The 57671-nt window shown below is 67.5% G+C and carries 44 protein-coding genes and 1 riboswitch (2 of these 45 cut by a window edge); of the genes, 22 read left to right on the forward strand and 22 right to left on the reverse strand.

Going from position 1 to position 57671, the window contains the following annotated elements; translation table 11 throughout:
• Positions 1-881, reverse strand: the 5' portion of a protein-coding gene (locus AC5YGJ_RS17265) for an alpha/beta fold hydrolase (protein WP_496187245.1). Its footprint begins 37 nt before the window's first position; 881 of the gene's 918 nt are visible here — the first part of the coding sequence; it begins with the start codon at positions 879-881; the stop codon falls past the left edge of the window.
• Positions 882-1022: 141 nt separating this feature from the next.
• On the opposite strand from AC5YGJ_RS17265, the gene AC5YGJ_RS17270 reads away from it, so the two are divergent.
• Positions 1023-1625, forward strand: coding sequence for a TetR/AcrR family transcriptional regulator (locus AC5YGJ_RS17270; RefSeq protein ID WP_005418411.1), 603 nt, complete (start codon positions 1023-1025; stop codon positions 1623-1625).
• 143 nt (positions 1626-1768) lie between these two features.
• On the opposite strand, the gene AC5YGJ_RS17275 is transcribed toward AC5YGJ_RS17270, so the two are convergent.
• From AC5YGJ_RS17275 to hslO, 3 genes are all read right to left on the reverse strand, one after another.
• Positions 1769-4609 carry a TonB-dependent receptor gene (locus AC5YGJ_RS17275; RefSeq protein WP_496187246.1) on the reverse strand — a complete coding sequence of 947 codons (2841 nt, stop codon included), beginning with the start codon at positions 4607-4609 and terminating at the stop codon, positions 1769-1771.
• Between the two features lie 404 nt (positions 4610-5013).
• Complete coding sequence (locus tag AC5YGJ_RS17280; RefSeq protein WP_249843174.1) at positions 5014-5862, reverse strand: XOO1806 family protein; 849 nt, start codon at positions 5860-5862, stop codon at positions 5014-5016.
• A gap of 116 nt (positions 5863-5978) precedes the next feature.
• Positions 5979-6872 carry an Hsp33 family molecular chaperone HslO gene (hslO, locus tag AC5YGJ_RS17285; RefSeq protein ID WP_496187247.1) on the reverse strand — a complete coding sequence of 298 codons (894 nt, stop codon included), beginning with the start codon at positions 6870-6872 and terminating at the stop codon, positions 5979-5981.
• Between the two features lie 77 nt (positions 6873-6949).
• Between hslO and mtgA the strand changes: the two genes are divergently transcribed.
• The 3 genes from mtgA to AC5YGJ_RS17300 are packed head-to-tail and all read left to right on the forward strand — an operon-like array spanning position 6950 to position 9167.
• On the forward strand, positions 6950-7699 hold the full coding sequence (mtgA, locus tag AC5YGJ_RS17290; protein ID WP_107231244.1) for a monofunctional biosynthetic peptidoglycan transglycosylase: 750 nt from the start codon (positions 6950-6952) through the stop codon (positions 7697-7699).
• 57 nt (positions 7700-7756) lie between these two features.
• Positions 7757-8776, forward strand: coding sequence for a glycosyltransferase family 2 protein (locus tag AC5YGJ_RS17295; RefSeq protein ID WP_496187248.1), 1020 nt, complete (start codon positions 7757-7759; stop codon positions 8774-8776).
• Positions 8736-9167 carry a CBS domain-containing protein gene (locus tag AC5YGJ_RS17300; protein ID WP_107231242.1) on the forward strand — a complete coding sequence of 144 codons (432 nt, stop codon included), beginning with the start codon at positions 8736-8738 and terminating at the stop codon, positions 9165-9167. The genes AC5YGJ_RS17295 and AC5YGJ_RS17300 overlap by 41 nt, the downstream gene beginning before the upstream one ends.
• Positions 9168-9648: 481 nt before the next feature.
• On the opposite strand, the gene AC5YGJ_RS17305 is transcribed toward AC5YGJ_RS17300, so the two are convergent.
• The 4 genes from AC5YGJ_RS17305 to AC5YGJ_RS17320 form a co-directional block, all read right to left on the reverse strand.
• The gene (locus AC5YGJ_RS17305; protein ID WP_496187249.1) at positions 9649-11622 is read right to left on the reverse strand and encodes an AsmA family protein; all 1974 of its coding nucleotides are present in this window, start codon (positions 11620-11622) and stop codon (positions 9649-9651) included.
• 82 nt (positions 11623-11704) lie between these two features.
• Entirely contained in the window at positions 11705-12343 is a 639-nt protein-coding gene (gene trhA / locus AC5YGJ_RS17310) for a PAQR family membrane homeostasis protein TrhA (protein WP_010482744.1), read from the reverse strand.
• A gap of 151 nt (positions 12344-12494) precedes the next feature.
• Entirely contained in the window at positions 12495-14099 is a 1605-nt protein-coding gene (locus AC5YGJ_RS17315; protein ID WP_107231240.1) for a peptide chain release factor 3, read from the reverse strand.
• Positions 14100-14165: 66 nt separating this feature from the next.
• Entirely contained in the window at positions 14166-15065 is a 900-nt protein-coding gene (locus AC5YGJ_RS17320) for a M23 family metallopeptidase (protein ID WP_496187250.1), read from the reverse strand.
• A 149-nt stretch (positions 15066-15214) separates the two neighbouring features.
• A riboswitch (SAM riboswitch) is annotated at positions 15215-15333 on the forward strand.
• Between the two features lie 77 nt (positions 15334-15410).
• Between AC5YGJ_RS17320 and metX the strand changes: the two genes are divergently transcribed.
• The 3 genes from metX to AC5YGJ_RS17335 are packed head-to-tail and all read left to right on the forward strand — an operon-like array spanning position 15411 to position 18738.
• A complete protein-coding gene (metX, locus tag AC5YGJ_RS17325) occupies positions 15411-16442 on the forward strand; it encodes a homoserine O-succinyltransferase MetX (protein ID WP_496187251.1) in 1032 nt (343 codons plus the stop codon).
• Positions 16439-17674, forward strand: coding sequence for an O-succinylhomoserine (thiol)-lyase (locus tag AC5YGJ_RS17330; protein ID WP_496187252.1), 1236 nt, complete (start codon positions 16439-16441; stop codon positions 17672-17674). The genes metX and AC5YGJ_RS17330 overlap by 4 nt, the downstream gene beginning before the upstream one ends.
• Entirely contained in the window at positions 17671-18738 is a 1068-nt protein-coding gene (locus AC5YGJ_RS17335) for a homoserine dehydrogenase family protein (protein ID WP_496187253.1), read from the forward strand. The genes AC5YGJ_RS17330 and AC5YGJ_RS17335 overlap by 4 nt, the downstream gene beginning before the upstream one ends.
• Before the next feature lie 105 nt (positions 18739-18843).
• On the opposite strand, the gene AC5YGJ_RS17340 is transcribed toward AC5YGJ_RS17335, so the two are convergent.
• Positions 18844-19839, reverse strand: coding sequence for an alpha/beta fold hydrolase (locus tag AC5YGJ_RS17340; RefSeq protein WP_496187254.1), 996 nt, complete (start codon positions 19837-19839; stop codon positions 18844-18846).
• Positions 19840-20027: 188 nt separating this feature from the next.
• Positions 20028-21410, reverse strand: coding sequence for an L-serine ammonia-lyase (locus AC5YGJ_RS17345; protein WP_024956918.1), 1383 nt, complete (start codon positions 21408-21410; stop codon positions 20028-20030).
• A 99-nt stretch (positions 21411-21509) separates the two neighbouring features.
• Here AC5YGJ_RS17345 and AC5YGJ_RS17350 point away from each other — a divergent pair, with 99 nt between their 5' ends.
• Entirely contained in the window at positions 21510-21737 is a 228-nt protein-coding gene (locus AC5YGJ_RS17350) for a glutaredoxin family protein (RefSeq protein WP_249844963.1), read from the forward strand.
• Between the two features lie 79 nt (positions 21738-21816).
• On the opposite strand, the gene AC5YGJ_RS17355 is transcribed toward AC5YGJ_RS17350, so the two are convergent.
• Genes AC5YGJ_RS17355 through AC5YGJ_RS17365 form a run of 3 tightly spaced genes read right to left on the reverse strand, consistent with a single transcriptional unit; the run spans position 21817 to position 23606 of the window.
• Entirely contained in the window at positions 21817-22389 is a 573-nt protein-coding gene (locus AC5YGJ_RS17355; protein ID WP_249843183.1) for a YceI family protein, read from the reverse strand.
• A gap of 3 nt (positions 22390-22392) precedes the next feature.
• Positions 22393-22965, reverse strand: a complete 573-nt coding sequence (locus tag AC5YGJ_RS17360) for a cytochrome b (protein ID WP_005410672.1) — start codon at positions 22963-22965, stop codon at positions 22393-22395.
• Positions 22962-23606: a YceI family protein gene (locus tag AC5YGJ_RS17365; RefSeq protein ID WP_249843184.1), complete on the reverse strand. Its 645-nt coding sequence runs from the start codon at positions 23604-23606 to the stop codon at positions 22962-22964. Before AC5YGJ_RS17365 ends, AC5YGJ_RS17360 begins: the two co-directional genes overlap by 4 nt.
• A 165-nt stretch (positions 23607-23771) precedes the next feature.
• On the opposite strand from AC5YGJ_RS17365, the gene AC5YGJ_RS17370 reads away from it, so the two are divergent.
• A complete protein-coding gene (locus AC5YGJ_RS17370) occupies positions 23772-27314 on the forward strand; it encodes a sensor histidine kinase (protein WP_496187255.1) in 3543 nt (1180 codons plus the stop codon).
• A 96-nt stretch (positions 27315-27410) separates the two neighbouring features.
• A complete protein-coding gene (locus AC5YGJ_RS17375) occupies positions 27411-30938 on the forward strand; it encodes a hybrid sensor histidine kinase/response regulator (protein ID WP_496187256.1) in 3528 nt (1175 codons plus the stop codon).
• A gap of 423 nt (positions 30939-31361) precedes the next feature.
• Here AC5YGJ_RS17375 and mdtD read toward each other — a convergent pair whose 3' ends face one another.
• From mdtD to AC5YGJ_RS17400, 5 genes are all read right to left on the reverse strand, one after another.
• Positions 31362-32771: a multidrug transporter subunit MdtD gene (gene mdtD, locus AC5YGJ_RS17380; protein ID WP_107231230.1), complete on the reverse strand. Its 1410-nt coding sequence runs from the start codon at positions 32769-32771 to the stop codon at positions 31362-31364.
• Between the two features lie 93 nt (positions 32772-32864).
• Positions 32865-33947 (reverse strand): uroporphyrinogen decarboxylase, encoded by a 1083-nt coding sequence (hemE, locus tag AC5YGJ_RS17385; protein ID WP_057498371.1) that lies wholly within the window; start codon positions 33945-33947, stop codon positions 32865-32867.
• Between the two features lie 26 nt (positions 33948-33973).
• Complete coding sequence (locus tag AC5YGJ_RS17390) at positions 33974-34213, reverse strand: WGR domain-containing protein (protein ID WP_107231228.1); 240 nt, start codon at positions 34211-34213, stop codon at positions 33974-33976.
• A 122-nt stretch (positions 34214-34335) separates the two neighbouring features.
• Entirely contained in the window at positions 34336-35448 is a 1113-nt protein-coding gene (gene aroB, locus AC5YGJ_RS17395) for a 3-dehydroquinate synthase (RefSeq protein ID WP_309339473.1), read from the reverse strand.
• Entirely contained in the window at positions 35445-35987 is a 543-nt protein-coding gene (locus AC5YGJ_RS17400; RefSeq protein WP_309339471.1) for a shikimate kinase, read from the reverse strand. The genes aroB and AC5YGJ_RS17400 overlap by 4 nt, the downstream gene beginning before the upstream one ends.
• Positions 35988-36085: 98 nt before the next feature.
• Here AC5YGJ_RS17400 and AC5YGJ_RS17405 point away from each other — a divergent pair, with 98 nt between their 5' ends.
• Positions 36086-36289 (forward strand): dodecin family protein, encoded by a 204-nt coding sequence (locus AC5YGJ_RS17405; protein WP_107231225.1) that lies wholly within the window; start codon positions 36086-36088, stop codon positions 36287-36289.
• Positions 36290-36295: 6 nt separating this feature from the next.
• Here the strand turns inward: AC5YGJ_RS17405 and AC5YGJ_RS17410 are convergent, their stop codons facing one another.
• Positions 36296-37123 carry a kinase gene (locus AC5YGJ_RS17410; RefSeq protein ID WP_496187257.1) on the reverse strand — a complete coding sequence of 276 codons (828 nt, stop codon included), beginning with the start codon at positions 37121-37123 and terminating at the stop codon, positions 36296-36298.
• A gap of 40 nt (positions 37124-37163) precedes the next feature.
• Between AC5YGJ_RS17410 and pdxH the strand changes: the two genes are divergently transcribed.
• Both pdxH and AC5YGJ_RS17420 read left to right on the forward strand, forming a co-directional pair.
• A complete protein-coding gene (gene pdxH, locus AC5YGJ_RS17415) occupies positions 37164-37763 on the forward strand; it encodes a pyridoxamine 5'-phosphate oxidase (protein WP_496187258.1) in 600 nt (199 codons plus the stop codon).
• A gap of 190 nt (positions 37764-37953) precedes the next feature.
• Positions 37954-38424, forward strand: coding sequence for a DoxX family protein (locus AC5YGJ_RS17420; protein WP_107231222.1), 471 nt, complete (start codon positions 37954-37956; stop codon positions 38422-38424).
• 104 nt (positions 38425-38528) lie between these two features.
• On the opposite strand, the gene prpR is transcribed toward AC5YGJ_RS17420, so the two are convergent.
• On the reverse strand, positions 38529-40112 hold the full coding sequence (prpR, locus tag AC5YGJ_RS17425) for a propionate catabolism operon regulatory protein PrpR (protein ID WP_496187259.1): 1584 nt from the start codon (positions 40110-40112) through the stop codon (positions 38529-38531).
• A 157-nt stretch (positions 40113-40269) separates the two neighbouring features.
• Between prpR and prpB the strand changes: the two genes are divergently transcribed.
• From prpB to pbpC, 9 genes are all read left to right on the forward strand, one after another.
• Positions 40270-41163 carry a methylisocitrate lyase gene (prpB, locus tag AC5YGJ_RS17430; protein WP_107231270.1) on the forward strand — a complete coding sequence of 298 codons (894 nt, stop codon included), beginning with the start codon at positions 40270-40272 and terminating at the stop codon, positions 41161-41163.
• A 36-nt stretch (positions 41164-41199) separates the two neighbouring features.
• Entirely contained in the window at positions 41200-42357 is a 1158-nt protein-coding gene (gene prpC, locus AC5YGJ_RS17435) for a bifunctional 2-methylcitrate synthase/citrate synthase (RefSeq protein ID WP_008265338.1), read from the forward strand.
• A gap of 97 nt (positions 42358-42454) precedes the next feature.
• Positions 42455-45073, forward strand: a complete 2619-nt coding sequence (gene acnD, locus AC5YGJ_RS17440; RefSeq protein ID WP_496187260.1) for a Fe/S-dependent 2-methylisocitrate dehydratase AcnD — start codon at positions 42455-42457, stop codon at positions 45071-45073.
• A 94-nt stretch (positions 45074-45167) separates the two neighbouring features.
• The gene (locus AC5YGJ_RS17445) at positions 45168-45872 is read left to right on the forward strand and encodes a hypothetical protein (protein ID WP_496187261.1); all 705 of its coding nucleotides are present in this window, start codon (positions 45168-45170) and stop codon (positions 45870-45872) included.
• Positions 45873-45973: 101 nt separating this feature from the next.
• Complete coding sequence (locus AC5YGJ_RS17450; RefSeq protein WP_496187262.1) at positions 45974-46216, forward strand: ribbon-helix-helix domain-containing protein; 243 nt, start codon at positions 45974-45976, stop codon at positions 46214-46216.
• A gap of 77 nt (positions 46217-46293) precedes the next feature.
• A complete protein-coding gene (gene prpF, locus AC5YGJ_RS17455; protein WP_496187263.1) occupies positions 46294-47472 on the forward strand; it encodes a 2-methylaconitate cis-trans isomerase PrpF in 1179 nt (392 codons plus the stop codon).
• Positions 47473-47596: 124 nt separating this feature from the next.
• Positions 47597-49057 carry a bifunctional 2-methylcitrate dehydratase/aconitate hydratase gene (locus AC5YGJ_RS17460; protein ID WP_309338674.1) on the forward strand — a complete coding sequence of 487 codons (1461 nt, stop codon included), beginning with the start codon at positions 47597-47599 and terminating at the stop codon, positions 49055-49057.
• 158 nt (positions 49058-49215) lie between these two features.
• Positions 49216-54123, forward strand: a complete 4908-nt coding sequence (locus tag AC5YGJ_RS17465; protein ID WP_496187264.1) for an alpha-2-macroglobulin family protein — start codon at positions 49216-49218, stop codon at positions 54121-54123.
• A gap of 61 nt (positions 54124-54184) precedes the next feature.
• Positions 54185-56554, forward strand: coding sequence for a penicillin-binding protein 1C (gene pbpC, locus AC5YGJ_RS17470; RefSeq protein ID WP_496187265.1), 2370 nt, complete (start codon positions 54185-54187; stop codon positions 56552-56554).
• Between the two features lie 134 nt (positions 56555-56688).
• Here pbpC and AC5YGJ_RS17475 read toward each other — a convergent pair whose 3' ends face one another.
• Both AC5YGJ_RS17475 and AC5YGJ_RS17480 read right to left on the reverse strand, forming a co-directional pair.
• A complete protein-coding gene (locus AC5YGJ_RS17475) occupies positions 56689-57264 on the reverse strand; it encodes a ferritin-like domain-containing protein (RefSeq protein WP_249843201.1) in 576 nt (191 codons plus the stop codon).
• A 29-nt stretch (positions 57265-57293) separates the two neighbouring features.
• Positions 57294-57671: the 3' portion of a peroxiredoxin gene (locus AC5YGJ_RS17480; protein ID WP_496187266.1), read on the reverse strand. The gene runs 105 nt beyond the window's last position; 378 of the gene's 483 nt are visible here — the last part of the coding sequence; its start codon lies off the right edge, out of view — the gene reads right to left on this strand; the stop codon is at positions 57294-57296.

Consider the following 57671-nt stretch of genomic DNA (forward strand, 5'->3'; position numbering starts at 1 on the left):
GACGAAGCTGCAGCATCCGCTGCGGGCAACACGTCCAGATAGTCCAACACAGTAGCGGTAAAGGCGTCGTTGTCATCGCCGGCGACCATATGCGTGGCCTGCGGCAGCTGCACATGGCGCGCGTGCGGCGCCAGCGCCAGGAATTCGGCCACGGTCTGCGGCGTGACCAGGTCGCTGCGGCCGCCGCTGACCAGCAGCAGCGGGCACTTCACCTGGCGTGCGGCCTCGGCCAGCGCGTCCTGGTGCTGTTCGCTGTCGCGGGCCAGTTCGGCCACCAGCCGCGGGTCCCAGTGCCAGCGCCAGCGCCCGTGATCGTCCTCGCGCAGCAGTGCGCGCAGCGACTGTTCGGATTTGCGCGGACGGTGCGGCAGGTAGGCCGAGATCACGTCGGCGGCCTGGGTCAGCGAGGCGAAGCCATCGGGATGGGCGGTCATGAAGGCCAGGATGCGTTCGACGCCGGCGGTATCCCAGCGCGGGGTGATGTCCACCAGCACCATCGCCGAGAACAGGCCCGGCCAGCGCGATTCGGCCAGCAGGCCGAACAGGCCGCCCATCGAGGCTGCCACCAGCACCGGCGGACGCGGCTGCTCACCGGCCAGCACGATCAGGTCATCGGCGAACTGTTCGCCGTGGTAGGGCAGCCCGGCGGCATTCCAGTCCGAGTCGCCATGGCCGCGCGCATCGTAGGCCAGAGTCTGCAGGCCGGCCGCGGACAGGGCCCGGGCAGTGGCGTTCCAGGCGTGCCGGGTCTGGCCGAAGCCGTGCGCGAACAGCACCCGGCCGCGACGGCCGTGGTCGCTGGCGGTGGCCGCCAGCCGCGCACCATGGGCTGCGTCCAGGCGCAGATCATGGAATGCAGCGGAAGTAGGGGACGTAACCATACTTGCTAGTATGGAGTGCTTCGAAGGGAAGTCAATACTGCGCAGTATGGTGCATCGCGGCAGGCGCTCCACGTGGCCCTGCGACGGTTTCGGCCGCAACCGCGTACTGCAACGAACCCCGCCGTATGGTTAAATCAGCCCATGAATCAACCTGACGCTTCCGCCGGCGAACCGCGCGCCGGCCGCAACAGCCGCCTGAGTGCCGAAGACTGGGCCCAGGCGGCCCTCGATCTGATTGCTGAACAAGGTGTCGGCGCCGTCGCGGTAGAGCCGCTGGCGCGCCGTCTCGGGGTCACCAAGGGCAGTTTCTATTGGCATTTCCCCTCGCGTGATGCGCTGCTGCAGGCGGCGCTGGAACGCTGGGAGCTGTTCGAACAGGAACAGGTGTTCGGCAGCCTGGAAGACGTGCCGGACCCGCGCGTACGCCTGCGCCAGCTGTTCCAGATGGTGGCGCATGAAGTGCAGCCGCACATCATCTACAGCGAGCTGCTGAAGGCGCTGGATCATCCGATGGTGCGGCCGGTGATCGACCGCGTCTCGCAGCGCCGCCTCGATTATCTGGTCGCCTCGTTCCGCCAGGCCGGGCTCAGCTCGACCGATGCGCGGCACCGTGCGCGTCTGGCCTATGCGGCCTACGTCGGCTTCCTGCAGCTGTCGTTGCAGCTGCAGCAGCCCAAGCAGGCGCGTGAGGATTTCGAAGCCTACGTCGAGCACCTGATCGAGACGCTGATCCCGAACGGATGAGCGCCACACGATGAGGTCACCAGAAGGCCGCGGCATTGCCGCGGCCTTTTTGCTGGGGCCGATGGCCTTCGCACGCTGCGGGCCACGCAAAGAACAACGGCCCCTTTCGGGGCCGTTGCTGAAGTCATCGATCAATCAACCGATCAGAACTTCTGCTGGTACTTCATGTAGACGAAGCGGCCGATGTCGTAGCCACCGTAGTACGAGTAGCCCGAGTTCGGCTGCGCGTAGGCCGGTGCCGACCAGTGGTCGAACACGTTGTTGGCGCCCACGGCCACCGTCGCATTCCACGGCAGGTTGTAGGACACCTGCAGGTCGTGGAAGGTGTTGGAACCCAGTTCGTTCTTCGGCGTGATCTGGCCCAGGGTATCGGGCGAGCTGAAGTTCGGCAGGGTGCAGCGGTCGTCGAAGTAGCAGTCTTCCTTGGTGCCGGAGTAGTAACGCGCGGTCCAGGAGATCGACAGGTTGTCCAGCTGCCAGTTGACGGTCAGGTTCGAGCGCAGGCGGAAGTTGCCCTCGAAGCCGTTTCGCTGGGTCGGCGGATTGTCGGTGTTGTCCGACTTGATCTCGTTCTTGGTGACGTAGGTGTTCTGCAGCGAGGTGGTGAAGTTGCCGAAGCCGGTTTCGAAGCGGTAGTTCACATCGAAATCGAAGCCCTCGGTCTCCACGTAGCCGGCGTTGCGCAGCGCGAAGTCCAGCTGGGTGATGTTGCCGTTGGCGTTACGGGTGAAGCCCACGCAACGCGACTCGATGCCACGCAGGTAGCAGTCGTTCAGCAGGTCGGTCGGCGAATCGGCAACGATGGTGTTGTCGATGCGGATGTTCCACCAGTCCAGCGAGGTGTTGAAGCCGCTGAGGAAGCCCGGGCTCCACACGATGCCGATGGTCTTGGACTTGGACGTTTCCGGCGTCAGGCCCGGGGTCGAGCCGGTGACGAACGGCGTGTTGCTGGCCTCGCCCGGACCCGGGGCCGGACCGCTGGAGGAGGTGTTCGGCTGGCGGAAGCCGGCCGGCACATCGGCCAGGCAGCGTGCGTTGCCGGCGGCAGGGCCGAAGCTGGTGTCGCACGGGTCGGTGTAGTTCGGGAAGGTCTGCGAGATGCCGCCGTACAGGTCAGCCACGGTCGGCGCACGGAAGCCTTCCGACCAGGTACCGCGGACCAGGATCGAGTCGATCGGCTTCCACTTCAGACCGAACTTGCTGTTCAGCGTATTGCCGAAGGTGTCGTAATCCGAGTAGCGGGTGGCCGCGGTCAGGGTCAGTTCCTTCGCGCCCGGCAGGTCGGCCAGGATCGGAACCTGCAGTTCCAGGTAGGCTTCGTTGAGGTTGTAGCCACCCTGGGTCGGGCCGGCGGCCAGATCGGTCGAGATGCCGGTCTGGGCCAGTGCATCGGGCGAGAACGAGCCGCTCTCTTCACGACGCTCGATGCCCAGCGCTACACCCAGATCGCCCGCCGGCAGGGTTGCGATGGTGCCGGCGATGTTGGCGAAGAAGTTCTTGGTGGTGGTGCGCGACAGCGCCTGGCCCGGCTGGTACAGATAGGCCTGGACATTGGGATCGGCCAGGCTGTTGGGCGCGTTGTAGCCGTTGGCGATCAGCGGGTTCCACGGCGTGCACGACCCGGGGCCGGTACCCAGCGGAATCGGCGAGTCCGGCGTGCCGCACTGCGCCTGGCCGTTGGCGTTGATGAAGGACGGGCCGGTGGCCTGGCCAACGGCGTAGGTGTTCAGGTTACCCGTGCTGATCTGGGTGCCCTTGTTCTGGTTGTACAGATAGCCGGCTTCCCAGTCCCAGTAGCGCTCGCCGGTCTGGAAGGTGCCGCTGAACACACCGGTGAAGCGGGTGGTGGTCAGGCTGTTGCGGACTTCGCGCGGCACTTCCCAGCCACGGCGCACGTACTGGACGTCTTCGCCGACCGGGTTGAACACGCTGTCAGCGGACAGGCCATTGGCGCTCAGGGCGAAGTCGTCGCTGAAGAACGGATAGCCCGCGTTCTGCGCGAACGAATCACGGTCGGTGTACAGCACGCTGGTGTCGAAGCGCACGTTGTCGGTGAAGTCGAAGCGGCCGTTCAGGAAGGCCGACTTGCGCTTGATGCCGCTGTACACGGTCGAGGCCAGCGCCGGGTTGGAGACGTCGATGGTCGGGTCGACCAGGCGGTAGCTGGAGAACTGCGACGGATCCAGGCCCGGAACGTCGCGGCGCAGCGTGTAGAGCTGGTTGTTGTAGACGAAACGGCCCCACTGCGAGGTACCGGACAGGCCGCCCGGGCGCGGTGCGCTCTTCTCGCCGGTCGGGAAGCGGTCGCGGGAGAACCAGCGGTCCTTGGCCCACACCGGATCTTCGTTGGTGTACTCGACACCGGCGGTCAGCGAGCCACGCTCACCACGGAAGCCCATGATGAAATCGTAGTTCTCGCGCTTGCCGTCGCCCTGGTCCCACTGGCCGATGTAGACGTTGGCTTCGGCACCTTCGAAGTCCTTGCGGGTGATGATGTTGACCACGCCGGCAATGGCGTCCGAACCGTAGATGGTGGACGCGCCGTCCTTCAGCACTTCGATGCGCTCGACCATCGCCGACGGAATCGAGGCAACGTCCTGCAGGCCGTCGTTGGTGATGCCCAGGCGGCGGCCGTCGATCAGGATCAGGGTGCGGTTGGCACCCAGGTTGCGCAGGTCGATGTAGTAACCGCCGACCGCTTCGCCCGAGCTGAGCGGGGAGGTACGGCTGATGGCAGGCGAACCAGCGGCCGGGATGTTCTGCAGGATGTCGGCGACCGACTTGAAGCCCTGCTTCTCGATCTGGTCGCGGCTGATGGTCATCACCGGCTGTGCGGTTTCGGTATCGACCTGGCGGATGCGCGAACCGGTGACCTCGATACGGTCGAGGTTGGTGGCTTCCTGGGCGTGGGCTGTCGCGGTGCTGGCACCGGCGACAAGCGCGATCACAACTGCGTCACGCAGCTGGCTGGACTTGAGTTTCATTGGCTCTCTCTCTCCAAGAAATCTTGGCTGGGGTTTATGCCCGGCGGGGGAGCGAAAGAGCGCTCCCAAATCGCGAGGCTGACCCGATAGTAGCGGGCGCTCGCCAAGAATTAAAGCTGTGTTAATCAAGTCTGTGATTTTGGTAAATCGCCTCTTATTTCATTGAAATCAATGAGTTGCTCATGCGGCTATATAGCCGTGCCTCGTTTGTTAACGCAGAATGATGAAAAAAGTTACGTTTGATATGTACCGCAGTATGTCATCGCGTTATTCCAGGTATCCCAGGCCCTTGACGCGTGCATTGAAAGGTATGCAGCGAAAGGTATGCAGCGTACATGCGCAACGGGCGCCTCTCGGCGCCCGGCAGGGAACAACGGGGATACGGCCAGGGCCGTGGAAACGGATCAGAGATCCTGTTCGTAGCGCACGTACGGCACGGTGCCGTCGTCGTTGCTTTCATTGCGCGGCGAGAACGGATTCTTGCCACGGCTGATCACATTCTCGGCACCGACCGTCAGCTGGCCGGACCACGGCGTGCGCCAGGTCAGGCCGATGCCCAGGCCTTCCCACTTACCCGGCTTGCCGGGCACATCAACGACGCGGCCGATGATGCTGCCGGTGAAATTGCCATAACCGGCGCCGATGCTCAGGCTCTTGCTGTCCCAGCGGTCGACCAGTGCCGGCGAGGCGTCGGCCAGCGGCACCAGGCGTGCCTTGGCGTAGGTGCCGGCGATGGAGACGAAGCCTTCGCGGCCGATGTTCTTCTGCGCGAACACGGTCAGATCGTTCTGTTCGGTGCGCAGCGACGGGGTCTTGTTCGGCCCGGCCAGCCACGCCGGCAAGGTCTCGCGGCCGGTGCCGGCGGTGATGCCCAGGCGGCTGTTGCCACGGTTCAATGCGGCGGTGCCGGTGAAACGCCGGCTGTTGAGGTCGTCGTCATCACCCAGGCTGGCCAGCATGCAATGGCTGGCCAGGCCGCTCATGCTGGTACCGCTGCTGCTGTTGCAGAGCAGGCCGAGCGAATCGCCGGAGGACAGACCGAAAGCGGCGTCCAGTGAATTGCGGCCGAAGTGCCAGCGGGCGCCGGCGGACTGTTCGCCGGTCGGCTCCAGATACAGCAGGGCCTCGACCTTGCCGCTGCCCTTGTTCCACACCGGCAGCACGGTGCGGGTGTCCTTGCTCTGCGCGTGCACGCCCGTGATCGCGCCAAGGGCGATCAGCAGGGCCAGCGGTAGACGCAGGAAAGTACGCATCGGACCAGTTCAGACAGGGACGGACAACGGAAGTTCCCGTGGGGACGGGAACTCGATCCTAGGGCGTTTATGAATTCTTAACAAGCCTTGATCCTCCCCAGGTACAAGACTGCCGTTTACTGAAGCCGTTCAGGTGCCGGTACTGCCCCCTTGGCGCCGTGGAACAGTATGCCGAACTCCGTCAATGGAAAGTGATACTCACGTCCGCAGAATTCGCACCGCACTTCGACCGCGCCGGTGTCCTTGGCAGCGGCGCGTGCTTCTTCCTCACCCAGCGACTGCAGCATGGCCTCGACCCGCTCGCGCGAGCAGGAGCAGGCGAAGGACAGCGGCTTGTCGCCCATCAGTTCCGGGTGCTCCTCGTGGAAGAGCCGGTGCAGCAGCTGTTCGGCCGGGGTGGCCAGGAGTTCGGCCTTGCCCAGGGTCTCGAACAGGGCGCTGGCGCGTGCCCAGCCGTCCTCGTCGCCCTCGTCTCCCGGCAGCTTCTGCAGCAGCAGGCCGGCCGCGCCATTGCGGTCGGCGGCCAGCAGCAGGCGGGTCGGCAGCTGTTCGGACTGGCGGAAGTAGTCCTCGAAGGCTTCATCCAGTTCCGGCGCGGTCAGCCCGACCAGACTCTGGTAGCGCTGCGGTTCGCGCGGGTCCAGCCCGGGGTTTTCGATGGTGATGGCGAGGATGGCGTCGTTGCCCAGGGCGGACAGGTCGCGCGGGGCGTCTTCGCCGTCGCTGAGCTGGGCGATGCCGCGCAGGGTGCCGGTCGCGGTGCACTCGGCGAACAGGGTGCGCAGGGCGCTGCTGCTGCGCAGCTGGATCGACAGGCGGCCGTCGATCTTGGTGTGGCCGGTGAACAGCGCGGCTGCCACGCAGGCCTCGCCCAGCAGTTCGGCGGCGGCATCCGGATACTGGGCGTGGGACAGGATTTCCTGCCAGGTGGCCTGCAGGCGTACATGCACGCCGCGGACACCGGCGTCGGGCAGCAGGAAGCGGATCAGGGAATCGGAGTTGGCGGTCATCGGCTCACATCGCGCGTAAACGGGGGCGGTTGCCGGATAATGCGCCGACAACCAGACAGAAGAAGGATGCACCAGTAATGGGGGCAGGGGGAGAGCAGCACAAGGTAGAAGCCGTGGCGCCGCCGCCGCGCCGTCGGCGCTGGCGCTGGAAATACCTGCTGTGGCTGCCACTGCTGCTGGCCGCGTTCAGCTGCCTGCAGGTGCTGGTGCTGCGCTTCATCGACCCGCCCGGGTCCACCGTGATGCTGTGGCGCTACGGCGAGGCGCTGGGCGAGGCGGACTGGTCCTACCGGCTGCATTACCAATGGCGCGACCTGGACCAGATGGCGCCGAGCCTGCCGATTTCACTGGTGGCGGCCGAAGACCAGCGCTTCCCCGAGCACAACGGCTTCGATCTGCAGGCCATCGAGAAGGCCCGCGACCACAACGCCCGCGGCGGGCGCCTGCGCGGGGCCAGCACGATCAGCCAGCAGGTGGCCAAGAACCTGTTCCTGTGGCAGGGCCGCAGCTGGATCCGCAAAGGCCTGGAGGTCTGGTACACCGTGCTGATCGAGGCCATGTGGCCCAAGCAGCGCATCCTGGAGATGTACGCCAACATCGCCGAATTCGGCGATGGGGTGTATGGCGCGCAGGCGGCGGCGCAGAAATTCTGGGGCAAGGATGCCGCGCGCCTGAGCCCGGCCGAGAGCGCGCGGCTGGCGGCGGTGCTGCCGGCACCGCGGCGCTACAACGCGGCCGCGCCTGGGCCGTATGTGCAGCGCCGCGCGGCGTGGATCCAGCGCCAGGCGCGCCAGCTGGGCGGGGCCGGGTATCTGGCCGAGGACTGAGTGCGCGTACCGCCTGGCCGGCGCATGGCGTGCGCCCATGCAACGTACAATCGGGGCATGACCCGCGAACGGCTCACTTTCGTCATCGCTGCCTACAACGAGGCGCAGGCACTGCCCCTGCTGCATCCGCGCCTGTGTGCGGTGCTCGACGGCATGCCCGATCTCGACGGCCACATCCTGTATGTGGACGACGGCAGCCACGATGGCACCTGGGAGGTGATCGCCGGGCTGGCCGAGGGCGATGCGCGCGTTTCGGCGCTGCGGCTTTCGCGCAACTTCGGCAAGGAGGCGGCACTGACCGCCGGCCTGGACCTGGTGCGCGAAGGCGCGGCGATGATCCTCGATGCTGACGGCCAGGACCCGCCGGAGCTGGTGCCGCAGTTCGTCGCGCGCTGGCGCGAGGGCCATGACAACGTTTACGGCACGCGCATGGCCCGCGATGGCGAGGCCTGGATCAAGCGCGCCACGGCGGCGATGTTCTACCGGGTGATGGGGCGCCTGTCACGCACGCCGATTCCCGCCGATACCGGCGACTTCCGCCTGCTGTCGGCGCGTGCGTTGAGCGCGCTGCGCGAAATGCGCGAGCGCCACCGCTTCATGAAAGGGCTTTTCAGCTGGGTCGGCTTCAAGCGCATTGCCGTGCCCTACCATCGCCACGCGCGGGTGGCCGGGAGCAGCAAGTTCAGCCTGTGGCGGCTGTGGAACTTCGCGCTGGAGGGCATTACCGGGTTCTCGACGGTACCGCTGCGCACCGCCACCTACCTGGGCCTGGCGACGGCGGCAGTGGCGTTCGTCTTTGGTCTGTGGGTGATCGTGAAGGCGGCGCTGTACGGGGATCGCGTGGCCGGCTGGCCGACGATGATGGCGGTGATCCTGTTCCTGGGCGGGGTGCAGTTGATCGCGCTGGGGCTGATCGGCGAATACCTGGGGCGGTTGTATGAAGAGTCCAAGCAGCGACCTCTGTACCTGGTTGACGCCTGGCTAGCATCGGCCGTGGCAGACTCGGCCCTGCAACCCACCCTCGGAGGGCAGGCGGATGACCACGGTACGGCAACTGTTGGACGGCAAGTCTCCTGAAGTACATGCGGTCGCGCCGGATGCGGCGGTGATCGATGCGATCCGGTTGATGGCGGAGAAGGGCATCGGGGCGGTGCTGGTGATGGATGGCCCGCGACTGGTCGGCATCCTGTCCGAGCGCGATTACGCGCGCAAGATCGTGCTGCGCGATCGTTCCTCACGCGATACGGCGGTGGCCGAGATCATGACCGCGCAGGTGGTGACGGTGTCACCGGGCGAGCAGGTGGAGCACTGCCTGCAGCTGGTGACCGATTACCGCATCCGCCACCTGCCGGTGGTGGAAGGCGCGCAGGTGCTGGGAGTGATTTCCATTGGTGACCTGGTGAAGTCGGTGATCGATGCGCAGCGGCGCGAGCTGGATCATCTGCAGCAGTACATCGTTGCCGGGTGAGTTTTTCGCTGGCGGGCCTGCGGCCCGCCGGCCCGCCAACAGCAAGTGCAGAAGCAGAAGCAGCGCCTTCCTGATACGTCGGAGAGGCGGAGGGCATGGGCGTGCAGGACACGCCGCAAGTACGTCCCTGTAGGCTCGATGGCGCCATCCACGGCGCCAACGGTCCTGCACGCCCATGCCCTCCGCCTCTGGAAACATTTCCGCGGGCGCGGTGCGTACATGCGCGGTGCCTCGCCTTTGGTAGCTGCCAACCTTGGTTGGCAACAGCTTTTGACTTTGCTTTTTCTTTTGACTTTGAATTTCGCTCTCGCTGCGCGCGCGCAGGAAACTGTCCGGAGCCGGAGCAAGGCGGCAGGCAGGACCGTGAGGCGCATGGATGCGCCGACCGAGCCTACAGGGACGTATTTACGGCGTGTCCTGCCTGTCGCCTTGCTCCGGCTCTACGCGTGGGAAAAGAGGCGCCGCGAACAACGCCGTAACCCTACTTCGCATATTGCCCGCCGCAGTCGGCATCCTTGCCCGGCCCCAGTTCGATCGTCGCCAGCAACGCCGCCGGCGGGGCGATGCTGCCCAGCGCCAGGGCCACCGCGCCACGAATGCCCAGCGCCTTGAAATCCGGGCGGAACGACGGGTCCTTGAACGTGCCGGCGATGTGCAGCGGCGAGCGCAGCACCAGGATGCTCTTGTCCTTCGGGCGTGGCTTCAGCAGCAGGTCGAGGGTTTCGTCGCGCAGGCTGACCTTGCCCTCGCCGATGAGGATCGTGTCGGTGGTGTCCACTGCCAGTGCCTGGCTGGTCATCAGCCCGTCGCGCACGCCGAAGTCGGCGAAGGCGCAGCGCAGGGGAATCTGCTTGTCGCCGGTCATCAGGAACTTCAGTGATTCGGTGATATCCAGCCCGGCCAGTTCCATCACCAGGTTGCCGACGTGGCCACGGCCCATCGCCAGCCCGACCTTGCCGCTGCTGCTGCCCAGCATGGCGGCGATCGAGTTGCCACGGCCGCTCAGGTCCACCTCGCCGCCGATGCCGCCCTTGGCCTGTTCGGCCAGCTTCGCGTCCGGAAACAGCTGGCCCAGCTGCACGCCGCGTACGCTGGCCTTCAGCGCGGTGCTGATCTGCGCCTGGCGCGCGTCCATGCGGATCGTGCTGCGGATATCGCCGCCGGCCACGCCGAAGTTCAGGGGGTCCAGGCGCAGCACGCCGTCGTCCAGCAGCAGATGCGCATCCATGTCATCCAGTGGCAATGACGGCGCATTGATGCGGTGGGCCTTCCAGCGCACATCGGCATCCATCGCGCGCAGCTTGCCGAGGTTGTACGGCGTATCCGGCAGCACCCGGCTGCTGGCCGCGACACGGGCGGCCGCAGCCTTCTGTTCGGCGTTGGCCGTTTCGCCACCCCCGGTTTTCGGCGGGGCGCCGACGAAGCCGGCCAGATCATCGAAATCCAGGCGCCTGGATTCCAGCGTGGCGGTCAGCCGCGGCCGCGCGCCGCCCACTTCGAACTGAAGGTTGCCTGCCAGGTCGCTGTCACCGACCTTGCCGGTGAAGCCATCGTAGCGCCACACGTTGTGGTCGCGTTTCAGGCGTCCGTCCAGGGCGTAAGGCGGCGAGGGCGGGATGGCGATGCCCAGCAACGGGTAGAGATCGGCCAGGTCCTGGCCGCTGAGCGCGAACTGCAGGTCGAACACACGCAGCTGGAACGGATTGGTGAGCGTGCCGCGGGCCACTGCATGGGTGGCGCCGGCGCGGCCGTCCAGATGGATGCGGAACGGGTGATCGCTGTCGGTCAGTTCCAGCGGGGATTCGGTGCCACCCCGCAGGGTGAACGCGTTGCCTTGCCAGTGGCCCTTGCCCTGCACCAGCAGCGGCGGTGCGGCATCGGCCTGCTTCGGCTGGCCGCTGCGCACATCCACGCGGATATCGGTGCGGCCGAGCGCATCGAGGAACTGCAGGCGACCGTCGTCGATGCGCAGTCGCTTGAGTTGGGGGCTGGTTCCGCCGGCGCTGTCACCGAGGAAATCCCAGTTGCCCGGTTCGCCCTTGCGCGGGGCGGTTTCCAGCAGCACGTCGGGCCGGGTCAGGCGCACTTCGGGCAGCTGCACGCTGCCGCGCAGCAGCGGCCAGACCCGCACGTCGATCTCGACCCGGTCGGCGCTGGCCATCTGCGGTTGCCGAGCCCAGCGGGCATTGGCAAAGGTGATCGCATCGGCACGGATCGTGGTGGTGCGGCCCAGATCGACATCCAGCTGGCCGATGTGCAGCGCACGGCCGGTACGCGCCTGCACCGCACGTTCGACCGGCCCCTTGAACCAGTTCCAGTCCCACAACGCGATCAGCACCAGCAGCGCGGCCAGCAGGAACAGCAGCGCAGCCCACACGCGCTGGCCCCGCGGTCCAAGGCGCCGGAGGCGCCAGCGGGAAGGGCGCCGTGCAGCAGGGGAGGCGGCAGCATTCACACTGCCATGGTTGCGCCCCGATCGTGGACGGGGCGCGAAGCGTCCATGTGCGCGGCGTGCAGGGCCGCGCGGCGGGCTGTGGTTACAGCACCTGCATGGTCACCGCGACGAAGTGGCAGACGCTGCCGCCGATCACGAACAGGTGCCAGATCGCGTGCGAATAGGGGATCGATTCGCGGTGATAGAAGTAGGTGCCCAGGGTGTAGGACAGGCCGCCGGCCAGCAGCCAGCCCAGGGTCCAGCCGTCGATCGAGGCCAGCATCGGCTTGATCGCTACGATCACCAGCCAGCCCATGGCGATGTAGATGCCGGTGGAAAGCGCCTTGAAGCGGCCGGTGTAGAACAGCTTGAACACTACCCCGGCCAGGGCCAGGGTCCAGATCGCGGCGAACAGGCCCCAGCCCCAGGGGCCGCGCAGGCCGATCAGGGTAAACGGGGTATAGGTGCCGGCGATCAGTACGTAGATCGCGCAGTGGTCGAACACCTTCAGGCGGCCCTTGGCGACCGGGTGCTGGATGGCGTGGTACAGGGTGGAGGCGGTGTACAGCAGCAACAGCGCGATGCCGAACACGATCGCGCCGGCCAGCTGCCAGCCATCGCTGTAGATGGCGGCCAGAGTGATCAGTACCGCGCCGGCGCCCAGGGCCAGCACGGCACCGAGGCCGTGGGTCAGGGCGCTGGCGATTTCTTCGCGGATCGAAGCAACGGAAGTCGTGGACATGGCGTAGGCATCGTTCGCGGGGAGGGGGACCCGCACCCCCCTATCATCGCCGCGATGGCCGGCGCATGCACGCCGGTCACCGTATGGTCGATGAATCCCCGGGTGCCGGGGTCAGAGCCCTTTCCTGCGGAAAGGGATCCGACCCCGGGGATCAGGCCACCGACACGGTGTGCGCCGCTTCGCGGGTGGCCGAGAAGCGCACGTCCGGCGCGCGTTCCTGCGCCAGCTGCAGGTTGACCCGGGTCGGCGCCAGGTAGACCAGATGGCCGGCCGCGTCCAGCGCCAGGTTCAGCGCGTTCTTCTCGCGGAACTCTTCCAGCTTCTTTTCGTTGCTGCAATGGACCCAACGCGCGGTGGTCACGCTGACCGGTTCGAAGGTCGCTTCCACGCCGTACTCGTCCTTCAGACGGTAGGCGGCCACGTCGAACTGCAGCACGCCGACCGCGCCCAGGATCAGGTCGTTGCTGGTCAACGGGCGGAAGAACTGGGTCGCGCCCTCTTCGGACAGCTGCGCCAGGCCCTTCTGCAGCTGCTTGAGCTTGAGCGGATCGCGCAGGCGTGCACGGCGGAACAGTTCCGGAGCGAAGTTCGGAATGCCGGTGAAGGTGACCGCTTCGCCTTCGGTGAAGGTATCGCCGATGGAAATGGTGCCGTGGTTGTGGATGCCGATCACATCGCCCGGCCACGCTTCGGCGGCGATCTCGCGGTCGCTGGCCATGAAGGTCAGTGCGTTGGCCAGCTTCATTTCCTTGCCGGTGCGCACATGGAAGGTCTTCATGCCGGCGCTGAAGCGGCCCGAGCAGACGCGCATGAACGCGACGCGGTCGCGATGCTGCGGGTCCATGTTGGCCTGGATCTTGAACACGAAGCCGGTCAGCTTGTTCTCTTCCGGGGCGATCTCGCGGCCGGTGGTGGAACGTGCCTGCGGCGACGGTGCATGCTCGACGAAGAAGTCCAGCAGCGGCTGCACGCCGAAGTTGTTCACGCCCGAGCCGAAGAACACCGGGGTCTGCTTGCCGTCACGGTAGGCCTGCAGATCGAACGGGTGGCTGGCGCCCTGCACCAGTTCCAGCTCATCGCGCAGCTCGGCCAGCATCTGTGCGCCGATCTTCTCGGCCAGGCCGGGGGCATCGATGGACGGGAAGATGGTCGAATCCTGGCGGGTGAAATTGCGGCCCGGCTCGTACAGATGCACTTCGCCGGTCAGCAGGTGCACCACGCCCTTCAGGCGCTGGCCCATGCCGATCGGCCAGGTGACCGGGGCGCACTGGATGCCCAGCACGGTTTCCACTTCATCCAGCAGCTCGATCGGGTCCTTGCCCTCGCGGTCGAGCTTGTTGATGAAGGTCATGATCGGGGTGTCGCGCAGGCGGCACACTTCCATCAGCTTGATGGTGCGCTCTTCCACGCCCTTGGCCACGTCGATCACCATCAGCGCCGAGTCCACCGCGGTCAGCACGCGGTAGGTGTCCTCGCCGAAGTCGGCGTGGCCGGGGGTGTCGAGCAGGTTGACGATCTTGCCTTCGTACGGGAACTGCATCACCGAGGAGGTGACGGAGATGCCGCGCTCCTTTTCCAGCGCCATCCAGTCGGAGGTGGCGTGGCGGGCGGCCTTGCGGCCCTTGACCGAACCGGCCATCTGGATCGCGCCTCCGAACAGCAGCAGCTTTTCGGTCAGCGTGGTCTTGCCGGCGTCAGGGTGGGAGATGATGGCGAAGGTGCGGCGACGCGACGCTTCGTTGGCGACTTCGGACATGGCAGTGGCGCCCGCCCGGGGCGCTTTTCAAAGAGATAAGCGCCCGATTATACCGGCCGGGGCCGCTCAGCGCCCGGTGCCGCCCTCGGCCTCGCCCTGGCGGGCGAACTGCAGCTGGCCCTGTTCGGCGAAGATGCGCACCGGCACCGAGCGTAGGCCCATGCCACGGTTGACCTGCACCACGAAGTGCAGATGCGGGGCACTGCTGAAGCCGCTGTTGCCGGACAGGCCGAGCGGCTGCCCGGCCTGCACCGCCTGGCCACGGCGCACGCGCATGCCCCCGGCCTGCAGATGGCCATACAGGGCCATGCTGCCATCGCTGTGCAGGACACGGACGAAGTTGGCGCGGCCGCCATCGCGTTCGCGGTCCAGGCCGTTGCCCTGGTAGCCATCCTGGATCTGCATCACCGTGCCTTCGCGCGCGGCCAGTACCAGGGTGGCTTCGGGCAGGGCGAAATCGACTGCGTCGCGGTTTTCCTCATCACCATGGCTGAAGTGGCCCTGCGGCGCCTGGTCCACGCGCAGGCGCGCGGCATCGAAGGGCAACCGGTAGGCCACGTCCTCGGCCTGTGCGGCGGGGTTGCCCGGCACCGACTGCAGGCGCAGGTCCAGGGTGCGGCCGTTGGCGGGGGCAGGCAGATGGCCGACCACCAGGCTGCTGTCGCCCTGGATGAGTGACTGCACCGGCAGGCCTTCAACGGCGCGGCCAGGCGCGGCGCGCAGCTCGATCTGCAGCGGGCCTGCCAATGCGTTGTCGATCCGCGCCTGCCACTGTTCGCCGAGCGGCTGCAGGCGCAGCTGGGCCATCGGAACGGCCTCCTTTGCGGCGCCCGCGCCGTTGCTGGCCGTGCTGGCGCGGGTGGGCGGCTTCGGCAACATCCCCCAACCCTGGCGCCAGTCGCTGGCCCCGGCGGAGGCACTGGCCAGCAGCGGCAGGAGCAGGCAGGTCAGGGGCAGGCGTGGCATCGGCGATTCAGGAAAATGGACCGCCGGGACTGTACCCGATCCTGAACGGAGCGACCGCGACGGCGCTCGCATAGTGGAGTCGGGGAAATATTCATCGCTTTATCCGCATGAAGGGATTGACAGTGCTGCAAAGGGCTGGCATCGTGGCTCCACCATCGAGACCGGCAGAGGGACAGGCCCTTTGAAGCCGGGGCAGCCCGCAGACGCGCAAGCATCTGCGTAGGTGCCAAATCCTGCGGGGACCGTGGCGTCCACCGAAAGATGGTTCGAACCATGCACCGCACGTGCATCTCGAACGCGAGCCCCGCGAAGGCTCGATGGCCGATTCCCCAACCGGATCCCGCCATGAGCTTCGCTGCCAGTACCGCCGTTCGCCCCGAACCCTTTGTCCCCGTCAGCGTGCCGGTCGAAGACCGCGTGCACGCCGAACGCGGCGAGTTCGCCGCGGTGCTGTCGATGCGCCATGCCGGCCCAAGCCCGGTGCGCCTGCGCTATGAGTGGGTCGGCCCGACCAACGCGCCGGTGGTGGTGCTGGCTGGTGGCATTTCCGCGCACCGCCATGTGGCCTCCAACGCGCAGTTCAGCGAGAAGGGCTGGGCTGAAGATCTGGTCGGCAACGGCCGCACGCTGGATCCGCAGCAGCTGCGCGTACTGGCGTTCGACTTCATCGGTGCCGATGGGGCGCTGGACGTACCGATCGATACCGCCGACCAGGCCGATGCGCTGGCCCTGCTGCTGGACCATCTCGGTATCCGCACGCTGAAGGCCTTCGTTGGCTATTCGTATGGCGCGCTGGTCGGCCAGCAGTTCGCGATCCGTCATCGCACCCGCGTCCGCCAGCTGGTGCTGGCCAGCGGCGCGCATCGCCCGCATCCCTATGCCGCCGCGTGGCGCGCGCTGCAGCGTCGTGCCGTCGCCCTCGGTCAGCTGCAATGTGGCGAGGACCACGGCCTGGCCCTGGCCCGGCAGTTCGCCATGCTCAGCTACCGCACCCCGGAAGAATTCGGCGAGCGCTTCGACGCTGCGCCGGAAGTCATCAACGGGCGCGTGCGCGTGGCCGCCGAAGACTACCTCGACGCCGCCGGCGCGCAGTACGTCGCGCGCACGCCGGTGACCGCCTACCTGCGCCTGTCCGAATCGATCGATCTGCACCGTGTCGACCCCGCCGCGATCCTGCCGCCGACCGTGGTGGTGGCCGTGGAGGGCGACCGCCTGGTGCCGCTGGCCGACCTGGTCGGCCTGGTCGAAGGGCTGGGCCCGCGCGGCAGCCTGCGCGTGCTGCGCTCGCCCTACGGCCACGACGCCTTCCTCAAAGAAACCGATCGCATCGACGCGATCCTTGCCACCGCCTTCCGCACCTCTGGAGAGTCCGCATGAGCCTGCACGCCAACGAGCCGTCCTGTAGTCGCACCACTGCCGCCGTCCGTGCCGGCATCGATCGCGATACCGCCCATGGTGCGGTCACCCCGCCGATCGTGCTGTCGTCAAACTTCAGCTTTGAAGGCTTCGGCAACAAGCGCCAGTACGACTACACGCGCAGTGGCAACCCCACCCGCGACCTGCTGGGTGAGGCGCTGGCCGAACTGGAAGGCGGCGTCGGTGGTGTGGTCACCGCCACCGGCATGGGCGCGATCAACCTGGTGCTGAACGCACTGCTGCAGCCCGGCGATACGCTGGTGGTGCCGCATGATGCGTACGGCGGCAGCTGGCGCCTGTTCAACGCGCTGGCAAAAAAGGGCCACTTCGAACTGGTCACCGCCGACCTCACCGATCCGCGCGCGCTGGCGCAGGCGCTGGCCACCCAGCCGAAGCTGGTGCTGGTGGAAACCCCGTCCAACCCGCTGCTGCGCATCACCGACCTGCGCTTCGTGATCGAAGCCGCGCACAAGGCCGGTGCGCTGGTGGTGGTCGACAACACCTTCCTGTCACCGGCACTGCAGCAGCCGCTGGACTTCGGCGCCGATCTGGTGCTGCATTCCACCACCAAGTACATCAATGGCCACAGCGACGTGGTCGGTGGTGCGGTGGTGGCACGTGATCCGGCGCTGCATGAGCAGCTGGTGTGGTGGGGCAATGCGCTGGGCCTGACCGGTTCGCCGTTCGATGCGTTCCTGACCCTGCGCGGCCTGCGCACGCTGGATGCGCGCCTGCGCGTGCACCAGGAGAACACCGCGTCGATCGTCGCCCTGCTGGACCAGCATCCTGCGGTGGGCCGCGTCTATTACCCCGGGCTGGCCGATCACCCTGGTCACGCCATCGCCGCCCGTCAGCAGAGTGGCTTCGGCGCAATGCTGTCGTTCGAGCTGGCCGACTGCGAAGGTGACGATCCGCATGCCGCCGTACGTGCGTTCGTCGACGGCCTGCGCTGCTTCACCCTGGCCGAATCGCTGGGCGGCGTGGAAAGCCTGATTGCGCACCCGGCCACCATGACCCATGCGGCGATGACCGCCGAAGCGCGCGCCGCCGCCGGCATCAGCGAGGGCCTGCTGCGGTTGTCGGTCGGTATCGAGGCCGAGCGTGACCTGCTGGCCGATCTCGGCGCCGCGCTGCAGCGCGCCGAAGCGGTGATCGATGCGGCCGCGCGCCGCAAACAGGTGGTGGACGCATGAACGCGCTGGCCGCTGACATCCCCGCGCTGGGCACGGGACGCCTGGCGCTGCTCGGCACCGGCACTGTGGGCTCGGCCTTCGTGCAGCGTTACCAGGCCTTGCAGGCACGGGGGTTGGAACTGCCCAATGTGCAGTGGCTGGCCAATTCGCGCACCGCACTGGCGATTGATCGCGACCTGGCGCTGCCGTTGGAGCTGGCGCGGCGCGCGCCGCGTGACGGCCTGCGTTCGCCACCCTGGTCCAGCGCCGAAGGCCTGGAACGGGGGGACGTGGTGGTCGATGCCACGGCCAGCGAAGACGTGGCGGCCCGCCACGCGCAGTGGCTGGCGCGCGGCGTGCACGTGGTGACGGCCAACAAGCTGGGCCGTGGCGCGCAGCTGGCCCGCGCGCAGGCGATTGCCGAAAGCTGCGCCGACAGTGGCGCGCGCTATGGCGACAGTGCCACGGTGGGTGCGGGCCTGCCGTTGTTGAGCAGCCTGCGCGCGCTGGTGGCCGGTGGCGATCACATCCATGCCATCGAGGGCGTGCTGTCCGGTTCGTTGGCGTGGCTGTTCAATCGCTATGACGGCCAGTCGCCATTCTCGGCGGCGGTGCGCGAGGCGCTGGCCGCCGGCTACACCGAGCCCGATCCGCGCCTGGACCTGTCCGGCGAAGACGTGCGTCGCAAGCTGCTGATCCTCGCTCGCAGCAGCGGGCTGGCGCTGGATGCCGCGCAGGTGCAGGTGGATTCGCTGGTGCCTGACGCACTGGCGGCGCTGCCGCTGGAAGCGGCCGTCGCCGCGTTGGAGCAGTTGGATGCGCCGCTGCAGGCGCGCTGGCGGCAGGCGCGCGACAATGGCTGTGTGCTGCGCTTTGTCGGTCGCGTCGATGGCGAAGGTGCGCAGGTAGGGCTGCGCGAACTGCCCGCCGATCACCCGTTGGCGCAAGGCGCAGGTACCGACAATCACGTGGCCATCCACAGCGACCGCTATCAGCGCCAGCCGTTGTTGATCCAGGGCCCGGGTGCGGGCGCGGAAGTCACCGCCGCCGCGCTGCTGGACGATGTGCTGCGGATTGTGGGCTGAACGCACCGCTTCTGTAGAGCCGAGCCTACGCTCGGCTGCTGCTGGCGAGATCCCCTCCTGCCGGATGAGCCGAGCATGGGCTCGGCTCTACAGAACGGCTGCCGTTCAATGCGCCTTCAATGCCTTCAGCAACGCCGCATTGAACTGCTTCGGATCCTGCACCTGCGGCGAATGGCCCAGCTCGGCGAACTCGACCAGTGTCGCGCCGGGAATCGCCGCCGCCGCAGCCCTGCCCAGTGCCGGATAGTTGCCCAGCGTCGCCTTCAGGTCCGGCGCCGCCAGATCGCGGCCGATCGCGGTGCGGTCTTTCTGCCCGATGAACAGCGTGGTCGGTACCCGCACGTTCTTCAGCTCGTACACCACCGGCTGGTTGAACACCATGTCCGAGGCCAATGCCTGGCTCCACGCAACGGCCTGCTTGCCCGGGCCTTCGTACATGCCTGACTGCATCCGCGCCCAGGTTTCGTAGGCCGGCTTCCATTGGCCGTCGTAGTACACGTCCAGCTGGTAACGGCGGATGCTGTCATAACTGGTCTTCAGTTCACCGGCATACCAGGCATCCACGCTGCGCCACGGCACGCCCAGTGCCTTCCAGTCTTCCAGCCCGATTGGATTGACCAGCGACAGGCTGCGCAGGTCCTGCGGATACATCAGCGCGTAGCGCACCGCGAGCATGCCGCCCATCGAGTGCCCGACCAGATGCACCGGGGCATCACCCAGTTGCAGCTGCTGCAGCAGCGCATGGGTATTGGCCGCCAGCTGCGCGAACGAGTACTGGTAACGCTCGGGCTTGCTCGATTTGCAGAAGCCGACCTGGTCCGGTGCGATCACCCGGTAACCGGCGGCCAGCAGGGGTGTGATGGATTCCTTCCAGGTCGCCGCGCAGAAGTTCTTGCCGTGCAGCAGCACCACCACACCGATCGGCGCCTGCTTCGGCGCGATATCCAAGTAGGCCATCTCCAGCGGCTGCCGCTGCGATTCCAGCGCGAAGGTCTTCACCGGATAGCCGTAGTCGAAGCCTTCCAGCCGCGGGCCGTAGGTGGGCGCGGCCAGGGCAGGCAGCGGAAGGCAGGCAAGCAGGGCAGCAGCGATCACGCGCATGGGGCAATCCGGGGCAGGGGAGCCTCGAGCCTAACCGGAACGCAGTGATGATGTCGCTCCGCCTGGCGTCGAGCTTGCTCGACGGCTCTGCCATCAGACCGCGAAAATCCCGCGCTGCGCGCGATAGTCGACCAGCGGTCGACTCTACCCACTGCCCCATCAGCCGAGCATGGGCTCGGCTCTACAATTCAACACTCGATGACATTCACCGCCAGGCCACCGCGGCTGGTTTCCTTGTACTTGTCCTGCATGTCGCGGCCGGTATCGCGCATGGTCTTGATCACCTTGTCCAGCGACACCTTGTGCTTGCCGTCGCCGCGCATCGCCATGCGCGAGGCGTTGATCGCCTTCACCGCGCCCATTGCGTTGCGCTCGATGCACGGAATCTGCACCAGGCCACCGATCGGGTCGCAGGTCAGGCCGAGGTTGTGTTCCATGCCGATTTCCGCGGCGTTCTCGATCTGGCTCGGGTTGCCACCCAGTGCCGCGACCAGGCCGCCGGCGGCCATCGAGCAGGCCACGCCCACTTCGCCCTGGCAGCCGACTTCGGCGCCGGAGATCGAGGCGTTCTCCTTGTACAGGATGCCGATCGCCGCCGAGGTCAGCAGGAAATCGAACACGCGCTGTTCGTTCGCACCCGGGCAGAAACGATCGAAGTAGTGCAGCACCGCTGGCAGCACGCCGGCCGCGCCGTTGGTCGGCGCGGTGACCACACGGCCACCGGCCGCGTTTTCCTCGTTCACCGCCAGCGCGTACAGATTGACCCAGTCCAGCGTGGTCAGCGGATCGCGCATCGCCGCTTCCGGCTTCGATGACAGCTCGCGGTACAGCGCCGGCGCACGACGGCCCACCTTCAGGCCACCCGGCAGCACGCCTTCCTCGCGGATGCCGCGTGCCACGCACGACTGCATGGCGCTCCAGATCTCGCGCAGGTTGGCGCGGATCTCGTCTTCGCTGCGCCAGCACTTCTCGTTCTCGAACATCAGCTGGGCGATGCTCAGGCCGCTGCGTGCGGTCTGCGCCAGCAGCTCGTCGCCGCTCTTGAACGGGTAGGGCAGCGGGGTTTCGTCGGGCACGATGCGGTCATCGGCCGCATCGTCCTGGTTGACCACGAAGCCACCACCGACGGAGTAGTAATCGCGGGTGGCGATGACTTCGTCCTCGGCGTTGTACGCGGTGAAGCGCATGCCATTGGTGTGGTACGGCAGCTTCTGGCGCTTGTTCATGCCCAGGTCGCGCTTCTCGTCGAAGGCGATCTCGTGCTGGCCCATCAGCTGGATGCGCTTGCTGCTGCGGATGCGCTCCAGCGTGGCCGGGATGATGTCCGGATCGATCAGGTTCGGGCGCTGGCCTTCCAGGCCGAGCAGGATCGCCTTGTCGGTACCATGGCCGCGACCGGTCAGCGCCAGCGAGCCGTAGACATCGGCGCGGATGCGCGCGACCTCGTGCAGGCGGCCCGGATCGAGCAGCCAGCGGTGAATGAATCGCTCGGCGGCCTTCATCGGCCCGACGGTGTGCGAGGAACTCGGACCAATGCCGATCTTGAAAACGTCGAACGTGCTGACAGCCATGGATGCCAAACTGCGGGTACCGGACAAGCCGCTATTCTAACGGCTTGCCGGGCCATTCGATGGCTGCGGCGCAGCATTTCCGCCATGGGAGCCGAACCAGTGTTGACCCTGATCCAGCGTGACGACTGCCACCTGTGCGACCTGGCCCTGGCCGAGCTGGCCAAGGCGCGGGCGCCGGAGTTCGACTCGGTGTTCCTGGATGACCAGCCGGCGCTGGAAGCACGTTATGGCGCCCGCGTGCCGGTGCTGCGCGACGAGGCGGGCGATCGCGAGCTGGACTGGCCGTTCGATGCGGCCGGAGTGCAGGCCTGGCTGGCCGCGGGTTGAATCCGCCGGGCATGGCCCGGCGCCACCCTGTGTCGCCGTTCTGCGGTAGCGCCGGGCCATGCCCGGCGGCAGACGCGCTTTACTTCGCGTCGAACTTCACGATCGTGCTGATCGCGGTTTCGTCGGGGATGGTCTTGGTGTCGGCCCAATCACCGGCACCCACAGCGAAGTCCAGGCGCTTGACCGTGGCCTTGCCGGTCAGCACTGGCTGCGCACCCGGCTTCCAGGTGAAGGTGAGGGTGACCGGCTTGCTGACGCCACGCAGTTCCAGCGTGCCATCGGCGGCGAACTGATCATTGCCGACGGCACGGAAGCCCTTGGCGGTGTAGCGCGCGGTGGCGAACTTGCCGACGTTGAAGAAGTCGGCGCCCTGCAGGGTCGAGTCACGGTCGCTGTTGCCGCTCTTGGCGCCCGCCAGCGGGATCACCACGTCCAGCGAACCGGCGGCCGGATTGGCCGGGTCGAAGCTGAGCTTGGTGGCAAAGCCGGGGAAGCTGCCGGTGAACACTTCGCCGTCGTACTTGCTGGCAAACACCAGGATTGAACCGGCACCGGGCGCCTGTGCGTAGTCGGCGGCAAGCGCCGGCGCAGTGGTCAGCATGCCGGCCAGGGCGGCGGCCACGGCGGCCGGGGTGGTCAGTTTCAGGTTCATTGGTCAGTCCTTCTGAGGGGAGGCAAGCCAGCCGCGCGGCAACATGCGGGACAAGGTCGCATCGCGCTGGAACAGGTGGTGGTAGAAGGCAGCGCCGGCGTGGGCCAGCACCACCGCGATCAACAGCCAGAAGCCGTATTCGTGGATGGCATGGGACACCGCGACCACCTGCGGGTCGGGGCCGCTCAGCTTGGGCACGTCGACCAGGCCGAACCAGCGGAACGGGCGCAGGCCGCTGGCCGAGTCGTACAGCCAGCCTGACAGCGGGATGGCGAACATCAGTACATACAGCAGCACGTGGGTGGCGCTGGCGATGCGTTCCTGCCAGCTGGGCACGCCCGGCACCGGCTTCGGCGCACCGGCGTACAGGCGCCAGCCGAGACGGAACAGCACCAGCGCCAGCACGGTGATGCCGATCGACTTGTGCGCGGTGTAGACCCAGAAGTATTTCGGGGTCTTGGGCAGTTCGCCCATGGTCAGGCCGACCACGCCCAAGGCGAGAATCAGCAGGGCGATCAACCAGTGCAGGATCTGGCTGACACTTCCCCAGGCGGCGGGGGTGTTCTTGGCGGTCATGAAGGGTCCTTGGGGGCCGTCTTGGGGTCGGAGTGCGGAACGGCGGCGGGAGTTCCCGGCGTGTCGCTGCGGTCGAGGGTGGCTTCGGCCTCGATACGTACCTGCACCGCATCACCGATCACGCCCGGCCAGGCGGTGATGCCGAACGCGCGCCGGCTCAGCGTGGTGGTGGCGGAAAAGCCGGCGGTACGCCGGAACGGCGGTAGCGGGTAGCGTTTGAGGGCGTTGAGGGTCACCTCCAGGGTGACCTCCTGGCTGACCCCGCGCAGGGTCAGCGTGCCGATCACGTGGGCGCGCTTGGGATCGATCGGTTCGACCCGGCTGGAGACAAAGCGCGCGTTCGGGAATCGTTCGCCGTCGAGCAGGCTGCGGGCCAGGGTAGCCTGGTTCCATTTGGTGTCACCGAGGTCCAACCGCGACACGGGCACCTCGACGTCCAGCGTGGCGTCGCGCCAGTTGTCGGGATCGAACTGCAGGCGGCCCTCGCTGCCGGAGACCGTGCCCATGGCCTGCGAGTAGCCGGCGTGGTCGATGGAGAACAGCACCCGCGTGTGCACCGGATCGAGCCGATAGGTGTCAGCGGCCGCCCAGGCGGGGGCGGTGGCGAGCAGCATCGGCAGCAGGGCCAGGCAGGGACGCATCGATGGCGGGCTCCGGGAAGGGGACGTTGCGATCATACGCACAGCCCCCTGCCAACGTTGCGTGCATGACTGCAACAGTTCGTGGTGGCACCGCCGCTGGAAACAGGCTGTTGCAGCCATGAACCCGGCCCTGTGTGACAATCGGCCCAGGACAGGGGGTTCAGGATGAAGAGTCGCTGGCGGCAGTGGTGCCGTGGCATTGCGGGGTTGGGACTGCTGCTGGGCGCGATCACTGCCGCCGCGGCGACCCCGGACATGGCTGAAACACCACGCCTGCGCCGCTTCGGGGCCGCCGAAGGATTGCCCTCGCGCATGGTGGTGGCGCTGGCCGAGGATCGCCAGGGGCACATCTGGGCGGCCACCGACGGCGGCCTTGCCCGCTACGACGGCAACAGCCTGCGGGTCTGGGAGCACGATCCGGACCAGCCGGGTTCGTTGCCCGGCAATGAGATCGAGACGCTGCTGATCGATCCGCTGGACCGGGTGTGGGTGGGCATGAACGGCAAGGGCGTGGCCCGGCTGGACGCCGATCGTGCGCGCTTCAGGACCTTCGACACGGTCAACTCCCTCTGCGAGGGACAGTTCTGGGCGCTGGCCTACGCAGAAGACGCCTTGTGGATCGGCACCAACAACCATGGTGTGTGCCGCCTCGGCGAAGATGGCAGCGTGCGCCTCTACACCCATGATCCGGCGCATCCCGGCGGGCTGCCCAGCAACAGCATCTTCACCAGCCTGGTCGATGCACAGGGCCGGCTGTGGGTGGGCACCGAAGCCGGGGTGGCGCGTTGGAACGGGACCGGCTTCGAGCCGGTGGGCGCACGCGAACTGGGCACGCTGAGCGTGCTCCGGCTCAGTCGCGATGCTGACGGTTCGATCTGGGTGGGCAGCCAGAACGATGGCCTGTACCGCATCGACGCACAGGACCGGGTCAGTCGGCCACGCTGGGCCGACAGTGCCCGTCTGCGTTCTGCGCTGGTGCTGGCCGATCGCCAGGGCGGCTACTGGGCCGGCACCTCCGATGGGCTGCTGCGCGGGGATGCGGCAATGCTGCGCCGGCTCGAAGGTGACCGTGGCAGCGGCTTCCTGACCGCACACAGCGGTGTGCTGGATCTGTTGCAGGACCACGAGGGCGGGTTGTGGGTGGCACTGCTCACCCAGGGCCTGGCCTACCTGCCGCCGGACTGGCGGCGCTTCTCGATCTGGAACCAGCTCGATGGCAAGCCGCTGGACAGCCAGTACCTGCTGAGCGCGGCCAGCGACGGGCAGAACTACTACGTCGGCTCGGCCCGTGGCGTTTACAAGCTCGATGCGCAGGGCACCCTGCGCCTGCTTGCCAGCGACCGCCAGCTCGGCAGCGGTGTGGTGTGGTCGGTGCTGCCGCGCCCGGACGGGCGCCTCTGGCTGGGACGCGGTGGACGCATCACCGTGTACGACCCGGCCAGCGGTGCACTGCAGGATTGGCGCATCGATGGCAGTGCCGACCTGCGCCAGCGCATCGACCTGATGCGGCAGGCGCCGGATGGCACGGTCTGGGTATCGGTGATGGGCCTGGACCTGCAGCAGCGCAGCGCCGAGGGGAGGCTGCTGCACAGCTATCCGTTGCAGCAGTTCCAGGGCAGCGCCGATGCGCCCATCGAACAGATCCGTTTCGATGACCACGGCCGCCCCTGGATCATGGGAGAGATGGGGATCTGGCGCGCGCAGGCTGGACGCTTCGAAGCGGTGCCGGGCGTTTCGCGTGGGCCGATCTACGACCTGGTGTGGATCGATCCGCAGCAGATGTGGCTGGCGCGCCAGGGTGCCTTCGAGCGCTACCAGTGGGATGGCATGAGCCTGCGGCTGATCCAGCGCATCGACGGGGCTGCGGGCGTGCCACCGGTCAGCATGGGCGGGCTGGCCCTGGCCGACAACGGCCAGCTGTGGGCCACGACGCCGCGCGGCCTGCTGCGCTGGGATCCCAAGGCACGCCGCCTGCAGCAGTTCAACGAGCGCGATGGCCTGTCCGACGCCGAATTCACCGGGCGACCACCGGCGGTGAACGCCGATGGCCGTGTGCTGGCGGTGACCCAGACCGGCCTGGTGGCCTTTGACGTGAATGCTGCTGACAGTGCGCGGCCGCCTTCGTCGCTGGTGATCGCCGAAGTGCGCGTGCGCCGCGACGATGCGCGTGGCTGGCAGCCGTTGCCGGTCACCGGCACGCTGCTGTTGGGGCCGGATGACCGTGACCTGCAGATCGACGCGCGGCTGTTGTCCTACGCCAGCCCGCAGGGCAACCGTTACCGTTTCCGCGTGCAGGGCTACGACCAGGACTGGGTGGAGCAGGGCGGCGACGGCCAGCGCACGCTGTCGCGGCTGCCGACCGGCCACTACGTCATCGAAGTGCAGGCGGCGTCCTCCAACGGGGCGTGGACTGCTTCGCAGCGGCTGCAGGTGAAGGTGCTGCCGCCATGGTGGCGCAGCGGCATGGCGATCTTCGGCTATGTGCTGCTGGGGTCGCTGTTGCTGCTGACGCTGGCCTGGGCGATCCGTGCGCGGCTGCGCCGGCGCCAGCAATGGCAGCTGACCTTGCACAAGCAGCAGCTGGCCGAGCAGGCCTCGCAGGCCAAGAGCCGCTTCCTGGCCACGCTCGGCCACGAGGTGCGTACGCCGATGACCGGCGTGCTGGGCATGAGCGAGCTGCTGCTGGCCACGCCGCTGGACCCGATGCAGCGCAGCTACGCCGGTTCGATCCAGCAGGCCGGCAGCCACCTGCTGCGGCTGGTCAACGATGCATTGGACCTGGCCCGCATCGAGGCCGGCCGGCTGGAACTGGACCTGCACCCGTTCGATCTGAAGGAGCTGCTCGACCAGGTGCAGGGTCTGATGCAGCCGATGGCGCAGCAGCGCCAGCTGGCCTTCCAGCGCGGCGAGGATCCGCCTGGCCCGATCAGCGTCAGCGGCGATGAAATGCGTGTCCGCCAGATCCTGCTGAACCTGCTGGGCAACGCCATCAAGTTCACCGAGCGCGGGCACGTGGGCCTGTCGGTGCAGCTGGAAGAACGAGGCGGTGTGTGTTTCGAGGTGCATGACAGCGGCCCGGGCATCAATGCCGAGCAGCAGCAGCGCCTGTTCCATCGATTCGAACAGGCCGAGGGGCCGCGCACGGCGTCGCGCTATGGCGGCAGTGGGCTGGGCCTGGCGATCTGCCAGGAGCTGGCGGTGGCGATGGGCGGGCATATCGAGGTGGACAGCCAGCCCGGCAAGGGCGCCCGGTTCCGCGTGCAGCTGCCGCTGCCGTGGACCCGGCAGGCGGCGCGTGCCAGCGGTGAGCCGGCGGCGTCGCCGGAGCTGCCACCGCTGCACATCCTGCTGGTGGAGGATGATGCGACCGTTGCCGAGGTCATCGCTGGCCTGCTGCGTGGACGCGGACACGACGTGGTCCACGTGCTGCATGGCCTGGGCGCATTGTCCGAGATTGCCACCCATCGCTTCGATGTCGGCCTGCTCGACCTCGACCTGCCGGCGCTGGATGGCACCGCCATCGCCCGCCAGCTGCGCACGATGGGCTACGAGCTGCCGCTGGTGGCGGTGACTGCACGCTCCGATGCCTACGCCGAGACGCAGGTGCTGGCCGCCGGATTCGACGGCTTCCTGCGCAAGCCGGTCACCGGTGACCTGCTGGTGGCTGCGATTGTTCAGGCGCGTGCAAAACGACAAGCCATGGCGTGACTGCGGCGTTGCCCGGCGTGAAGGGTGCGACTTTCGGTTTACCATGCCGACGCCCGCTGTGCGGGCATCATCAGATCCAATGTGAGGAGGCCATCGGTGGTGTATCTGCGGGCGGCGATGCTGTTGCTGGTCCTGCTGTGCTGCGTGTCGCCGGTTGCTGCACAGCCGGTGCCGCCGAGTCCGCGACAGGTGACGGTGTTCGATGGCCTGCCGTCCAACACGGTCAACCGCATGGCCGAAGACCGTTACGGCTACCTGTGGATCGCCACCAACGACGGCCTGGCCCGTTACGATGGGCGTACCTACCGGGTCTGGCGCTCGGAAGATGGCCTGCGCGACAACCGCATCTGGACGGTGCTGGTCGATGCCCGCAACCAGTTGTGGATTGGTACCGAGAATGCGGGCCTGGTACGGATGTCGGCCGACCGCCGCCAGCTGCACTTCTACGACCGCAGCAGCCAGCCTTTGATGGGGACCAACACGGTCTGGAGCCTGGCCAGCACGCCCGATGGCTCGATCTGGTTCGGCACCCATGAGGGCGGCCTGTACCGGCTGGACAGCCACGACCGCCTGCAGCGTTTCCTGCCCGAGCCGGACAACCCGCGCAGCCTGCCCTCATCGTCGGTGCCGTACCTGGCCACGCTGGCCGATGGCAGCCTCTGGATCGGCACCAAGCATGGTGTCGCGCGCTGGACCGGTACCGATTTCGAACGCGTCGGCGCTGACGTCATTCCCAGTCCGCTGATCAACGGGCTGACCACCGAGCCCGATGGCAGCCTGTGGATCAGCACTATGGCCGGTGCCACGGTGCGCCGTCCGGACGGTCGCTTCGAAGCACCGCCGTGGAAACTGCCGCCGGGCGAGCAGGTGCTGGGCATGATGCTGCGCGACGAGCAGGGAGGGCACTGGCTGGATACCCGCACCGGCCTGGGCCGCGCGGTCGATGGCCAGTACCAGACCGTGCCGCTGTACAGCGCGATCGCACGCGGTCCGGTCCGGCCCAACTGGACCGGCACCTACGAGGATCGGGAAGGCGGCATCTGGCTGGCGAGCACCAATGCCGGGCTGTGGCACCTGCTGCCGCGCTGGTGGCAGTTCTCCGTGCTGTCGCGCCTGGAGGATGACCCCAGCTCGCTGCGCAACGCGCTGGTGCTGGGTACCAGCGCTTCGCGCAATGGCGGCGTATGGACGGTCGGCGGGCACGGCGCGCTGGACCGCTTCGATCCCAGGACCGGCAAGGTCGAACAGCACCGGACCTGGGTCAATGGCATGCATTGGTTGACCTCGGTGCGCGAAGACCGCCACGGCCAGGTCTGGGTCGGTTCCACCGATGCCTTGATCCGTTACGACCCGCAACGGCGCGAGCTGCGCCGATGGGGGCGCGAGGCCGGCGCCGATGCCGCCATGGAAGGGGTGGTCGAGGCGCTGATGACCTGTGACGGCGACAGTCTCTGGCTGATGCTGCCTTCGGGCCTGCAGCAGCGTGACCTCGACGGACACGTGCGGCACCAGCTGGACAACGGTGAACGCGGCTTGCAGCAGGGCCAGCTCAACCTCGATGTCGAATGCGGGCCGCAGGACCATATCTGGCTGGCCAGCAGCCGCGGACTGCTGCAGTGGCTGCCCGACAGCGGGCGCTTCCAGCCGGTGCCGGGCGCGCCGGCAACGGCCATCCATGCGCTGCATGTCGGTCGTGATGGCCAGGTCTGGCTGTCCGAGGATGGCCGCCTGTCGCGTTATCGCTGGAGCCAGGGCCGCCTGGAACGGCAGGCGGTGATCGGCGCGGAACAGGGATACCCGGCCATTTCCGCCTCCGGCCTGGTGGTTGATGGCCAGGGCGTGGCCTGGGCGACCAGTGCGCGCGGCCTGGTGCGGGTGAGTGCCGATGGCCAGAGCGTGCGTCTGTACGGCGTGCACGATGGTCTGCCCAGCCAGGAGTTCCGCGAACACACGTTGGTCGCGGCGGCGGACGGCCATCTGGTGGCCGGTACCCCGGCCGGTGCGGTGGTGTTCGATCCGGCGCAGGTGCGGCCTTCGGTGCGGCGCGCGCCGCTGGTGATCGAGCGGGTGGAAGTGCGCCGCAATGAGCAGGTGCTGGACATGACCCACGATGCACCGTTGCAGATCGCCGACGGCGACCGCGACCTGCGCATCGTCGCGCGGCTGTTGTCCTTTGCCGATTCGGCGTCCAATACCTATCGCTACCGCTTGGCCGGCTACGACCCGGACTGGGTCGAGGTCGGGCCGGCCGGCGAGCGCCTGTTCTCGCGCCTGGCACCGGGCAGCTACCGGCTGGAAGTGCAGGCGCGCTCGGCCGACCACGTCTGGTCGCGGGTGCAGAGCCTTGAGTTCCGCGTGCAACCGCCCTGGTGGCGCAGCCTGTCCGGGCTGCTGGTGCTGGCGTCGATCGCCCTGCTGCTGACCAGCTGGTTTGCGTGGCTCTATCGCCGCCGCCTGCAACGCCGCCACGCCTATCAGCTGGCCTTGCACAAGCAGGAGCTGGCCGAACAGGCGTCGGCCGCCAAGACCCGTTTCCTGGCCAATCTGGGCCATGAGATCCGCACCCCGATGACCGGCGTGCTGGGCATGAGCGAACTGCTGCTGGCCTCGCCGCTGGACCCACAGCAGCGTGGCTACACCCAGTCGATCCGGCATGCCGGTGAGCACCTGCTGCATCTGGTCAACGATGCGCTGGATCTGGCACGGATCGAATCCGGGCGGCTGGAGCTGCAGTCCAAGCCGTTCGCGCTGAGCTGCCTGCTGCAGGATCTGGCCGCGCTGATGGGCCCGCTGGCGGCACAGAAGGGGTTGCACTTCAACCTGGACAACCAGCTGCCGGCAGGTCTGCATGCCACCGGCGATGCCATGCGGGTGCGGCAGATCCTGCTGAACCTGCTGTCCAACGCGGTCAAGTTCACCAGCCGCGGCACCATTACCCTGCACGCACGCAGCGACGGCGACCTGCGCGCGCTGCACTTCGAAGTGCGCGATACCGGACCGGGTATCAGCCAGGAACAACAGCAGCGCCTGTTCCGTCGATTCGAACAGGCCGATGGCGCGCGCACCGCCGCACAGTACGGTGGCAGTGGCCTGGGGCTGGCGATCTGCCGTGAGCTGGCGCAGGCGATGCAGGGCCGCATCCAGGTGGAGAGCCAGTTGGGGCGCGGCACCTGTTTCGGGGTGACGCTGCCGTTGCCGCTGGTGGTAGATACCGATTCCGAGACGGGCGCTGCAGCGGATCGCGATGAAGCCACGCGCCTGCCGCCGTTGCGGGTACTGCTGGTGGAAGACGATGCCACCGTGGCCGACGTCATGCGCGGACTGTTGAGTGCGCGTGGCCATGAGGTGGTGCATGCGGGGCACGCGCTGGCGGCGCTGCGTGAGATCAGTGCCGGTGACTTCGACGTCGGTCTGCTCGACCTGGACCTGCCGGGTCTGAGTGGTTTCGAGCTGGCCCAGCATCTGCGCAACCAGGGCTACATGCTGCCGCTGCTGGCGGTGACCGCGCGCACCGATCCGGACCTGCAGCAGCAGGTGGAGGCGGCCGGCATCGGCGGTTTCCTGCGCAAGCCGGTGACCGGTGAGTTGCTGGTGGAAGCGATTGCCAGGGTCATGGGGCGGTAGGGAGTTCGGCAGGGCCTGCGGCCCTGCACCTGCTGCAAGCCGGAGCAAGAGCAGCAGCCGAAGCAAAAGCTGGCTTCCTGTGGGATGGCGGGGTGGATCCGGTTGCGGGAGACGCCGTAAACCCATCGATGGGGGCTTGGCCGCGGCATCCATGCCGCGGACACTCCCGCAACCGGACCCACCCCGCCTTTGACAGGATTCTGCGATCTACCAGCCGTCACCGGGAAAGTGTCGGGGCGGTGCGGTGTGGGGCTGCAGGACCGTTGGCGCCATGGATGGCGCCATCGAGCCCCCAGGGATGGGTTTACGGCGTGTCCTGCAGCCCCACACCGTACCGCCCAGCGCACGGCATTCACAGAGCCGGCTGTTGCTGTTGCTCTGGCTTGTAGCAGGTGCAGGGCCGCAGGCCCTGCCGAACCACCCTCACTCCGCGACGTGCTCGACCTGCCGTGGTTCCGGCTTGGTGTCGGGCAGCTGCCAGAAGATCATCGTCGAGGTCAGCGTGATCGCGCCCACGCACAGGAAGGTGGCATGCAACGCCGCCGTGGCATCGGTGCTGTCCAGGTGATTGCCGAACGCGGCCAGCAGGCTGCCGGCTGCGGCGGCGCCGAAACCGGCCGCCAGCATCATCACCATCGACAGCAGGCTGTTGCCGGAACTGGCGAACTCGCGGTCCAGGTCACGCAGGGTCACGGTGTTCATCACGGTGAACTGCAGCGAATTGACCGCGCCGAAGAACGCCAGCTGCAGCAGCCGCAGCGCCAGATGCTGGCCCGGTGTCATCAGGATGAAGCTGGCCATCGCCAGCCCGACCAGTACCGTGTTGACCATCAATACGCGGCGGTAGCCGAAACGTTCAACCAGCTTCACCGCCAGCTGCTTGGAGACCATGCCGGCGGCCGCCACCGGCACCATCATCAGGCCGGCATTCATCGGGCCCAGGCCCAGACCGACCTGCAGCAGCAGCGGGATCAGCATCGGCATGGCGCTGCTGCCGATGCGCGAGAACAGGTTGCCGAGAATGCCGATGCGATAGCTGGGCACGCGGAACAGCGCCAGCGAGAACAACGGCGCGGTTGAATTGGCCGCATGCAGCCAGTAGCCCACCAGTGCTGCCAGGCCGGCCACGGTCATCAGCATCACCAGTGCGTGCGGCGTGCCCAGCCCGGAAATGCCGTCCAGCGCCAGCGACAGCACCACCATCGCAAAGGCCAGCATGATGTAGCCGCGCAGGTCGAAGCGGGTGCGATGGCTGGCGTAGTGGTCGGGCATGATCTTCATCGCGGCGATGAAACCGATCACGCCGATCGGCAGGTTGATCAGGAACACCCAGTGCCATGAGGCAATCTCGACCAGCCAGCCACCCAGGGTCGGGCCGATCAGCGGGCCGACCAGCGCCGGGATGGCGATGAAGCTCATCGCACGCAGGAAATCCTCGCGTGGCACCGAGCGCATCACCGCCAGTCGGCCGACCGGCAGCAGCATCGCGCCGCCGATGCCCTGCAGCACGCGCGCGCCGACCAGCTGGTGCAGGTGCTGGGCCAGCGCGCAGGCGAGCGAGCCGAGCGTGAACAGGATGATGGCCAGCAGGAAGGTGCGGCGGGTGCCGTAGCGGTCGGCGATCCAGCCGGAAGCGGGGATGAAGGTTGCCACCGCCAACGCATAGCTGAACACCACCGACTGCATCTGCAGCGGGCTTTCGCCCAGGCTGGCCGCCATCGCCGGCAATGCCGTGTTGACGATGGTCGAGTCCAGCATCTGCATGAAGATCGCCAAGGACACCAGCCACAGCAGGGGACGGTGGCGGTTGTAGGTCGATGACGATGTGGGCATGGCGTGTGGCCGGTGCAGCGTGGGGGCGCCATGATCGCGCAAACCGGGTCACGGTGCGATCAACGTCGCACCGTGACGCTTGCGGCGCTTGTTTCAGCGCTGGCTGTGTGCGTGCACCGCGTCGACCAGGACCTGCACGTGGGCCGGGTCCATGTCCGGCGACATGCCATGGCCGAGGTTGAACACATGGCCCTCGCGCGAACCCCCGTTGCCGGCGGCATAGGTATCGAGCACGCGCGCGGCGGCGGCGGCGATCGCATCCGGCGAGGCGTACAGGGTGGTCGGGTCGAGGTTGCCCTGCAGAGCGACGCGGCCGCCGGTGCGGCGCATCGCTTCATCCAGGTCCAGCGTCCAGTCCAGGCCCAGGGCATCGGCGCCGGTCTGCGACAGTGCTTCCAGGTGCAGGCCGGTGCCCTTGCCGAACAGGATCAGCGGCGTGCGTTCGCTGCCTTGGCCACGCTCCAGGCCTTCGGCGATGCGCTGCAGGTAGCGCAGCGAGAACTCGCGGTACATCGCCGGCGACAGCACACCGCCCCAGGTGTCGAACACCTGCAGCGCCTGCGCACCGGCCGCACGCTGCGCGCCGAGGTAGGCGATCACCGCCTCGGTGGTGACCTCCAGCAGGCGGTGCAACGCCTGCGGGTGGTTCAGCGCCATCGCCTTGATGCGCGCGAAGTCCTTGCTGCCACCGCCTTCGACCATGTAGCAGGCCAGCGTCCACGGGCTGCCGGAGAAACCGATCAGCGGCACCTGGCCGTCCAGTTCGCGACGGATCAGCCGCACCGCGTCCATCACATAGCCCAGGTCCTGCTCCATGTCCGGCACCGCCAGCCTGGCGATGGCCGCTTCATCGCGCACCGGGTGGCGGAACTTGGGGCCTTCGCCTTCGACGAAGTACAGCTCCAGGCCCATCGCGTCGGGAATGGTGAGGATGTCCGAGAACAGGATGGCCGCGTCCAGCGGGAAGCGGCGCAGCGGTTGCAGGGTGACTTCGCAGGCGATCTCCGGGGTCTTGGCCATTGCCAGGAAGCTGCCGGCCTTGGCCCGGGTCGCGCGGTATTCCGGCAGGTAGCGGCCGGCCTGGCGCATCAGCCAGACGGGCGTGCAATCCACCGGTTCGCGGCGCAGGGCGCGCAGCAGGCGATCGTTGCGGAGAGGGCTGGTCACGATGGGCATTCCTTGGACGAAAGTGGGCAGCGGCGTCAGTCGCCGTGCGAAAGGATCTGGAAGCCGCGATGCAGTTCGGCATCGCGGGCCTTCTCGAAGGCATGTCGGGCATCGTCGGCCTGCAGGAACAGCTCACGCCGCAGCTGCGAGCGGCCACCGACGCGGCCGCTCTCGCGCAGCAGCTCCCAGCCGCCGAACAGGTCCGGCTGCAGATTCAGGCGCAGGAAGCGCGGTGCCTGCGCACCGGCGTCGGGATGTTGCAGGTAGACGTGCATGGCGCCGATTGTAGCGGGGCCAGGGTGACCCCGGCCGCAACGCGGTCGTGCCGGCCGCGGGCCGGCAACCTCATGGAACCTCCCCGGTAGCGCCGGGCCATGCCCGGCGAACGCAGAAACGGTCAGCCCGCGCCCAGCACCTTCAGCACCGCGGCCTCATCCACGTCCGGCACCACTTCGGCGCGGCCCATGCCCCGCCACAGCACCAGCCGCAGGCGACCGGCCACGTTCTTCTTGTCCAGCCGCATGCGGCCGAGCAGGGCCTGCGGGTCCAGCCCGGCCGGGATCGTCACCGGCAAACCGAGGCGTTCCAGCAGCGCCTGCAGGCGCGCGCGGTCGGCATCGTCGGCCAGGCCCAGGTCGGTCGACAGCTGCGCGGCCAGCACCATGCCCACCGCCACCGCCTCGCCATGGTTCAGCGCATCGCGGCCGGGGGCCGAGTAACCCTGTTCGGTCTCGATGGCGTGGCCGAAGGTGTGGCCGAGGTTGAGCAGGGCACGCTCGCCCTTCTCGAACGGGTCACGCTCGACGATGGCGGCCTTGTGCCGGCAGCTGCGCGCGATGGCTTCGGAAAGCACCGCATCCTCACCGGCCAGCAGCGCATCGGCATGCTGCTGCAGCCACTCGAAGAACACCGCATCGCCCAGCGCGCCGTACTTCACCACTTCGGCCAGGCCGGCACGCAGCTCGCGCGGCGGCAGGGTGGCCAGCACGCGGGTGTCGGCGATCACCGCGCGCGGCGGATGGAAAGCGCCGACCAGGTTCTTGCCGGCCGGGATGTCGACGGCGGTCTTGCCGCCCACCGACGAATCGACCATCGCCAGCAGCGTGGTCGGCAGCTGCACGCAGTCCACGCCGCGCATCCAGCAGGCCGCAGCGAAACCGGCCAGATCGCCGACCACGCCGCCGCCGAGGGCGAACACGCAGGCATCGCGGGTGGCGCCGAGCGCGGCCAGCGCTTCGATCGCGTGGCCGAATTCGGCCAGGGTCTTGGAGGCTTCACCGGCAGCCAGCACGTGCTCGCCGATGATCAGGTCCGGGCGTGCGGCCAGCAGCGTCTGCTTCACCGCCGCCAGGTAGCGCGGCGCCACTTCGCTGTCGCTGAGCAGCAGCACGTGACGGCCGCGCACATGCGAGGCCAGCGCAGTGCCGTCGGCCTGTGCACCGGCGCCGATGGTGATGGAGTAGGGGCGGTCGCCGCCAACGGCGACCTGCAGCAGGGCGGGGGAGGTCATGCGGTCAGGTCCTGGCGCTGCCATTGCGTGGCCAGCTTGACCACCAGCTGGGCGGTCGCATCGGCAGCGGTGTAGGGGTCGGTATCGAGAGTGAGGTCGGCCAGCTCGCGGTAGAGCGGGTCACGGTGCGCGGCCAGGTCATGCAGCACCTGCTCGCGGTCCGGGCGTTGCAGCAGCGGCCGGCCCTTGTCGCGGGCCAGCCGTTCCAGTTGTGCGGTCACGCTGACCCGCAGGTAGACCACGAAGCCGCGCTGGGCGATCAGGGCACGGTTGCCCGGATCGAGCACCGCGCCGCCACCGGTGGAAACCAGCTGGCCGCGGCCTGCCAGCACGCGTGCCAGCGCCTCGCGTTCGTGGGCGCGGAAGCCGGTTTCCCCGGAGTGCTCGAAAATGGTCGGAATGCTGGCGCCGGCGGCATCGACGATGGCCTGGTCGACATCGACGAAGTCCAGCGTGAAGCGCTCGGCGAGGCGGCGGCCGATGCAGGTTTTGCCGGCGCCCATCGGGCCGATCAGGATCAGGTTCGGAGCAGGATTCATGCCCTCTGATGCTAACACCTCCATGCCCCGGCCTTTACGTTCTTCACGTCAGGGTGGTGGTTCCTGCGGGGGTTCCCGCGCCAGCTGGAGTACAGCCCATGTCGGTCGCCAAGGTCATCGAAATCACCGCCTCCTCGCCGAAAAGTGTCGAGGACGCCGTACGCAGCGGTTTGAAGAAGGTCTCCGAGACGGTCAAGGGCATCCAGGGCGCCTGGGTGAACGAGACCAAGGTGGTGACCAACGGCAGCGGCGAGATCACCGAATGGCGGGTCAACCTGCGGGTGACCTTCCTGGTCGAATAAGCGCGTTCAGCGCAGTGCCTGCACCTGGCGCTGGCCGTCCAGCACCACCACGTGGTCGGCCAGCGCCGGCAAGGCCTGCAGCGCCTGCCGGCTGACCCGCTCGTAGTACTGCACGAAGCGCTCCAGCTGTGGCCGGCTCATGCCGTGCCGGCCCGGCTGTGCGGCCTGCAGGTTCTGCTCCTGCTGCCAGCGCCAGCGCGGCACCACCGAAAAATCCGGCGGCTGCAGGAACCACAGGCGGTCGCAGCGCTGCCACAGCGCGGGGTAGTCGCGGGCCAGCGCCTGGTTGCACCAGCGACGCCAGCGGCCGTCGGCGTCGGCTTCGCGTTCCAGTGCGTTCAGCGGGCTGCGCAGCGCGTCGTCGGCCTGCGCCGGCGTGCCGAGGAACCAGCCTTCGAACACCAGCAGATCGAGCGGCCGTTCAATTCGCGGCCACTGCGCCTGGGGCAGGCGCTCATCGGCCAGCTTGTCGAAGCGGGGCAGGGCGAAGGGGTGCCGCGCGGCCACTGCGTCGAGCACGGCGTGGGCCAGTGGCAGGTCATGGGTGCCGGGTGGGCCACGGGTGATCAGCAGCGGATGCACCTGGCGGGCCAGCCGCTGGCGCTGGGCGCGGGTCAGGTAGACGTCATCGATGGACAGCGTCGCCGCGTTGAGGCCGCGCGCCTGTGCGCGCGCCACCACCTGTGCGGCCAGCGTCGATTTGCCGCTCCCCTGCAGGCCGCTGATCGCCAATACTGGAACCGCTGCGCCGCTGCCCAGCGCATCGTCCAGCGCCTGTTCGGCCAATGTTTCGGGGAATCCTTTCACCTGGGGCATATACGCAGCAGCGGCCATGCAGCCACAATAGCCCAATCCGTGTGAGAAGAACGCAATCATGAGCGACCTGTACGCCGAAGCCCTGTCCACGTTTGCTGGCCTGTTTGAAGAGGCCAAACAGAGCCGCGAGGTCGAGCCGAACGCGATGACCGTGGCCACCGCCGATACGCATGGCCGCCCCTCGGCGCGCACCGTGTTGCTGAAGGCGTTCGACGAGCGCGGCTTCGTGTTCTACACCCACCTGGACAGCCACAAGGGGCGGGAACTGCAGGCCAATCCGCAGGCCGCGCTGCTGTTCCTGTGGCGCAGCCTGCGCGAGGCCGGCATCCAGGTGCGCATCGAAGGCCGTGTCGAGCAGGTCGCCGATGCCGAAGCCGATGCCTATTTCGCCAGCCGCCCGCGCATGAGCCAGATCGGTGCATGGGCCTCGCAGCAGTCGAAGACGCTGGCGACGCGCGAAGAGTTCGATGCGCGCGTGGCGGAGGTCGAGGCACGTTTCCAGGGCCAGGAGGTGCCGCGTCCGGACGGCTGGAGTGGTCTGCGCGTGGTGCCCGACCGCATCGAGTTCTGGTACGGCGCGCAGTTCCGCCTGCACGAGCGCTGGTGCTATGAAGCCGGTGCCGAAGGGCGCTGGAGCAAGCGCCTGCTGTACCCGTAAGGCGGGATGGTGATGCTGGGGCTGCTGTAGAGCCGAGCCCATGCTCGGCTGCTCTTGGCGGCAGAGCGACCGCCGTCGAGCAAGCTCGACGCTACGGAGTGGGGTGTCGTGAACGGACCGGCCTGCTTCATCTGCGAGCAGGTCGCTGGCAGGCACACTCCGGCCGATGCCCTCGATCTGCGGAGTTGCCATGCCTGCCTGGCGTTGCCTGTTTGCCGTGCCGCCGCCGCGCCGCGGCGTGGAAGCGTTGCTGTTGTTGCTGGCCCGCATCGTGGCCGGGGTGATGTTCTGCGTCTCCGGCTGGAACAAGGTGTTCACCGATGCTGGGCGCGAGCGCATGGTGCATACGCTGGTCGAGGCGGGCATCCCGTTTCCGGTGTTCAGTGCGCCGGTGCTCGGGGCCATTGAATGGATTGCCGGTGGCCTGTTGGTGCTGGGCCTGTTGAGCCGCCCGTCGGCCCTGCTGCTGGCGGCGATCTGCGCGGTGGCGGCGCTGACAGACGGCATCGCGCGCATTCCGGCCGGGCTGGGCGTGCTGGATTGGCTGAGCTGGTTCTTCTATCTGAGCGAAGTGCCGCTGGGCGTGCTGTTGCTGTGGATTGCAGCGGTGGGCAGTGGCCGCTTCGCCTTCGACGCGCGCCGTCGCGCGCAGCTTCTGTAGCGTCGAGCTTGCTCGACTGCTCCTCCTGTAGAGCCGCGCCATGCTCGGCTGATTCTCCCCAGTCGAGCATGGCTCGACTCTACATAAGTCGAGCAAGCTCGACGCTACAGGCCCTCCGCGCGCAGCCAACGCCACAGCGTGGTGCGTGATACGCCCAGCGCTTGGGCCATGCCCTCGCGGTCATTGCGGTGTTCCTGCAGCAGTGCTTCCAGTTGTGCACGCGGCGGGCGCTTGCCGTTGCTTTCCAGCGGCAGTGCCGTCGCGCCTTCGCTTGTCAGCTCGGGCGCAAGCTGCCGCAGTCGCGCCGCGTCGATCTGCCCTTCACCGGGCTGCCAATGGATGCGCAGGCGATCCATCAGGTTGCGCAGCTCACGCACATTGCCCGGCCACTCGGCGGCGGTCAGCACCGCTAGGGCATCTTCATCCAGCGGCGCATCGACGCCACGCAGCTGGCGGAAGAAATGCTGGGCCAGCAGCGGGATGTCACAGCGCCGTGCACGCAGCGGCGGCAGGGCGATGCGCAGTGCCGCCAGCCGGTAATACAGGTCGCGACGGAAGCTGCCCGCTGCCGCGCGCTGCTCCAGTGATTGCAGCGTGGCGGCCACCACGCGCAGGTCGACCGGGGTGGGTTCGGTGGCGCCCACGCGCAGCACTTCGCGCTCTTCCAGCACCCGCAGCAGGCGGGTCTGCAGCGGCAGCGGCAGTTCGCCGATCTCATCCAGGAACAGCGTGCCGCCGTCGGCGGCCTCAACCAGGCCGACACGACCGCCGCGACGTGCGCCTGTGAACGCGCCATCGCTGTAGCCGAACAGCTCGGCCTCCAGCAGCGATTCACTGATCGCACCGCAGTTCAGCGCGACGAAGCGGCCGCGTCGGCCACTGCCCGCATGCAGCTGGCGTGCGACCAGCTCCTTGCCGGTGCCGGTTTCGCCGGTGACCAGCACGGTGCTGTCATGCGGTGCATACAGCGCGATCTGCGCGCGCACCTGCGCCATCGCCTCGCTGTCGCCGAGCAGGGCGTGGGCATCGTTGCGTGGTGTGGCGCGGCGGCGCGGCGCGGGCCGGCTGCCGCCAGAGCGGGCCAGGGTCTGGGTCAGTTCCAGTGCGTGCTCGAACGCCTGCCGTACCGAATCGGCCGAGTACAGCAGCACGCCCGGCAGGCCGGCTTGTTCGGCGTGGTCGATGGCCATGCCGGTGCCGACGATCACCTCGATACCGTTGGCGCGCAGGTCGGCGATGCAGTCGCGCGCATCCTCGCGGGTGACGAAGCGGCGATGCTCGATGTCCAGCCCGAAGCTCTGCTGGAAGTTGCTGAACACCGGCACGTCGCTGGCGTGGGTGACCAGGCCGATACGGCTGGCGATGCGCCGTGCCCGCGCCAGCGCCTCCATCAGGTCGAAGCCGTTGGCCTGGATCGGCACAAGTGGCAGTTCCAGCCGGCTGCGCAGCCAGGCGGCGTTGGAGCCACCGGCAATCACCACGTCGCAATGCTCGCGGCGCAGGCGCTGGCCGATCACCGACACCGCGTCCTCGAAGCCGAGATTGATCTGCTCGATGCGCGCGCGGCGGTCGAATTCGGGAATGACATCGCCGAGCAGACCGGTCAGGCGCGAGACGCTGACCGTCCAGATCACCGGGCGGCCCGGGTCGGCATCGGCGTGGCGCAGCGGGGAGCGGGGCAGGTACATGGCGGCGGGGAGGGGGGGGGGCGATGTTTCATGATACATCTGTTTCAATGTTTCATTCGTTTCAGCGCTGTAGTCCGGTCATCCCCGTGAAATCAACGGCTTGCAGCTTGGCATGGTGTTTGCGCCCACCTACCCGTTCTCCAAACTGGATTGCCGCATGACCGCTTCCACTCCATTCTCTGCCGGTGCCCGCTTCCGTGAGGCGCTGGCTGCCGAATCGCCGCTGCAGGTGATCGGCGCGATCAACGCCAACCACGCACTGCTGGCCAAGCGCGCCGGGTTCCGCGCCATCTACCTGTCCGGCGGCGGTGTCGCTGCCGGTTCGCTGGGCCTGCCGGACCTGGGCATCAACACCCTGGAAGACGTGCTGATCGACGTGCGCCGCATCACCGATGTCTGCGACCTGCCGCTGATGGTGGACATCGACACCGGCTTCGGCCCGAGCGCGTTCAACATCGCGCGCACCGTGAAGTCGCTGATCAAGGCCGGCGCGGCCGCCTGCCACATCGAAGACCAGGTCGGCGCCAAGCGCTGCGGTCACCGCCCGGGCAAGGAAATCGTCTCGCAGGGTGAAATGGTCGATCGCGTGAAGGCCGCTGCCGATGCCAAGACCGATCCGGACTTCTTCCTGATCGCGCGCACCGACGCCATCCAGGTGGACGGCGTGGACAAGGCCATCGAGCGTGCCATCGCCTGCGTCGAGGCCGGCGCCGACGGCATCTTCGCCGAGGCCGCCTACGACCTGGACACCTACCGTCGCTTCGTCGACGCGGTGAAGGTGCCGGTGCTGGCGAATATCACCGAATTCGGTGCCACCCCGCTGTTCAGCCGCGATGAACTGGCCTCGGCCGGCGTCGCCATCCAGCTGTTCCCGCTGTCGGCGTTCCGCGCCGCCAACAAGGCCGCAGAGAACGTCTACCAGGCGGTGCGCCGCGATGGCCACCAGCGCAACGTGGTGGAGACCATGCAGACCCGCGAAGAACTCTACGACCGCATCGGCTACCACGCCTTCGAGCAGCAGCTTGATGCACTGTTCGCCGCCAAGAAATAAGCAGTACCCTGCACCATCAAGTTTTCGGAGGGAAACATGAACGATACGACCGCAACCCCGACCTTCAAGCCGAAGAAGTCCGTCGCCCTGTCCGGCACCGCTGCCGGCAACACCGCGCTGTGCAGCGTGGGCCGCAGTGGCAACGACCTGCACTACCGCGGCTATGACATCCTGGACCTGGCCAACACCAGCGAATTCGAGGAAATCGCCTACCTGCTGGTGCACGGCAAGCTGCCGACCCGCGCCGAGCTGGTCTCGTACAAGGCCAAGCTGAAGTCGCTGCGTGGCATTCCGGCCGCAGTGAAGGCCGCACTGGAAGAACTGCCGCCGTCGGCGCACCCGATGGACGTGATGCGCACCGGCGTATCCGTGCTCGGCTGCGTGGCACCGGAGAAGGATGACCACAACCATCCGGGCGCGCGCGACATCGCCGACAAGCTGATGGCCTGCCTCGGCTCGATGCTGCTGTACTGGTACCACTGGAGCCACAACGGCCGCGCCATCGACGTGGAAACCGACGACGACTCGATCGGTGGCCACTTCCTGCACCTGCTGCACGGCGAAAAGCCGCAGGATTCGTGGGTGAAGGCGATGCACACCTCGCTGATCCTGTACGCCGAGCACGAGTTCAACGCCTCCACCTTCACCTGCCGCGTCATCGCCGGCACCGGCAGCGACATGTACAGCGCGATCTGCGGTGGCATCGGCGCACTGCGTGGCCCGAAGCACGGCGGCGCCAACGAAGTGGCGTTCGAAGTGCAGAAGCGCTACGACAACCCGGATGAGGCCGAGGAAGACATCAAGGCCCGCGTCGAGCGCAAGGAAGTGGTGATCGGTTTCGGTCACCCGGTCTACACCGTCTCTGATCCGCGCAACAAGGTGATCAAGGACGTGGCCCGCGAGCTGTCCGAAGAACAGTCCAGCATGAAGATGTACGACATTGCCGAGCGCCTGGAGTCGGTGATGTGGGACATCAAGAAGATGTTCCCGAACCTGGACTGGTTCAGCGCCGTCAGCTACCACATGATGGGCGTGCCGACCGCGATGTTCACCCCGCTGTTCGTGATCGCACGCACCGCCGGCTGGAGCGCGCACATCGTCGAGCAGCGCATCGACGGCAAGATCATCCGCCCGAGCGCCAACTACATCGGCCCGGAAGACCGCGACTTCGTCGCCATCGACAAGCGCGTCTGATCCACCCGCTGTACCCATCCGGCCGGCCCTGCGCCGGCCGGATGCATTCGCCGCCGCATTGCCGGCACCCGGCCCGCCCCAAGTACTCCGCCAGCCCATGAATACCGATTACCGCAAGAACCTCCCCGGCAGCACGCTGGACTATTTCGATGCGCGTGCCGCCGTCGATGCGATCCAGCCCGGCGCCTATGCCGCGCTGCCGTACACCTCGCGCGTGCTGGCCGAGAACCTGGTACGCCGCTGCGATCCGGCCACGTTGGCCGCTTCGCTGACGCAGCTGATCGAGCGCCGTCGCGACCTCGACTTCCCGTGGTTCCCGGCGCGCGTGGTCTGCCACGACATCCTGGGCCAGACCGCGCTGGTGGACCTGGCCGGCCTGCGTGATGCGATCGCCGACAAGGGCGGCGACCCGGCCAAGGTGAATCCGGTGGTGCCGGTGCAGCTGATCGTCGATCACTCGCTGGCGGTGGAGTGCGGTGGTTTCGATCCGCAGGCGTTCGAGAAGAACCGCGCCATTGAAGACCGCCGCAACGAAGACCGCTTCCACTTCATCGACTGGACCAAGCTGGCGTTCCAGAACGTGGATGTGATTCCGCCGGGCAACGGCATCATGCACCAGATCAACCTGGAGAAGATGTCGCCGGTGGTCTACGTGCAGGACGGCGTGGCGTTCCCGGATACCTGCGTCGGTACCGACAGCCATACCCCGCACGTGGACGCGCTGGGCGTGATCGCCATTGGCGTGGGCGGCCTGGAAGCGGAGAACGTGATGCTCGGCCGCGCCTCGTGGATGCGCCTGCCGGACATCATCGGTGTCGAGCTGAGCGGCCGGCCGCAGCCGGGCATCACGGCCACCGACGTGGTGCTGGCGCTGACCGAGTTCCTGCGCAAGGAACGCGTGGTCGGTGCGTACCTTGAATTCTTCGGCGAGGGTGCCGCGGCACTGACCATCGGTGACCGCGCCACCATCTCCAACATGTGTCCGGAATACGGTGCCACTGCGGCAATGTTCTACATCGATCAGCAGACCATCGACTATCTGCGCCTGACCGGCCGCGAAGAGTCGCAGGTGGCGCTGGTGGAGAACTACGCGCGCAGCACCGGCCTGTGGGCCGATGCGCTGGCCACCGCGCAGTACGAGCGCGTGCTGCGCTTCGACCTGTCCAGCGTGGTGCGCAACATGGCCGGGCCGAGCAATCCGCATCGCCGTCTGCCGGTGTCCGAGCTGGCCGAGCGCGGCATTGCCGATGAAGCCAAGCTGGAAGCCGGCAAGGCCGAACAGGCCCAGGGCCTGATGCCCGATGGCGCGGTGATCATCGCCGCCATCACCAGCTGCACCAACACCTCCAACCCGCGCAACGTGATCGCTGCCGGCCTGCTGGCGCGCAAGGCCAATGAACGCGGCCTGCTGCGCAAGCCGTGGGTGAAGTCGTCGCTGGCACCGGGCTCGAAGGCAGTGCAGCTGTACCTGGAAGAGGCCGGCCTGCTGCCGGACCTGGAGAAGCTCGGCTTCGGCATCGTCGCCTTCGCCTGCACCACCTGCAATGGCATGAGCGGCGCGCTGGACCCGGCAATCCAGCAGGAGATCATCGACCGCGATCTGTATTCGACGGCCGTGCTGTCGGGCAACCGCAACTTTGACGGCCGCATCCACCCGTACGCGAAGCAGGCCTTCCTGGCCTCGCCGCCGCTGGTGATCGCCTACGCCATTGCCGGCACCGTGCGTTTCGACATCGAGAAGGACGTGCTGGGTGTGGACGCCGATGGCAACAAGGTGCGCCTGAAGGACATCTGGCCGAGCGATGCGGAGATCGACGCCGTGGTCAAGGCGGCGGTGAAGCCGGAGCAGTTCCGCAAGGTCTACAACCCGATGTTCAACGTGCGCGTGGAGCATGGCGCGGCGGTCAGCCCGCTGTACGACTGGCGCCCGCAGAGCACCTACATCCGCCGCCCGCCGTACTGGGAGGGCGCACTGGCCGGTGAACGCACCTTGGCCGGCATGCGCGCGCTGGCGGTGCTGCCGGACAACATCACCACCGATCACCTGTCGCCGTCCAACGCGATCCTGGCTTCCAGCGCCGCCGGCGAATACCTGGCGAAGATGGGCCTGCCGGAAGAAGACTTCAATTCCTATGCCACCCACCGCGGTGACCACCTGACTGCGCAGCGCGCCACCTTCGCCAATCCGAAACTGTTCAACGAGATGGTGCGCAACGACGACGGCAGCGTGAAGCAGGGCTCGCTGGCGCGCGTGGAGCCGGAAGGCAAGGTGATGCGCATGTGGGAGGCGATCGAGACCTACATGGAGCGCAAGCAGCCGCTGATCATCATCGCCGGTGCCGACTACGGTCAGGGCAGCTCGCGTGACTGGGCCGCCAAGGGCGTGCGCCTGGCCGGCGTGGAAGCGATCGTGGCCGAGGGCTTCGAACGCATCCACCGCACCAACCTGATCGGCATGGGCGTGCTGCCGCTGGAGTTCAAGCCGGGCACCACCCGCCTGACTCTGGGCATCGACGGCACCGAGACCTTCGACGTGGTCGGCGAGCGTACCCCGCGCGCCGACCTGACCCTGGTCATCCACCGCCGCGACGGCCAGGACGTGATCGTGCCGGTCACCTGCCGCCTGGACAGCGACGAGGAAGTAGCGATCTACGAAGCCGGCGGCGTGCTGCAGCGCTTCGCCCAGGACTTCCTGGAAGGCGCCAAGGTGGCGTAAGGCAGCTGGTGGCTACCTTGTGTCGAGTTGCCGCCATGCTGGCTTCGGCCCGCATGGCGGTGGTCACAGAGGAGAGGGGCGTTGCCCCATCTGCATGGGAACGGCGTTCTACAACATCGCAGGCACGGTCAACACGGCCTTTATTCTTCTGAGCCTGTTGGGTGTGGGCGCGCAGTTGCGACTGGTGCGCAGCCGCCGGGAACGTGCGGGCGCGACTGACAGCGCCACTTCAGTGCTGTCGCTGAACCAGTTCACGGTCAGCTTCCTGGCGTACCTTTCGTTCTTCATCTACGGCTACAGCGTCACACCATTCAATCACTTCATTGTCTGGCCGCGCCTGCTCGCATCGATACTGGTCATGAGCATCCTGGTGGAGATCTGGCGTGACCGCCGAAGTGGCTCCGCCACGATCAGCCTGCTGGCAGCCGTGCTGCTGTTGATCTGCGCGCTGGCCGGTCTGGCTTGGGGCAACCGTCACGTGGATGAGGGCAGGGCAGTGGCCGGCGCGATGATTGTGGTGATCACCGCCTTGCTGGCGCAGGGCTACGTGCACCAGATTCTGCTGATCCTGCGCAATGGCCACACCGGTGCCGTGTCGCTGCGGATGAGTCAGTTGATTCTGCTGATGGACCTGTCCACGATCGTATTTGCCTTCGCCATGGGCCTGCGGATGGGATGGCCTTTGCTGCTGCTGGCCGTGGTGAGCGGAAGTACCAAACTGGCCATCCTGTATCTGTTCCATTGGCAGCAAGGGACGTCAGCGCGGGCGCGGCGAAGTCATGCTGAGGCGCCTGCCTGATGGCAAAGACTTCTTCATGCAAAGGCTCGCGCTTTCTGTACTTGTCGTGGCCTTTGGTGCCTCGCAGACTGTCGCGTGACAGTTCCGCAGTGGAGGTTTGCATGGTCAATATCAAAGTGATACTGACAGATGAGCTCAGACAATTCGTGGACCAGGAAGTTCGTGAAGGCGACTATGCCAGCGCTTCCGGGTACGTTCGTGACCTTGTCCGTCAGCGGCGGCGAAGCAAGGCTGAAGACCTGCTGCGCCAGTTGATCGCGGAAGGCGTCGCTTTGGGGCTTCCTGCCCCTCTGCCCCCGGGGCACTTCCAGAAGCTGCTTGAACGCGCATCGAATCGAGAATGAAGCCAGTACATCCGGCCCACCGCAAGTCGGTGCACGGCTCCCCAGGAATTGTTTCACTGCACACAGGAACCCGATCCATGACCTTCCTCCCGCAACTCCGTATTCCCGCAACCTACATGCGTGGTGGCACCAGCAAGGGCGTGTTCTTCCGCCTGCAGGACCTGCCCGAAGCCGCGCAGGTGCCGGGCGCTGCTCGCGATGCGCTGCTGATGCGCGTGATCGGTTCGCCCGATCCGTATGGCAAGCACACCGACGGCATGGGTGGTGCAACGTCCAGCACCAGCAAGTGCGTGATCATCTCCACCGCTTCTGTGCCGGACCACGATGTGGACTACCTGTACGGCCAGGTCTCGATCGATACCGCCTTCGTCGACTGGAGCGGCAACTGTGGCAACCTCAGCACTGCGGTCGGCCCGTTCGCCATCGCCAATGGTCTGATCGATCCCGCGCGCGTGCCGCGCGAAGGCCTGTGCACCGTACGCATCTGGCAGGCCAACATCGGCAAGACCATCATCGCCCACGTGCCGATGCGCGATGGCGAAGTGCAGGAGATCGGCGATTTCGAGCTGGACGGCGTGACCTTCCCGGCCGCCGAGATCCAGCTCGAATTCATCGATCCGTCCGATGATGGCGACGCTGGCGCGATGTTCCCGACGGGCAATCTGGTGGACACCCTGGAGGTGCCCGGCGTCGGCAACTTCGAAGTGACCATGATCACCGCCGGCATCCCGACCATCTTCCTCAATGCCGCCGACCTGGGCTACACCGGTACCGAGCTGCAGCCGGCGATCAACGAAGACAAGGCAGCGCTGGAGCGCTTCGAGACGATCCGCGCCTACGGCGCCTTGCGCATGGGCCTGATCAAGAACCTGGAAGACGCGGCGACCCGCCAGCACACGCCGAAAGTGGCCTTCGTGGCACCGGCACAGGACTACGTATCGTCCAGCGGCAAGGCCATCCCGGCCTCGGCCATCGACCTGCATGCGCGTGCGCTGTCGATGGGCAAGCTGCACCACGCGATGATGGGTACCGCCGCCGTGGCGATCGGCACCGCAGCAGCGATTCCGGGCACGCTGGTCAATCGCGCGGCCGGTGGCGGCGAACGCGAAGCAGTCACCTTCGGCCATCCCTCCGGCACGTTGCGCGTAGGTGCGCAGGCCGGGCTCGTTGACGGCCAGTGGACGGTGACCAAGGCGATCATGAGCCGCAGCGCCCGTGTGCTGATGGAAGGCAAGGTGCGGGTGCCGGCCGAGTGATGCATTGGTAAACGCCAACCAAGGTTGGCGACTACCTGGCCGCAGAGACCGATTGCTTTGGTAGATGCCAACCTTGGTTGGCAGGGCGCACGGGCAACCGTGCACCGCAACGAGGAGATCGATGATGTCCGACAGTCACACCCCATCCAACGAGCGTGCAGCGTGGGATGCGCTGCTGGTGGACATCGTCGATTACGTGCGTGATGCCCGCATCGACTCGCCGCTGGCGTTCCAGACCGCACACCACTGCCTGCTCGACACGCTCGGGTGCGGGCTGGAGGCACTGTCCTTCCCGGCCTGCAGCAAGCTGCTCGGGCCGCTGGTCCCTGGCATCAGCGTGGTGAACGGCGCGCGGGTGCCGGGCACGCACTACGTGCTGGATCCGGTGCAGGCTGCCTTCAACCTGGGCGCGATGGTGCGCTGGCTGGATTTCAACGACACCTGGCTGGCCGCCGAGTGGGGCCATCCTTCCGATAATCTTGGCGGCATCCTGGCCGTCTGCGATTGGCTGGGGCGCAACGCGCAGGCGCTGCGCCGCCCGCCTCCGACCGTGCACGACGTGCTGCTGGCGATGATCAAGGCGCACGAGATCCAGGGCGTGCTGGCGCTGCGCAATGCCTTCAACCGGGTCGGGCTGGACCATGTGCTGCTGGTCAAGGTGGCCACCACGGCGGTGGTGGCGCAGCTGCTCGGGCTGGATCGCGAACGCATGCTCAATGCACTGTCGCTGGCCTGGGTCGATGGCCAGGCGTTGCGCACCTACCGGCACGCGCCCAACACCGGCTCGCGCAAGAGCTGGGCGGCGGGCGATGCGACCAGTCGGGGCGTGCGCCTGGCGCTGATGGCGGCCAGCGGCGAAATGGGCTACCCCAGCGTGTTGAGTGCGCCGACCTGGGGTTTTGAAGCCGTATCCATGCATGGCGAGCGTGTGACGTTGGGGCGTCCGCTGGGCAGCTACGTCATGGAGAACGTGCTGTTCAAGATCAGCTATCCGGCCGAATTCCATGGCCAGACCGCAGTGGAGGCGGCGATCACGCTGCACCAGCAGCTGCGCGCGATGGGGCGGCGGGTCGAGGACATCGCGCATATCACCATCCGCACCCAGGAGGCCTGCATCCGCATCATCGACAAGCAGGGGCCGCTGCATAATCCGGCCGACCGCGACCACTGCGTGCAGTACATGGTCGCCATCGCGTTGCTGCACGGGCGGCTGGTGGCCGAGGACTACGAAGATGACGTGGCCGCCGATCCACGCATCGACGCACTGCGCGCGAAGATGGCCTGCCATGAAGACCCGCAGCTCAGCGCCGACTACCTGGACCCGGACAAGCGCAGCATCGGCAACGGCCTGAGCGTGCGCTTCACCGATGGCGCTGAACTGCCCGAGGTGCGGGTGGAGTATCCGCTCGGCCACGCCCGTCGCCGCGCCGAAGGCATTCCGCTGCTGATGGACAAGTTCCGCCGGCACCTGGCCCATCGCTTCCCGACCGTGCAGCAGCAGCGCATCCTGGCCGCATCGCTGGACCCGGTGGCGCTGGCGGCAATGCCGGTAACCGACTACGTGGACCTGTACCTGCCGGGGTAGGGCGCGCCTGGGTAGTTGCCAACCTTGGTTGGCACGGCCGACGCCAACCAAGGTTGGCCACTACCGGGTCCCGGGCGGAACCGGGTTTCCGACCGCCGGGGCGTCAACACCTTGACGCGGCGCGCCTATAATGGCTGCCTCGATCAAGGAGTGACGACATGAGCGGTCCGGCACGGCGGAAGCGGTGGGGATGGGCGGCGGCTGTACTGGCAGGAGGCCTGTTGCTGGGCCTGGCCGGCTGCCGCAATGACAGCGGGCAGCTGCCCAAGGCCAGCGGTGAAGCCATCACCACCCAGGCCGAGCAGGTGAAGGAGTTCACCCTGCTGCGCGCCTACCCGGACCAGAAGAATGACGGCCTGTCGCTGGCGCTGGAGTTCTCGCGCCCGCTGGTCGGCACCCAGGACTTCGACAAACTGGTGCGCTTCGAAGAGAAGGTCGGTACCGACGACAGCAGCTGGACCCTGTCCGATGACGGCCTGACCCTGCGCTACCCGTTCGTCGAGGCCGGCAAGGAGTTCAGCCTGGTGGTCTCGGCCGACCTGCTGGCCGCCGATGGCAGCCGCCTGGGCAAGGAGCTGAAGCAGAAGGTGTTCAGCGGCGAGCTGAAGCCGGTGGTCGGTTTCGCCTCGCAGGGCAGTGTGCTGCCGGCCAAGGACAGCCGCGGCCTGCCGGTGGTCTCGGTGAACGTGCCGGAGGTCGACGTCGAGTTCCTGCGCGTGCGCGAGAAGGACCTGCCGACCTTCTTCAGCCAGTACCAGCGCGGTGGCCGCCGTGGCAGCTGGGAACTGAGCAGCGACTACGAGCGCAGCCCGATCAACAAGCTGGCCGAGCCGGTCTACGTCAACCGCTTCATCCTCGGCGGCAAGCAGAACGAGCGGGTGCTGACCTACCTGCCGACCCAGGACATCAAGGAACTGCAGGAGCCGGGCCTGTACTTCGCCCTGCTCAAGCGCACCGGTGATTACGAGGGAGAGTTCGATACCGCGTTCTTCTCGGTCAGCGACATCGGCCTGCACACCCGGGCGTACAAGGACAAGCTGTTCGTGCACACCGCCGGCCTGAAGGACGGTGCGCCGCTGAAGGGTATCGACCTGCGCGTGCTCGATGCCAAGGGCGAGGTGGTACTGAAGGGCAGCACCGACGGCAACGGCAATGCGCTGCTGAACTACACCCTGGATGCCACCCACGTGCTGGTCGCCAGCAGTGGCAAGGACACCAGCTTCCTGCCGTTCAACCAGCCGGCGCTGGACCTGAGCGAATTCGCCGTGGCCGGCCGTGACAACGCCTGGTTCGATGTCTATGCCTGGTCCGGCCGCGACCTGTACCGCCCCGGCGAGACCGTGCGCCTGTCCGCGCTGCTGCGCGACAACGATGGCAAGCCGGTCAAGGCGCAGCCGGTGTTCCTGCGCCTGAAGCAGCCCGACGGCAAGACTTTCCGCGAGACTCGCCTGCAACCGGGCGAGCAGGGCTACATCAACTTCGAGCAGGTCATCCCCGCCGAGGCGCCGACCGGGCGCTGGCAGGTGGAATTCCGTACCGACCCGGCCAGCAAGGAAGCGATCCAGGGCATGACCCTGCGCATCGAAGAGTTCCTGCCCGAGCGCATGAAGCTGGACCTGGACAGTGCGCAGAAGACGCTGAAGCCGGGCGAGGAACTGCGCCTGCAGGCCAATGGCGCCTATCTGTATGGTGCGCCGGCCGATGGCAACCGCTTTACCGCGCGCATGGCCGTGGCGGCCGAGCAGCAGCCGGTGGAAGGCCTGCCGGGCTACTTCTTTGGTGACCCGACCCTGCAGCTGCCGCGCGAAGCCAAGGACGTGATCGATACCACGCTGCCGGCCAACGGCCAGCTGCGCGAGGACGTGGCATTGCCGGAAGAGGCGGCCAAGGCCAAGGCACCGATTGCCGTGGTGCTGTCCGGCAGCCTGTACGAAACCGGTGGCCGCACCGTCACCCGCACCCTGAAGCGGGTGATGTGGCCGGCCAATGCATTGGTAGGCGTGCGTCCGCTGTTCAACCCGGAAGACGGTGCCGATGCCAACGGCAATGCGCGCTTCGAGCTGATGCGCGTGGATGCGGCGGGCAAGCCGCAGCCGGCCAAGGGCCTGAAGATCACCCTGGTGCGCGAACTGCGCGATTACCACTGGACCTTCAACGACAACCGTTGGGACTACGATTTCACCCGCCGCTTCGAGAACAAGGAAACCCGCACGGTCGATGCTGGCAGCAGTGCGGTGGCCTTCGATGTGCCGGTGGAGTGGGGCGAGTACCGGGTGGACGTGTTCGATCCGTCCACCGGCCTGACCAGCCGCTATCCGTTCCGCGCCGGCTGGAGCTGGGGCGATGACAACCGCGGCCTGGACGCACGCCCGGACAAGGTCAAGCTGGGCCTGGACAAGACCGGCTACAGGGCCGGTGACACGCTTGAGGTGACGGTGACCCCGCCGCACGCCGGCAAGGGCATCCTGATGGTCGAGACCGACCGCATGCTGTACGTGCAGGACATCGACGCCAAGCCGGGTTCGACCTTCAAGATCCCGGTCACCGCCGACTGGGAACGCCACGACGTCTACATCACCGCGCTGGTGTTCCGTGGCGGCAGTGCGCCGAGCAAGATCACCCCGGCCCGTGCCGTGGGTGTGGTGCATGTGCCGATGGACCGCAAGGGCCGCACCGTGGCGGTCGGCCTGGCGGCGCCCAAGCAGATGCGCCCCGAGCAGGACCTGCCGGTGACGGTCAGCGCGCCGCAGCTGGCCGGCAAGATGGCACACGTCACCGTCTCGGCGGTGGACGTGGGCATCCTCAACATCACCCGCTTCCCGGTGCCCGATGCCGGCGCGCACTTCTTCGCCCAGCGTCGTCTCGGCATCGATGCCTACGACATCTACAGCCGGGTGATCGAGAGCTTCGACGGCGGCGCCGGCAAGCTCAAGTTCGGTGGCGACATGGCCCTGCAGGCGCTGCCGCAGGCCAAGCGCCCGACCGCGCGCGTGCAGACCGTGGACCTGTTCTCCGGCCCGGTGCAGCTCGATGCCAAGGGCATCGCCCGGATCCGCCTGAAGGTGCCGGACTTCAACGGCACCCTGCGCGTGTCGGCGCTGGTCTACAGCGATGACCAGTACGGCAAGCGCGATGTGGAAACCGTGGTGCGCGCCCCGATCCTGGCCGAAGCCAGCATGCCGCGCGTGCTCGCCCCTGGCGACCGCAGCACCGTCACCCTGGACGTGCAGAACTTCACCGGCAAGCCGGGTGCGTTCAACGTGCGGGTGGAAACCGAGGGCCCGCTGGCACTGGCCGAAGGCACGCGCAGCGTGCAGTTGAATGCCGATGCCAAGAGCACGCTCAGCTTCCCGCTGTCGGCGCGCGAGGGCCACAGCGTGGCCAAGGTACGGGTGCGGGTGGACGGCAACGGCTTCAAGGCCGACCGTCGCTATGATCTGCCGGTGCGCGCGGCGTGGCCGCAGGTGCTGCGTTCGCAGGTGCGCACGCTTGACCCGCTGGCTGCGGTCAGCCTCGACAACAGCCTCACCGAGGGCCTGATGGCCGAGTCGGTGAATGCCCGGCTGCTGGTCAGCCCGCTGCCGCCGATCCCGTTCGCCAGTGCACTGCAGGGCGCGTTGAACTATCCGTACGGCTGTGCCGAGCAGACCACCAGCAAGGGCTACGCCGCGCTGATCCTGGACCAGGCGACGTCGTCGATGCTCGGCGCCGACGGCCTGGATGCCAAGACCCGCCGTGAACGCATGGAAGGCGCGTTCGGCCGCCTGGCGTCGATGCAGGTGGCCAACGGCAACTTCTCGATGTGGGGTGACGACGGCTACGTGAACCCGTGGCTGACCCCGTACATCACCGAGTTCCTGCTTGATGCCAAGGACGCTGGTTTTGCAGTGCCCGACAATGTGCTGCAGAAGGCGCTCAACCGCCTCAGCGAGGACTTGCTGTCCGGTGGCAATCAGTTCTACGGCCAGGATGACCGCGAGAAGCTGAAGTTCGCCAACCAGGCCTACTCCGGCTACGTGCTGGCGCGGGTCAACCGAGCACCGCTGGGCACCCTGCGCACGCTGTACGACAACGAGCGCAGCAAGGCGGTCGGTGGCCTGTCGCTGGTCCATCTGGGTGTGGCGTTGTCGCTGCAGGGCGATGCCAAGCGTGGCCAGGCGGCGCTGGCAGCGGCCTTCGCCAAGTCCAGCAGTGAACGCCCGTCGTACTTCGGCGATTACGGCAGCGCGATCCGCGATGACGCGCTGATGATCGCGCTGACCCATGAGAACAAGCTGGCCAAGCCGGCCTGGGACGCGCGCGCGGTCGATCTCGGCCGTGGCCTGGATGCGCGCCGCAATGCCGGCTGGATGTGGCTGAGCACGCAGGAGCAGGTGGCCATCGCCCGCCTTGGCAAGGCACTGGCCGCCAACCAGAAGGCGCTGGTGTCCGGTGAACTGGTGATCGGTGGCAGCACTGAAGCGATCGGCGAGCGCAAGCTGTTCGGCCGCAACTTCAGCGCCAGCGAACTGGCCAGCGGCGTGCGCTTCACCCCGCAGGGCCAGCCGCCGATGTTCGCCAGCATCGATGTGGCCGGCATCCCGCGCAGCGCACCGGCACCGGACAACAGCGTGCTCGGGGTCGAACGCAGCTACTACGGCACCGACGGCAAGCCGTGGACGCCGCGTCCGCTGAAGGAAGGCGAGGCGCTGATCGTGCGCGTCACCGTCACCGCCGACACCCCGATGCCCGATGCACTGCTGACCGACCTGCTGCCGGCCGGCCTGGAGATTGAGAACTTCAACCTGGGCGATGCCAAGCAGTGGGCCGACGTGGTGGTCGATGGCATCACCATCAGCGACCGGGGTGAAGCGGCCGACACCAAGCACGAGGAGTTCCGCGACGACCGCTATGTGGCCGCGCTCAAACTCTCGCGCGGCAGCAAAGCCAGCGTGTTCTACCTGGTGCGTGCGGTGACCCCGGGCACCTACTCGGTACCGCCGCCGCTGGTGGAGGACATGTACCGCCCGCAGCTGCGGGGCGTCGGCCGCAGCAACCCGACCACGATCACGGTGGTGCAGCCGTGATAGCACGGATGGGCCGCGACGGCGCGGCCCGTCCTGCGGGCAATGTGCAATGAATGACGTAATGAAAAACCGGCTGGCGGCCCTGCGCCGCCGGCTGCGGCCGCTGTGGCCGTGGCTGCGCTGGGGCACCGCAGCGCTGCTGGCGCTGCTGCTGGTGCTGGATTTCGCCTTCCCGCCACCGCTGCCGAAGCAGCGTGACACCAGCACCTTGGTCGTGGCTGCAGACGGCACGCCGCTGCGCGCGTTTGCCGATGCCGAGGGCGTGTGGCGCTATCCGGCCTCGATCGACAGCGTCTCGCCGCTGTACCTGCAGGCGCTTCTGACCTACGAAGACCGCTGGTTCTGGAACCACCCAGGCATCAATCCGCTGGCGATCCTGCGGGCCAGCGGCCAGCTGCTGCGCGGCGGCCGTATCGTGTCCGGTGGCTCGACCCTGACCATGCAGGTCGCGCGCATCCTCGATCCGCACTCGCGCACACCGTGGGGCAAGCTCAAACAGATGCTGCGCGCGGTGCAGCTGGAAGTACACCTGAGCAAGCCGCAGATCCTGGCCCTGTATCTGGAGCGCGCGCCCTACGGTGGCACCATCGAAGGCGTGGAAGCGGCCAGCTGGGCCTATCTGGGCAAGCCGGCGGCGCAGCTGTCGCATGCCGAGGCCGCGTTGCTGGCGGTGCTGCCGCAGGCACCGAGCCGGCTGCGCCCGGATCGTCACCCGGAAGCGGCGCAGAAGGCGCGCGACAAGGTGCTGACCCGCATGGCCGAACTGGGTGCGTGGACGCCAGAAGAGGTGGAAGACGCGCGCATCGAGAACGTGGTGGCGCGCTCGCTGCGGCCGCCGCTGCATGCCGCGCTGCTGGCGCAGCGCCTGCATTCGGCGCATCCGGGCCAGGCGCGCATCCAGAGCAGCATCGACATCGGCCTGCAGCGTACACTGGAAGAGCGCGTGGCCAGTTACTTCTCCACACTGCCCGAGCGTACCTCGGCAGCGCTGCTGGTGGTCGACAACCAGACCCTTCAGGCACGTGCCTACGTCGGCACGCTGGCGTTCGGCGACCGCCAGCGGCTGGGTCATGTCGACATGGTGCAGGCCTGGCGTTCGCCCGGCTCCACGCTCAAGCCGTTCCTGTATGCCATGGCGCTCGATGATGGGCTGATCCATTCGGAAAGCCTGCTGGTGGATGCGCCGCAGAGTTTCGGCAGCTACCGGCCCGGCAATTTCGACATGGCGTTCAACGGACCGGTGGGCGCCTCCAGTGCGCTGCGGCTGTCACTCAACGTGCCGTCGGTGGACCTGTTGCAGCGGGTCGGTCCGGCGCGCTTTGCCGCGCGCCTGTCGCATGCCGGCATCCAGCTGCGCTTTCCGCCGGGCAGCACGCCCAACCTGTCGTTGATACTGGGCGGTACCGGCGCGCGGCTGGAAGATCTGGTCGGCGCGTTCGCCGCGCTCAACCGCAACGGCATCGCCGGCCGCGTGCGTTACACCGGCGACGAACCGATGATCGAACGGCGACTGGCCTCGCCCGGTGCCAGCTGGATCGTGCGCGAGATGCTGGAGTCGAATCCGCGGCCGGGCTACGGCATCGGCACCTTCGACGTCGGCGGGCGACCGCGCGTGGCCTGGAAGACCGGCACCAGCTATGGCTACCGCGACGCCTGGGCGATCGGCAGCACCCGCCACTACACGGTGGGGGTGTGGGTGGGGCGCCCGGATGGCACGCCGTTGCCGGGGCAGTACGGCGCGGTCACCGCGCTGCCGCTGATGTTCGAGGTGGTGGACAGCCTGCCGCGCCAGCGTGGTGACTCGGCGGCTGCGCCGATGCCGGCCAGCGTCAGCCAGGAAGACATCTGCTGGCCAACCGGCGAGCGTGCCGAGGGCCTGCCGGCTGCGCTCTGCCAGCGCAGGATGCCGGCCTACCTGCTTGATGGCGCGGCACCGCCGACCTTTCCCGAGCGCGAAGCGCGGCGCTGGCAGCCGGGCCGGCAACGCTATCTGGCCGATGCCAGCAGCGGATTGCGGGTGTCTGCCGATTGCCGCTTGCCGCATGAGGAAGTGGCGCGCGAGATCGCGCGCTGGCCGGCGTTGCTGTCACCGTGGCTGCCCAAGGCCACGCGCGAGGCCTCGCAGCTGCCGCCACTGTCGCCGGACTGCCGTGACGATGGCCGCGAGGCCAGCGTCGCACTGCACATCGATGGGCTCAACGATGGCGCCGCACTGGCGCGTGCACCCAACGCCGAACATGGCGTACGCCTGCAGTTGCGCGCGCTGGGCAGTGAGCAACGCGTGGACTGGTTGCTGGATGGTCGCTGGATCGCGCAGACCCATGGCGCGCAGCTGATGCAGCGCGAGTTTGCCGATCCCGGCACGCACACCCTGACCGCGCTGGCCGCTGATGGCGCGTGGACGCAGGTGCGCTTCACCGTCCTCCGGTAGGTGCCAACCTTGGTTGGCACGTCCCGTATGTTTGCCACGCTGTTGTAGAGCCGAGCCCATGCTCGGCTGCTCTTGCGACGCGTGTGCAGCGCTCAGCCGAGCATGGGCTCGGCTCTACAGGGAGCGTCAGACCGTCACTCCCCGATCCAGCCATCCAGCAGGTCGGCGAACTCGTCGGCGTGTTCCTCTTCCTGCGCCAGGATTTCCTCAAGGATGCGCTTGGTGGTGGTATCGCGGTCGCCGATGACGTTGATCATCTCGCGATAGCTGTCAATGGCGATGCGCTCGGCCACCAGGTTCTCGCGGACCATGTCGCGCAGGTCGCTGCCTTCCTTGTACTCGGCATGCGAGCGCGCGGTCAGCGTATCGGGGTTGAAGTCGGGTTCGCCACCGAGTTGCACGATGCGCTCGGCCAGCTTGCCGGCGTGCGCCTGTTCCTGCTGTGCATGCTCCAGGAACTCGGCTTTCACCGCGTCGGCCAGCATGCCCTTGGCCATGAAGTAGTGCCGGTAGTAGCGCAGCACGCAGACGTACTCGGTGGCCAGGGCGTCGTTGAGCAGCTTGATCACCACCTTGCGGTCGGCGCTGTAGCTGTCGGTGATCGCACCATCCTCGATGTTGCGCCGGGCACGCTCGCGCAGGGTCTTGCGGTCGCTGATGCCGGGAATCTTCGCTACGGGTTTGGGGGCTTTGGCTGGCTTGCTGGACATGGCGGGCCGTTTCCTCTTGCGGTGGACAATCAGGTGGGCAGGTGCTCCAGCACGTACTCGGCCGAAGACACTTCGAACTGGCCGGGCTGTTCGACCCACGCCGCGCGCACCACGCCATCGACCACGTACAGGGCGAAGCGGCGCGAGCGGATGCCCATGCCCGAGGCGCTGGCGTCGAGTTCCAGGCCGAGCGCGCGGGTCAGTTCGGCGTTGCCGTCGGACAGCATCAGCAGGCCGTCGGGCACGTTCTGTTCGGCGGCCCAGGCCTTCATCACGAACGGATCGTTGACGGCCATGCAATAGACGTCGATGCCGCGCTGGCGGAAGTCCTGGAATTTTTCGACGAAGCCGGGCAGATGGCGCGCCGAGCAGGTGGGGGTGAACGCACCGGGCACGGCGAACAGCAC

Source organism: Stenotrophomonas sp. CS3K5 (assembly GCF_059515225.1).

Bases quoted from the DNA above. Each gene is read 5' to 3' on its own strand.
- AC5YGJ_RS17270 (WP_005418411.1), top strand. From the start codon at position 1,023: ATGAATCAACCTGACGCTTCCGCCGGCGAACCGCGCGCCGGCCGCAAC.
- AC5YGJ_RS17275 (WP_496187246.1), bottom strand. From the start codon at position 4,609: ATGAAACTCAAGTCCAGCCAGCTGCGTGACGCAGTTGTGATCGCGCTT.
- AC5YGJ_RS17280 (WP_249843174.1), bottom strand. From the start codon at position 5,862: ATGCGTACTTTCCTGCGTCTACCGCTGGCCCTGCTGATCGCCCTTGGC.
- hslO (WP_496187247.1), bottom strand. From the start codon at position 6,872: ATGACCGCCAACTCCGATTCCCTGATCCGCTTCCTGCTGCCCGACGCC.
- mtgA (WP_107231244.1), top strand. From the start codon at position 6,950: ATGGGGGCAGGGGGAGAGCAGCACAAGGTAGAAGCCGTGGCGCCGCCG.
- AC5YGJ_RS17295 (WP_496187248.1), top strand. From the start codon at position 7,757: ATGACCCGCGAACGGCTCACTTTCGTCATCGCTGCCTACAACGAGGCG.
- AC5YGJ_RS17300 (WP_107231242.1), top strand. From the start codon at position 8,736: ATGACCACGGTACGGCAACTGTTGGACGGCAAGTCTCCTGAAGTACAT.
- trhA (WP_010482744.1), bottom strand. From the start codon at position 12,343: ATGTCCACGACTTCCGTTGCTTCGATCCGCGAAGAAATCGCCAGCGCC.
- AC5YGJ_RS17315 (WP_107231240.1), bottom strand. From the start codon at position 14,099: ATGTCCGAAGTCGCCAACGAAGCGTCGCGTCGCCGCACCTTCGCCATC.
- AC5YGJ_RS17320 (WP_496187250.1), bottom strand. From the start codon at position 15,065: ATGCCACGCCTGCCCCTGACCTGCCTGCTCCTGCCGCTGCTGGCCAGT.
- metX (WP_496187251.1), top strand. From the start codon at position 15,411: ATGAGCTTCGCTGCCAGTACCGCCGTTCGCCCCGAACCCTTTGTCCCC.
- AC5YGJ_RS17330 (WP_496187252.1), top strand. From the start codon at position 16,439: ATGAGCCTGCACGCCAACGAGCCGTCCTGTAGTCGCACCACTGCCGCC.
- AC5YGJ_RS17335 (WP_496187253.1), top strand. From the start codon at position 17,671: ATGAACGCGCTGGCCGCTGACATCCCCGCGCTGGGCACGGGACGCCTG.
- AC5YGJ_RS17340 (WP_496187254.1), bottom strand. From the start codon at position 19,839: ATGCGCGTGATCGCTGCTGCCCTGCTTGCCTGCCTTCCGCTGCCTGCC.
- AC5YGJ_RS17345 (WP_024956918.1), bottom strand. From the start codon at position 21,410: ATGGCTGTCAGCACGTTCGACGTTTTCAAGATCGGCATTGGTCCGAGT.
- AC5YGJ_RS17355 (WP_249843183.1), bottom strand. From the start codon at position 22,389: ATGAACCTGAAACTGACCACCCCGGCCGCCGTGGCCGCCGCCCTGGCC.
- AC5YGJ_RS17360 (WP_005410672.1), bottom strand. From the start codon at position 22,965: ATGACCGCCAAGAACACCCCCGCCGCCTGGGGAAGTGTCAGCCAGATC.
- AC5YGJ_RS17365 (WP_249843184.1), bottom strand. From the start codon at position 23,606: ATGCGTCCCTGCCTGGCCCTGCTGCCGATGCTGCTCGCCACCGCCCCC.
- AC5YGJ_RS17370 (WP_496187255.1), top strand. From the start codon at position 23,772: ATGAAGAGTCGCTGGCGGCAGTGGTGCCGTGGCATTGCGGGGTTGGGA.
- mdtD (WP_107231230.1), bottom strand. From the start codon at position 32,771: ATGCCCACATCGTCATCGACCTACAACCGCCACCGTCCCCTGCTGTGG.
- hemE (WP_057498371.1), bottom strand. From the start codon at position 33,947: ATGCCCATCGTGACCAGCCCTCTCCGCAACGATCGCCTGCTGCGCGCC.
- AC5YGJ_RS17390 (WP_107231228.1), bottom strand. From the start codon at position 34,213: ATGCACGTCTACCTGCAACATCCCGACGCCGGTGCGCAGGCACCGCGC.
- aroB (WP_309339473.1), bottom strand. From the start codon at position 35,448: ATGACCTCCCCCGCCCTGCTGCAGGTCGCCGTTGGCGGCGACCGCCCC.
- AC5YGJ_RS17400 (WP_309339471.1), bottom strand. From the start codon at position 35,987: ATGAATCCTGCTCCGAACCTGATCCTGATCGGCCCGATGGGCGCCGGC.
- AC5YGJ_RS17405 (WP_107231225.1), top strand. From the start codon at position 36,086: ATGTCGGTCGCCAAGGTCATCGAAATCACCGCCTCCTCGCCGAAAAGT.
- AC5YGJ_RS17410 (WP_496187257.1), bottom strand. From the start codon at position 37,123: ATGGCCGCTGCTGCGTATATGCCCCAGGTGAAAGGATTCCCCGAAACA.
- pdxH (WP_496187258.1), top strand. From the start codon at position 37,164: ATGAGCGACCTGTACGCCGAAGCCCTGTCCACGTTTGCTGGCCTGTTT.
- AC5YGJ_RS17420 (WP_107231222.1), top strand. From the start codon at position 37,954: ATGCCTGCCTGGCGTTGCCTGTTTGCCGTGCCGCCGCCGCGCCGCGGC.
- prpR (WP_496187259.1), bottom strand. From the start codon at position 40,112: ATGTACCTGCCCCGCTCCCCGCTGCGCCACGCCGATGCCGACCCGGGC.
- prpB (WP_107231270.1), top strand. From the start codon at position 40,270: ATGACCGCTTCCACTCCATTCTCTGCCGGTGCCCGCTTCCGTGAGGCG.
- prpC (WP_008265338.1), top strand. From the start codon at position 41,200: ATGAACGATACGACCGCAACCCCGACCTTCAAGCCGAAGAAGTCCGTC.
- acnD (WP_496187260.1), top strand. From the start codon at position 42,455: ATGAATACCGATTACCGCAAGAACCTCCCCGGCAGCACGCTGGACTAT.
- AC5YGJ_RS17445 (WP_496187261.1), top strand. From the start codon at position 45,168: ATGGGAACGGCGTTCTACAACATCGCAGGCACGGTCAACACGGCCTTT.
- AC5YGJ_RS17450 (WP_496187262.1), top strand. From the start codon at position 45,974: ATGGTCAATATCAAAGTGATACTGACAGATGAGCTCAGACAATTCGTG.
- prpF (WP_496187263.1), top strand. From the start codon at position 46,294: ATGACCTTCCTCCCGCAACTCCGTATTCCCGCAACCTACATGCGTGGT.
- AC5YGJ_RS17460 (WP_309338674.1), top strand. From the start codon at position 47,597: ATGTCCGACAGTCACACCCCATCCAACGAGCGTGCAGCGTGGGATGCG.
- AC5YGJ_RS17465 (WP_496187264.1), top strand. From the start codon at position 49,216: ATGAGCGGTCCGGCACGGCGGAAGCGGTGGGGATGGGCGGCGGCTGTA.
- pbpC (WP_496187265.1), top strand. From the start codon at position 54,185: ATGAAAAACCGGCTGGCGGCCCTGCGCCGCCGGCTGCGGCCGCTGTGG.
- AC5YGJ_RS17475 (WP_249843201.1), bottom strand. From the start codon at position 57,264: ATGTCCAGCAAGCCAGCCAAAGCCCCCAAACCCGTAGCGAAGATTCCC.